We start from the raw sequence: 57,531 nt of genomic DNA, 5'->3' as shown, positions 1-57,531 counted from the left end.
CGAGGAGGACGGCGACCAGATGTACCTCTCGCGCGCCCTGGCGGCCCTCGGGTACGCGCAGTTCGTGTCCGGGGACGCGCAGGCCGCCGTGGCGACGCTGCGCCGGGTGCGGGAGCTGGAGACGGGGCTCGGCATCACCGACCCGGCGCGCGGGCGCTGGCACGGCGACCTGGCGGAGGCGCTGGTGCTCGTCGGTGAGCCGGGCGAGGCGCAGCAGGTCGTCGACACGGCCCGCGCGCACGCGCTGCGGCTGGGCCGCGAGAGCGTGCTGGCCGTCCTCGACCGGGCCGAGGCGCTGGTGGTGGCGGCCCGCGGCGACACCGAGGCCGCCGTCGGCCGGCTGACGTCGGCCCAGGACCGGCTGGCCGGGCTCGGCAACGGCCTGGAGGAGGCGCGGGCCGCCTTCGCGCTGGCCCGGCTGCGCGCGCCGCGGCCGGGCCCGACGTCGTACGACGAGGCGGCGCGGCTCTTCCGGCGCTGCCGGGCGCTGCCGTGGCTGCGCCGGGTGGACGCGGCGGCGCTCGCCCGTCCGGCGCAGCCGGAGCCGGAAGCGGTCCCCGCGGTCCTGGACGGGCTGGCCGCGATGGAGCGTCAGGTCGCGGCGCTCGTCATGGAGGGCGCCACCAACCGGGAGATCGCCGCGCGGCTGTTCATCAGCGTCAAGACGGTGGAGGCGACCCTGACCCGGGTCTACCGCAAGCTGGGGATCCGTTCGCGGGTCGACATCGTCCGATTGGCGGCCGGCCGGCGCGCGAAGTGAGCGCGGCCCGGGTTGACTGACCGGGTGGATCTCAGTGCGCGTGGCTGCCGCGGCCGGTGCGTCGTCGCGAACCGACGGGAGACGACCGCACCGGTCGCTCCCGCCCGGCCCCTGACGGCACGGGCCGCCGCCGCACGGCCTCGCACCGACCGGGGCGCCTTCGCGGCCGCACGGGTCACATCCGCCCCGGCCCCCGCCGCGCGGTTCGCCCCCGCGTGCCCACGGGTCGCCGCCACCCGCCCCCCGGCCGCCGCCCGGCTGCCGTCCGTACCGGCCTCCCCCGCCACCGCGTCCGCCGCCCCGCCCGGTTCCCGGCCCTGCCTGCCGCCTTGGCCCCCTGCCGTTCCCGGGTTCCGGGCGGACGGTGGCGCCCGGTGGGCGTGGGGTGCGTGCCGGGGGGCGGGCGGGCGTCCGCTGCCGGCGGTCCGTCAGCGGCGGGCCCGGCGCCCGGAGGTGGTGGGCCGTACGGCGCGTGTGCCGGGTGTCACCGAGGGTTTTCCCTGTGCGGGCGCCCTAGGGGGTTCCCTCATTGGGGGCGGGCGGGGTGGGTCCTAGCGTGAGGGACGTGCCGCTCGCCCGGGCACGTGGGAGTCCGAGCACCGGTTCCCGTACCGACCGGCTCAGCCCCCCAGCCCGCGCGATCCCCCACCGGCCAGCCCACGAGGAGACGCATGTTCGGCCTCACCCGCGCCAGACCCGGCCGTCGCGGACGGACCGCCGCCGCACTGTCGGCCGGCGCCGCGACCGCGCTGCTCACCGCGCCCTGCGCCCACGCCGCCGACCGGCCCGGCGCCGGCGTACCGGAGTCCGTCGTCGGCGGTACGCCGACCACGACGAGCGCGTACCCCTTCGTCGTCCAGCTCACCGACACCGCCGGCAACCAGTTCTGCGGCGGCACGCTCGTGGCCGCCCGGAAGGTGGTCACCGCGGCGCACTGCGTGTCCGGCGAGACCACCGGCAGCGTGCGGGTCGTCGGGGGCCGCACCAACCTCGACGGCACCGACGGGACGGTCAGCGCGGTCAGCGGCATCTGGGTCGACCCGGACTACACGGACGCGGCGAGCGGTGACGACGTGGCCGTGCTGACGCTGGCGACCGCGATGCCGTACGCCCCGGCGAAGTACGTCTCCCCCGCCGACACCGGTGCGTACGCGGCCGGGACCACGGCCCGCGTCCTCGGCTGGGGCACCACCACCGAAAGCGGCAGTCCCTCCAACCAGTTGCGGACCGCGACCGTACCGGTCGTGTCCGACAGCGGCTGCGCGGGCGCCTACGGCTCCGACTTCGTCGCGAGCGACATGGTTTGCGCCGGATACGAATCCGGCGGCACAGACACCTGCCAGGGCGACAGCGGCGGTCCCCTGCTAGTCGGGGGCGTCCTGGCAGGGATCACTTCCTGGGGCGACGGCTGCGCCGAGGCGGGCCGTCCGGGTGTGTACACACGGCTGACCACCTTCTCGGACCTGGTCACGGCGCAGGTCGGCTCCTGAATCCCCCCGGGCTTCCCCCGGGGCGCGTGCCGGGGGGCGTTGCGGGCCACCACGAGCGGCCCGCAGCGCCCCCTTTCCACCCGGCGCGGCCTGCTGCCCGCCGGCGGTGAGCTTCCCGGTCCGCCTCAAGGGCGGGCGACGGGCGCGAACCGGACGTCGTACGGCGTCCCGGGGTGCAGCACGGCCAGTATCCGCCGCGCCTCCTCGGTCACCTCCCGCCGCCGCGTCCGCGTCCGCGCCGTCCAGGGCCCGGCAGGAGACCGCGGCGTCCGGCCGCGGCACGCCGAGGGAGCGGTCGCGGTCCGCGCACGGGGCCCAGGGCGGACGGCGTCCGGCCGCGGCACGCCGAGGGGGCGGTCGCGGTCCGCGCACGGGGCCCAGGGCGGTCGTTCGGCGCGGCGCGGCCGGACATGGAGCAGCCGCCCGGCCCGCTCACCGCTTCTCCCCGGGGGCGCGGGGGACGGAGCCGCGGTGGCGCCGGGCGAGGCGTCGATCACGGCCGTCACGGCGGCCCCGTGCCGGATCGCACGCCGGCCGGAGGTGAAGCAGGCGGTCCGCACCCTGCGCGGCCGGCGCACTCCTACGGGTCCGCCGACCAGCCCGTCCAGCGCCGGACGGACAGCGCGACCACCGCGCCGTCCGGGGGCTGGTCGGTGTACTGCGGGTACTTGCGGCACAGCAGCGCCAGCGCCTCCTCACGCTCCCGCCGCCGGCCGGCGTCCGCCGCCTCGTCCGGCCGGCCGGCAGGCAGGATGCGGGCGCGGCAGTCGGCGCGGGCCCACCACAGCCGGGTCCAGTCCTCGTCGTACGCGTCCGCCAGCAGGCACACACAGGGATGGGCGGCCATGTTGCGCAGCCGCTTCAGGCGGGTGGTGCTCTTCGGTTTGCGGTCGACGGCGGTCACGATCGTGCCGCCGTCCGGGACGGCGAACACCACGGGCACCAGGTGCGGCCGGCCGGCCGGGTCCACCGTGGCCAGCCGTGCCACGCGCGCGGCGGCGAACCGCCGCCGGGCCTCCTCGGCGTCCATCCGTGGCACCTCGGCGCCTCCTTCCCCGCCACGTGAGCGCGTCCGCGGGCCGGGTACCCCCTCTCCGGCGGGCCGGACCCACAATGGGCGGCAGGGGCCGGAAGGACACCGACGAAGGGAGACGCATGCCGGGGCTCGCGGTTCCGCTGTGGGACGTGGCCAATGGACAGGGCCTGCGCCAGCTCGCCGAGCTGGGGCTGGCGCTGCTGCTGTCGAGCCTGATCGGCTGGGAGCGGGAGGCCCACCAGAAGAGCGCGGGACTGCGGACCCACACCCTGGTCGGCGTCGCCAGCGCGCTGATGATGGAGGTGTCGCAGCACGGCTTCACCAACGTGCTGGGCCTGGACCACGTGTCCTTCGACCCGTCCCGGGTGGCCGCCCAGATCGTCTCCGGCATCGGCTTCATCGGCGGCGGTCTGATCTTCGTACGGCGGGACGCGGTGCGCGGACTGACCACCGCCGCCACCATCTGGCTGACCTGCGCCGTCGGCATGGCCTGCGGGGGCGGGCTGCCGATCCTGGCGCTGACCACGACCGTGCTGCACTTCCTCGTCGTACGCGGCTACCCCCGCCTCTCGCGCCGGCTCACCCCGGGCCTGGTGCCGGCCACCGTCGAGGTGCGCCTGACGTATCTGACGGGCCGGGCCCTGCTGCCGCGGCTGATGGAGGCGTGCACCAGCCGGGGTTTTCGCATCCTGGAGGTGAAGGCCGACCGGCTGCCGGGCCGCACCGACGCCGCGGCCCGGGTCCTGCTGCGCCTGGAGGGCACCGCCGACGCGGGACGGCTGGCCTCGGAACTGTTCCACGACGACGGCGTGGTGGACGTCGAGCTGAGCCTCGGCACGGCGGAGGAGGAGCAGGACGCGTAGGCCCGCTCGGCCGGACGGGCGGTGCATGGGGGCGGGGCGGGCGGGCACTCGGCGGGCACTGTGCATCAGGGACACCACGGGTCACGCGTGCTGCTCACCGGCTGGTTCAGCTTCCCGGACGGGGAGGCTACGGCCGGGGACGTGCTGGCGCTGCACCGGGCCGAGGACGTGCTGCGCCGGGCCGGGCTGGCGTACGACGTCGCCTGGAGTCCCGGCTTCCGGCCGGACGCCCTGCATCTGGACGACGTGGTGCCCAGGCGGTACGGGCAGCTGGTGTTCGTGTGCGGGCCGCTGCACGGGCCCCAGGTGGAGGAGCTGCACCGGCGGTTCGCGCACTGCGTGCGGATCGCGGTGGGCACCTCGGTGCTCGACCCGGGCAGCCCGGCCGTCACCGGCTTCCACCGCGTCCTGGCGCGCGACGCGCCCGCCACCGCTCCCGCCCTGGACCTCGCGGCCGGCGCTCCCGCCCTGCCGGCGCGGCCCGTGGTCGGGGTGGTGCTGACACACGGGCAGCACGAGTACGGGCCCGCGCGCCGGCACGACGCGGTCGCCGCGGCGGTGACGTCCTGGCTGCACGGCAAGGACTGCGCCCGGCTGGAACTGGAGACCCGGCTCGACGCGCACGACTGGCGGCTGTGCGCCACCCCCGCCCAGCTGGAGTCCGTGCTCCTGCGCCTGGACCTCGTCGTCACCGACCGGCTGCACGGCATGGTGCTCGCGCTGCGCGCCGGCACGCCCGCGCTGGCGGTGGACCCGGTCGCCGGGGGCGCGAAGGTGAGCGCCCAGGCGCGCGCCTGCGGCTGGCCCGCGCTGGTACCGGCCGAGCACCTGGAGCGGTCCGGGACGGGTGAGCTGGACCGGTGGTGGGGCTGGTGCCTGACCTCGGGCCGGGTGGCCGCGCGGCAGATACGGGACGAGTGGACCACTGGGACCGGGCGGGACGCGGCCCAGGAGCTGACGGCGGCGCTGGGGGCCACGGGAACGGCGGGAGCCGCTCCGGCGGCGGGGGCGGCGGGGGCCTCCCAGGCCGCGGGAGCGGCGGGAGCGGCGCAGGCGGCGGGAACGGCGGGGACCTCCCAGGCCGGGGGGACGGCGGGAGCGGCGCAGGCGGCGGGAACGGCGGGGGCCTCGCAGGCCGCGGGAGTGGCGGGGGCGGCGGGAACGGCGAAGCCGACGGGGCCGACGGGAACGGCGGGGACCTTGCAGGCCGCGGGGGCGGCGGGAACGGCGGAGGCCTCCCAGACCGCGGGGGCAGCGGGAGCGGCGGGGACGGCGGAGGCGGCGGGGGCCTCCCCGGCGGCGGAGGCGTCGGGCGCGGCACGCCGGAGCCGGACCGCGGCGCCCGGCACCAGCCCGTCGCAGGCGCCGTACGGGCGCTCGGCCGGTGCCCGGCGCGGTTAGGCCGAGGAGCGGCCGGGCACCCGGAACGGGACGCGGCAGGCAGCTCGGTCCCCGTAGGAGCAACAGTGTCGACAAACAGACTTCCCGATCACGAACAGCGGATCCTGGACGAGATAGAACGCGCACTGAGCCGTGACCGCCGACTGGTCCGGCGACTGAGTTCCACCCGGCGCCGCAGGCGCCCCGACCCCGCCCGGGTGGCGGCGTACGCCCCGCGGACGCGGACCGTCGTCCTGCTGCTGGCGGTCGCCGTCGCGCTCCTGACGGCCGGTGCCGCCACCGCCGAGCCGGGGGTGATCTGGGCGTTCGCCGCGGTGTGGCCCCTGGCGCTGTTCGCCGCGCTGCGGCTGTGGTGCGGGCGCTCGCGCTCCGTCTGAGCCGTGTGGCGGCGCGGGCGGGGAAGCCTCGCGCGGGGCGCGTGGGACGTCCGGTGGCGGCGCGGGCCGCGGGAAGCCCTGGTCAGGCAGGGTGGGCGGAGGCCGAGGTGATAAGGCGCAGTGCTTCGTGGGACGGGCTGCCGGCCTCGGCGGTGAGGACCATGAGCCGCTGCCCCGAGCCGTCCGGACTGTCCCAGGTGTCGCAGTCGAGGGTGAGGTCACCGGCCAGGTGGTGCCGGTAGTGCTTGGTGCCGTAGCCCGCGGTGATCACCCGGTGCTCGGCCCACCAGGTGCGGAAGTCGGCGTCGGCGGCGGAGAGTTCGCCGACGAGCCGGGCGAGTTCGGGGTCGTCGGGCCCGGCGCCCATGCGCAGGGCGGCGACGGCGTCGCGGGCGTCGTGCCGCCACTCCCGGTGCAGGGCGCGGACCACGGGGTCGGTGAACAGCAGGCGCACGTAGTTGCGCCGGTCGGGCGGCACCCGCGAGAAGTCGGTGAACAGTGCCGCCGCCGCCGCGTTCCAGGCCAGGACGTCCAGCCGGTCGCCCAGGACGACGGCGGGAGTGGCGGTGAGCTGGGCGAGCAGGCGCCGCATGGCGGGCCGCACCCGCTGGGCGGGGCGCGGGCCGCGCGGGCGGGCGTCGGCCTTGCCCGCGAGCCGGTACAGGTAGGTCTGCTGGTCGTCGTCCAGGCGCAGCGCGCGGGCCACGGCGGCGAGCACGGAGACGGAGGCGGGGACGCGGCCCTGTTCGAGCCGCGTGTAGTAGTCGACGCTGATCGCCGCGATCCGGGCGACCTCCTCCCGGCGCAGCCCCGCGACCTTGCGGCGCGAGTCGGTCCCGGGCAGTCCGAAGTCGTCCGGGGCCAGTTCGGCCCGGCGGGCCTTCAGGAACGCCCCGAGCGCTCGGGGGTCGGATGCCGCGGTCATGGCACCCATTGTCGCGCACGCGCTCCGGTGCGCGGGGAGCGGCGGTGCACGCGGGCGGCGCCGGGGACGCGCGCGACGTGCGCACGCACATGGCCGCGGGTGCGCATGGCCGGCCGCTCATGCTCGGGCTGTGAGCATGAGCGCCGGGCGGGCTGCGTCCATCCACGTGCGGGCTCCGGGTGCGTACCCGCGTGGCTTCGCGTGCGTACGCGCGCGGGTATGCGCGTGGCTTCGGGTGCGTACGCGCGTGGGTGCGCGCGGCCACGGGCCTGTACGCCCGGGCCTGTACGCCCGGGCCGGGGGTGCGTGCGGCCCTCCCCGCGGCGGGCGGGCGCGTCTGCGTACGCAGGCGGTGGCCGCTTGTGCATCACCCGGTGTAGCGGCGGGCCTTCGAGCGGCGCTGGCCGGCCTCCAGGAGCCGCAGCCGCGCCTCCACCTCGGGCGGCAGCACCCGCCGCTCGCGCACGATCCAGGGCAGGGCGCCGGCCGCCTCGGCGAAGGCGTGCAGGGACGTGGTGTCGCGCGGCACCGTGCGGGCCAGGTACAGGGTGCGGCGCAGGGCGGGCCCCAGCGGCCTGCGCAGCCAGGTGAACCACAGGGTGTTGCGGATGCCGTCCCGGCGGCGGCGCGTGGAGTCCCGCACCGTGGAGGGATGGTGATGGATCGTCAGTTCGTCGGCGTAGGTCAGCCACCAGCCGTCCGCCGCGAGGTCGGCGGCGAGCAGTTCCTCCTCTCCGCCGAGCCACAGCCGGGGGTGGAAGCCGCCCGCGCGGCGGAACGCGTCGGTGCGCAGCACCGTCGCCGCGGCGAGGAAGGAGCCGAGCGCCGGGCCGGGCAGCCAGCGGGGTCCGGGGAGGGGCGAGTTGCGCAGTTCCTCGACGATCGGGTCCTCCCTCCCGTCCGGTTCGACGACGATGCGGGCGGTGACCGAGCCGAGTGCCGCGTGCCGGTCGAGCAGGTCGGCGGCGCCGGCCAGCGCGCCCGGCGCCCACCAGGAGTCGTCGTCGCAGAAGGCCACGTAGGGGGTGCGGACCCGGCGCACGGCCAGGTTGCGGCCGACGGCGCCGAGGTTGCGGCCGGGGCTCAGCAGCCGTACCTGCGGGTGGTGGCGGGCCACGGCGGCGGAGGTGCCGTCGGTGGAGCCGTTGTCGGTGACGATCACCTCGGGGCGTTCGGGGAGTTCGGCGAGCCGGTCGAGGGTGCGCAGCAGTTCGGGGCGGCGGTTGTGGGTGATGACCACGACGGTGGTGCGCGGATCGGTCACGGGGTGCCTCCCTGGTCCGGGCGGGACGGCCGGTGGGCCGGTTCCGCGTCCAGCAGCCGGGCGGCGCGCTCGACGTACGGCGGCAGGGGGCGGCGGGCGCGGACGGCGCCGGGCAGCCGGGCCAGGGCCTCGCGCAGGGCGCGCCGGGCGTGGGGGTCGTGGCGGGCGTCGGCGGCCAGCGCGCGGGTGCGGGCGAGGGCGTACGGGAGCGGGCGGCGCAGCCAGGCGGTGAGGAGTTCGTTGCGGCGCACGACGGCGGGGCGGTCGGTGCGCGGGGCGGGGTCCGGGTGGTGGTGGGCGACCACCTCGGGGCAGTGGGTGACGCCCCAGCCGCGGGCGGCGAGGTCGTAGGCGAGCAGGGTCTCCTCGGCGCCGAAGAACAGCAGCGGGTGGAAGCCGCCGGCGTCGAGGTAGGCGGTGCGTCGGGTGACGGCGGCGCACGCGAGGAAGCCGAGGACCTGGGTGCCGGGCAGGTCGGTGGCCGGGCCCAGCGGGGAGTCGGCGAGCACCTTGTCGAGCGGGTCGGGTTCCTCCTCGGGGCCGACCAGGGTGCGGGCGGCGAGCAGGCCGAGCCGGGGGTGGCGGTCGAGGAGGCGGGCCGCCTCGGCGAGCGCGCCCGGTTCCCACCAGGAGTCGTCGTCGCTGAAGGCCACGTAGGGGGTGCGCAGGGCACGGACGCCGTGGGTGCGGGCCGGGGCGCCCCGGTTGGAGGGCAGCGCAAGAACCCGTACCTGCGGGAACTCGCGGGCGAGCAGGGCCCGGGTGCCGTCGGTGGAGGCGTTGTCGGCGACGACGATCTCGGGGTGTTCGGGCAGGGCCAGCAGGTGCCGGAGGGTCACGGCGAGGCGCGCGGAGCGGTTGCGGGTGGCGATGACCACCCCGACGGGTCCGTGCTCGGATGCGTGTGCGTGTGCCATGGTGCCGGCCGTCCTTCGTCAGTGCGACGGCTCGGGGAGCGCGTCGAGGGCGTCCAGTGCCTCTTGGGTGGTGATCCTCAGCAGCGCCGGGTCGGGGCGGCTGCCGTGCGGGTCGCCCTCCGGGCCGTGCCACAGGGCGCGGTGGCGGGGGTCGTCCGGGGGCGGCCCCCAGCGGCTGGGCGGGACCGGGCCGCACAGGGTCACCGACGGGGTCGCGTGGGCCACGGCGAGGTGGGCGATGCCGGTGTCGCCGCTGAGGACGGCGCGGGCGCCCGCGACCAGCGCGGAGAACCGGCCGAGGGGCAGTCCGCCGCCGAACACGTCCGTGTCGGGCAGCCCGGCGCGTTTGGCGAGCGTGGCGACGAGGTCGCCCTCGTCCGGTCCGCCGGTGACGACGACCCGGTGGCCGCGGGCGCGCAGCGCTTGCGCGACGCGGGCGAACCGGTCGACGGGCCACCGCCGCGCGGGCGATCCGGCGCCGGGGTGCACGACGACCGCGCCGGGGGCCGGGCAGGGGCCGGCGGGGCGGGGCAGCCGCAGGTCGGCGGGGTCGGCCGGCACGCCGTACCAGCGCAGCAGCCGGCACCAGCGGTCCCGCTCGTGCTCGTCGGCGTACCAGGGCGGTCCCTCGACGTCCGGGGTCCCGGGGTGCGCGAACGCCAGCAGGCGCCGGGGGCCCAGGGCGGCGAGCAGCTGGTGGCTGGGCGGCCCGTTGCCGTGCAGGTCGACGGCGACGTCCGGGGGCGGTCCGGTCCAGGCGAGGGCGTCCGGTACGGCCCGGCCGGGCGCCGCGGCCGGCAGCAGCCGGTCGACGGCGCCCGTCGCCTCGGCGAGGGGCCGCAGCTCCTCCGGCGCGGCGAGCACGATCTCGTGCGCCCAAAAGCCCCGCCGCAGCGCGCGCAGGGCGGGCACCCCGGCGAGCAGATCACCGAGCCCGAGGGCACGCAGGACCAGGAGGCGCGGGGCGTCCCCTCCCCCGGGCCCGCCGGGGCCGGTCACCGCGCTCCCTCCGCCGCCCTGGCCATCAGGGCCGTCGAGGAGCGGCCGTCGAGGTAGGGCAGCAGGACGGCCTGGCCGCCCCACTCCTGCAGGAGGGCCGCCTCGGGGAGGTCGGCGCCGGCGTAGTCGCCGCCCTTGACCCAGACGTCGGGGCGGAGTTCGGCGAGGAGCCGTTCGGGGGTGTTCTCGTCGAACACGGCCACGGCGTCGACGCAGGCCAGGGCGCGCAGGACGCGCAGCCGGTCGGCGAGCGGGTTGACGGGCCGGCCCTCGCCCTTGCGGCGGCGTACGGAGGCGTCGGAGTTGACGCAGACGACGAGGCAGTCGCCGATCCGCCGGGCGGCCTGGAGCAGCCCGACGTGTCCGGCGTGCAGCAGGTCGAAGCAGCCGCCCGCGGCGACGACCGTGCCGCCGGTCGCGCGGACCCTGGCGACCAGGCCGGCGGGGTCGTCGCCCGCCGGCACGGCGCCCGCGGGGTGCGCGGTGCCGGACAGGCCGCCCGCCCCGCCGGCGCCGACGAAGGCGCTCGCCGCGGTGACGGCGCCCTCCACGGCCTCCCCGACGAGCGCACCGTCCGCGAGGAGTCCGGCCGCCGTGGCGGCGAACCGGTCCCCCGCGCCGCACGCGTCGCCGTGGTGGGCGGCGGTGACCGGAACCAGCAGCGGGTGTTCGCCGTACGACAGCAGGGCGCCGCGGGCGCCGAGGGTGACCGCGACGGCGGCGACCCGCCAGTGCCGTACCAGCGCGGACGCCTCGTGGGCGACGGTGCGCAGTTCACCGACGCCGGGGCCGCCACCGGGCCCGCCGGTCTGCGGCCCGCCCGTCTCCCCGGCCGCTTCGCGCAGGGCCTCCGCGAAGGTGCGGGCCTCCGAGCGGGCCGGGGTGACCAGGCGGGTGCCCGGGACCGGCGGGCCGCCGCGCGGGTGCGGGTCCCAGACGACCGGGGGCCGCCTGAGCAGTCCGGGCCGCAGGGCGTCGGCCGCGCCCCGGCCGTAGTCGGAGACGAGGACGGCGGACGCGGCGGCGAGCACCGCGCGGGCCTCCTCGGTGGCCTCCAGGGTGCGGCCGCTGCCGTGGTCGAGGCGGACCACCGGGCGGCCCTGGGCGAGGACGCGGGTCTTCTCGGGCACCTCGCCGGTCATGGGGAGGGGGACGAGGGTCAGCCACGGTTCCAGGAGGCGGCGCAGTTCCCGCCCGGCCGGTCCGTCGTCCAGGCCGGCGACGAGGGTGACGTCACGGCCGTCGCGGGCGGCGAGGTACGCGGTGAGGGCGGCGCCGCCCGGCCGTACCCGTTCCGCGCAGTCCGCGACGACGGGTACCGGGGCGTCGGGCGCGAGCCGGTCCGCGTGTCCGGTGAGGTCGCGGTCGAGCAGGGCGTCACCGACCACGACCAGGGGTGCCTTGCCCGTCATGTCACCTCCCGCCCCGTTCGAGGGCGTCCCGTTCGAGGGCCGCGTCGAACGCGGCGCAGATCATGTGCACGGCGACCAGGTGGAGTTCCTGCACGGTGGCCGTGGAGGCGCCGGCCGCGCACAGCGCCTCGTCGCTGCCCGCGCTCAGCGGGTTGGGCGCCGGACCGGTGAGCGCCCACACCCGCAGGCCCGCGCTGCGGCCCGCGGCGGCGGCCGAGAGCAGGTTGGCGCTGGCGCCGCTGGTGGACAGCAGCACGAGGACGTCACCGGGCCGCCCGTGGGCGCGCACCTGGCGGGCGAACACCTCGTCGACGCCGTAGTCGTTGGCGATGGCGGTGGTGCTGGAGGTGTCGGCGTGCAGGGCGATCGCCGAGTACGGCGGGCGGTCGTCGCGGTAGCGGCCGACGAGTTCGGCGGTCAGGTGCTGGGCCTGGGCGGCGCTGCCGCCGTTGCCCGCGGCGAGCAGCCGTCCCCCGCCGCCGAGGACGGCGGCGAGCCGTTCGCCCCAGCGCTGGGTGATGTGCGCACAGCCGCGGAACTGTCCGAGGGCGACGAGGAGTTCGTCGCAGTGTCCGAGGACGGACGGTGTTCCGACACTCATGGGGTCACCTCCGGGTACGGGAAGCCGGTGCGGGGAAGGCCGTGTTCATCACGCGGCCTCCGTCTCGACGTTCATCACGCGGTCTCCGTCTCGACGTTCATCAGGCGACCTCCGTCTTGACCTCGTGCTCGGCGGTGACGCGCCGGTAGACCTGTTCGGCGCCGTCGGCCACGCGCCGCCAGGTGAAGCGGCCGAGCACGCGTTCACGGCCGGCGCTGCCGTAGCGGCGGCGGGTGCGCTCACTGCCGAGCAGGTCGCGTACGGCGGCGGCGACCGCCGCGGTGTCGCCCTGGGGGACGAGCCGGCCGGTGCGTCCGTCGGCGACGGAGTCGCGGTGGCCGCCCACGTCGGTGGCGACGACGGGCACGGCGCACGCCATCGCCTCCAGCGGGACGATCCCGAACGGTTCGTAGGCCGGGGTGCACAGCACCAGGTCGGCGCTGCGCATCAGCGCGGGCATCCGGGCCGGGTCGACGGCGCCGAGCAGCCGTACCCGGTCGCCGACGCCTTCCCGGGCGGCCAGGCCGAGGAGCCGGCGGGCCTCGGGGTCGGTGTGCAGCAGCGCGGGCGGCGGGCCGCCGGCGAGCAGGAGTTCGGCGTCGGGGATCCGGGTGAGGGCGCGGATCGCCTGGTCGTACCCCTTGCGGCGGACCAGCCGGCCGCAGGAGAGCAGCCGGTGCCGGTGGGCGCGGGCGGGGGCGGGCGCGGTGGCGGGGTCCGCGCCGGGGTGGAAGTGGGCGGAGTCGACGCCGCAGGGGACGACGGAGACGCGGCTCGGGGAGATGCCCATGGCGGCGAGTTCGTGGACCTCGTCGGAGCAGGTGGCCAGCACCCGGTCGCAGGTGCGGCCGATCTGCCGTTCGATGCCGATGCGTTCGAGCGGACTGGTGTCCTCGCGGCCCTGGTGGCGGCGCTTGACGGTGCCCAGGGCGTGGAAGGTCTGGATGACGGGTACGCCGTGCGGGCCCGCGCCGAGCAGGGAGGCCATGCCGGACATCCAGAAGTGCGCGTGCACCACGTCGGGCCGCTCGTGGCGCCAGACGCGTGCCAGGTGGGCGCCGAAGGACGGCATGTGCGCGAACAGGGCGTCCTTGGGGATGACTTCGGGCGGCCCGGCCGGTACGTGCTCGACGACGGCGCCGCCGGGCAGCGGCACCCGGTCGGGCAGGTCCGGGTCGTCGCGCCGGGTGTGGACGGTGACGTCGTGTCCGCGGCGCGCCAGTTCCTCGGCCAGGCGGGCGACGTAGACGTTCTGGCCACCGGCGTCGACCCCGCCGAGCGCGGCGAGCGGGCTCGCGTGCTCGGACACCATGGCGATCCTCATCGGGTGACCTCCTTCAGCAGCCGCTCCCAGTCGTCCAGGAAGCGGGTCAGTCCGTAGCGGGCGAGCGCGGCGGAGCGCGCCGCCTCGCCGGCCGCGCGGGCGTGCGCCGGGTCGGCGACGAAGTCCCGTACGGCGTCGGTGAGTACGTCGATCCGGTTGGAGACCACTCCGGCGCCGGGCGGCACCGCCTCGGTGACCTCGGTGGTGGCGAGGGCGACCACGGGCATGCCCAGGTGCATCGCCTCCAGCAGGGACAGCCCGAGGGAGGTCCAGCGCACCGGGTGGAGGTAGAGGCGGCGCCGGGCCATCTCCCGGTGCAGTTCGCGCTGGACGAGTTCGTGGGTGCGGCACCGGCCGGGCGGCAGGCCGAGGTGCGCGGCGAGGCCGTCGGTCCGCATGCCGTAGACGTCCAGCGGCGCGGCGTGCGCGAAGGCGGGGAGCAGGTCGGTGCCCGTGGTGCGGCCGCGCCGGACGGGCTCGTTGACGACGACGGCGGCGTGCGGGACCTCGCCGGTCCACAGCGGGCCGGGGTCGACGATGCCGTGTTCGACGACGGCGGTCTCGGCGCGGCCCGCGTCCCACATCAGCCGGTTGAAGTGGGTGACGTGGACGAGCGGGATGCCGGCGGGCAGGTCGGCCACCGGGTGCCGGGTGTCGGGCACGTCGCCGTCGGGGGCGTTGTGCTCCAGGTAGACCATCGGCGGGGTGCGGCCGAGCCAGCGCCGCACGAGGCCGTACTCGTGGGGGCGCTGGAGGACCACGAGGTCGATGCCGGCGTCCCGCAGCCGCTCGGGCGGGAGTTCGACGACGGAATCGGGCCAGTCGAACGTGCGGGCGCGGCCGAGGCCGTCGGGGCCGCGGTCGGGGGTGACGGGGACGACGTAGGTGTGCGGGCCCTGGACGAACGCGGTGGTCCAGGAGCCGTGCACGTGCCAGATGAGGATCCTCACGGCTTCATCACCTTCTCGACGGCGGCGAGCACGTCGGTGGCGGTCACCGACTCCAGGCAGGGGTGGCCGGGCACCGGGCAGGTGCGGGCGCGGCTGCCGGCGCACGGGGCGTCCTGGTCGCCGAGCAGGACGTACGGGACGCCGTAGGGCCGCCAGCGTCCGGCGGGCACGACCGGGGCGAACAGGGAGACGACGGGGGTGCCGACGGCGGCGGCGAGGTGGGCGGGGCCGGTGTTGCCGGTGACGACCGCGCGGGCCCGGGCCAGGACGCCGGAGAGTTCGGCGGCCCCGGTGCGGCCGCCGAGGTCGAGGCCGTGGCGGCCGGCCACGTGCGCGGTCAGGTCCTTCTCCCCCCCGCCCCCGGTGACGACCACGCGGTGTCCGGCGGCGGTGAGTTCCCGTACGGCCTGCGCGCACCGCTCGGGGCTCCAGGCGCGGGCGGGGACGCTCGCCCCCGGGTGCAGGACGACGTACGGCTCGCCGCCGGTGAGGTGGGCCGTCGCGGGCGGGGGCAGGACGCGCAGCCGTCCGTCGTCGGGGCGCGGGAACCCCGCGGCCCCGGCGAGGTCGAGGGCGGCCTCGGCCTCGTGGGCGTGCGGGAGGCGGTGGTGGCGTACGTCCAGCAGGGAGCCCGGGTAGTCCACGCTGTCGGCGGCGATGTGCCGTACGCCGGCCAGCCGCAGCAGCAGGGCGGTGGGCAGCGGGGACTGGTGGAAGGAGGTGAGGACGAGCGCGGTGTCGGCGTCGATGGCGTCGAGCAGCTTCTCGACCCCGGCGCGGTCGACGGGCGGCGGCTCGAACCCGGCCCAGGGCGCGTCCCACACGAGGATCTCGTCGACCCCGGGCAGCAGCCGCGCGGCGGGTTCGCCGCGCGGCCCGCACAGCAGGGTGACCCGCTCGGCCCGGGCGGCGACGGCCCGCACGGCGGGCCCGGCGAGCAGCACGTCGCCGAAGCTGTCGAGGCGGGTGACGATCGCCTTCATCGCGGCCACCGCCCCGGGTCCGCGCCGGCGGGGGCGGCGGGGCCCTCGCCTGCCGGGGCCGCCGCCGGCGGGAACGGGCCGGCCGGGGACCCGGCCAGCAGGGAGCGGACGGCTGTCAGGAGGTCGGGGGCCACGTGTCCGGCGGCGGCGGTCTCCTCGGGGCGGGTGACCGGGGTGGGGACGAGGATGGCGCGGGCGCCCGCGCGGCGGGCGGCCTCCACGTCGCTGCCGATGTCGCCGATGACCACGATCGCGGCGGGCTCGGCGCACAGCTGTCCGGCCGCCCGGAGGATCAGGCCGGGTTCCGGTTTGCGGCAGCGGCAGCCGTCGCCGGGGCCGTGCGGGCAGACGGCCCACACGTCGAACGGGCCGAGGAGTTCGTCGACGCGGTCGTGGACGCGGCGGACGTCGGCGGCGGTGATCAGGCCGCGGGCCACACCCGACTGGTTGGTGACGACACCGGTGGCGATGCCGTGCTGCCGCAGCAGCCGCACCGCCTCGCGGGCGCCCTCGACCGGGCGGACCCGGGCGGGGTCGCCGTTGTAGGGGACGTCCTCGACGAGGGTGCCGTCGCGGTCGAAGAGCACGGCCCGGAGCGGCTTCACGGGGCCACCTCCCGCCAGGCGGGCGCCGCCCGGTGTCGCCACCGTCCGCTGAGCCAGTGCCAGGTGGCGGCGGGCGGGATGAGGACGCTGGTCACGGCCATGGTGGTCACCTCGTCCCGGGTGCGCGGCCCGGGGACGATCCGCGCCCGGGCGAACTCGGCGGTGCCCGCCGCCCAGCCGAGCGCGGCCAGCGCGGCGAGCCGGGGCCGGCCGGCCGCGGCGAGGACGCAGGCGGCGGCGCCCGCGGCGGTGACGGCGAGGTGGGTGCGGATGCGTCCGCGCGGGGCGACCGCCTTGTGCCACCAGTCGGGCCCGTGCAGGCGCAGCATCAGCGCGTCGTCGGCGTTGCCGCGCTGGGCGCGCAGCGACACCCAGCGGTCGGCGGGGCGCACGGGGTGGCGGGTGGTGCGGCGGCCCTGGCGGATGCGCCATCCGGCGTCGAGGACGCGCAGCGCGAGGTCGGCGTCCTCGCGGAAGGCGCGCCGGAAGCGTTCGTCGAACCCGCCGACCTGCTTGAGGGCGTCGGTGCGGTAGGCCATGTCGGCGGTGATCCAGCGGGCCCGCGCCAGCCCGGCGGTGCTGCGCTCCCAGTCGGTGGGACGCCGTTCGCCGGGCAGGGGTACGGCGATGACGCCCTGGACGGCCGCGGTGTCGGGGCTCGCCTCGGCGAGGTCCTCGGCCAGCTGGTCGCACCAGTGCGGGCCGACCTGGACGTCGTCGTCGAGGAAGGCGACCCAGGGGGCGGTGACCGCGCGCAGGCCGGTGTTGCGGGCGGCGGCCGGTCCGCGGCCCCCGCTGGTGAGCACGGCGGTGCGGGCCCGCAGGTCGCCCAGCACGGTCAACGCGTGCTCCAGCGCGCCGGGTTCGGGCTCGGGCCGGTCGTCGACCAGGACGATCTCCTCGGGCCGCGGCCCGTGCGCGGCGGCGAGCGCGGCCAGGCAGTCGGCCAGGGTGTCCCGGGCGAGCGTGGGGACGACCACGGCGTAGGCGGGGCGGGCGGCGGCGCCGTTCATGCGTACGCCCTCGTCCTGCGCACCGCGTACGGGCCGATGGCCAGCAGGTCGACGGGTGCGGAACCGAAGCACTCCAGCGCGTCGCGCGGATCGTCGACCATGGGCCGGCCGGCGGTGTTGAGGCTGGTGTTGACGACGACGGGCAGCCCGGTGCGGCGTTCGAAGCCGCGCAGCATCCGGGCGACCAGCGGTTCCTGCCGCTCGTCGACGGTCTGGATGCGGGCGGTGCCGTCGACGTGCACCACGGCGGGGATGCGGTCCCGCCAGTCGCGGTGGACGTCGTGCACGAAGAGCATGTACGGGCTGGGCAGCGGCCCCTCGAACAGTTCGTGGGCGCGTTCGGCGAGCACCATGGGGGCGACCGGCCGGAACTCCTCGCGGCCCTTGACCCGGTTGAGCCGTTCCAGGTTCTCGGCGCGGCCGGGGTGGGCGAGCAGGGAGCGGTGGCCGAGGGCACGCGGTCCGTACTCGCTGCGGCCCTGGAACCAGGCGACGACGCCGTCGCGGGCCAGTTCCTCCGCGACCGTCTCGGCGATGTCCTCGGGCCGCTCGTGGGGGACGCCTGCCTCCTCCAGCCAGGTCCGCAGCTCCTCGTCGCTCCAGCCCCGGCCCAGGTCGGCGCCGGACATCGGCGCGGGGGCGCCGCCCTCGCTCGCGGCCAGGTACAGGGCGCCGCCGAGCGCGGTGCCGGCGTCACCGGCGGCGGGCTGCACCCACACGTGCCGGTACGGGCCCCGCGCGGCGATCTTGGAGTTGGCGACGCAGTTGAGGGCGACGCCGCCGGCCAGGGCGAGCGCGTCGCCGCCCGCCTCGCGGTGCAGCCAGTGCACGAGTTCGAGCAGGACCTCCTCCAGGACGGCCTGGCAGCTGGCCGCGAGGTCGGCGTGGTCCTGGGTCCAGGCCTCGTCCTTCGCGCGCGGCGGGGCGAGGGCGCCCCAGTCGACGCCGTGGGTGCGGAAGCCGCCGTCGCCGGTGGCGTGGACGTACTGGCGCAGCTGGGGCAGGAAGCGCGGTTTGCCGTAGGAGGCGAGCGCCATGACCTTGTACTCGTCGCTGCTGCGCAGGAACCCGAGGTGGGCGGTCAGCTCCTCGTAGAGGAGGCCGAGGGAGTGGGGCAGGGCCTGCGCGGCGAGGGTGTCGAGCTTGCCGTCGTGGAAGCGGCCCGCCAGGTGGGAGGCGGCCTCGCCGCGGCCGTCCAGGACCAGGACGGCGCTGTCGGGGTGCGGGGAGGCGGGTCCGGCGGAGGCGGCGTGCGCGATGTGGTGCGGCACGAACACGACCTTGGCCGGGTCCAGGCCGGGCAGCGCCTCGGCGAGGAACTCGGGGGCGCGGCGCGCGTACTCCAGGCGCAGCGGGTCCCACGGGTCGAACAGGCCGAGGTCGGAGGCGGGCCGGGCGAGGGCGGGGTCGAAGGAGTAGGTGACGGCGTCCAGCTCGCCGGGGCGCAGCCCCGCGTGGTCGAGGCACCAGCGGGCGGAGAGTTCCGGCAGTTCCCAGGCGGAGAACGGCACCGGGCGCTTGCCGTGCTTGCGGCGGCTGAAGCGCTCCTCCTCGCCGGCCGCGACCGTGCGGCCGTCGACGACGAGGGCGGCGGCGGGGTCGTGGAAAAGGGCGTTGATTCCAAGGATGCGCATGGGGTGGGCTCCGTCCCGTTGCGGCGGGGGCCTTCCGGCGGGGTCCTGGGGTCGGGGGCGGTTCGGTCGATGTGGGCATGTGGGACATTCCGGGCTTCTGGGTGCCGCGCCACAGCTGTCTCAAACACATGAAGCCAACTGGCACGGGTGGGGGCGGAGTGGTCACAGAGACTGGAGTGGGTGTTCACGGTGCGTGAACGTAGCTGGTCGCCGAGGCCGCGGCAGGGTTCAGGTCCCGGGGTCAGCTTCGGTCCGGCCCGCGGGGAAGCCGGGTCGAGACGGCCTCTTCCGTCACGGCCGCCTCCGGACCGCGACCGCCTCCGGGCCCGCGACCGCCTCGGGACCCGGGGTCGCCTCCGGGCCCCGGGTCGCCTCCGGGCCCGGGGCGCCCCCTGGCGGCGGCACCGTTCTCAGGCCGCCGCGGCCCGTGTGAACCAGCCGATGGTCCGTTCCAGCCCCTCGCCCCAGGGCACGCGCGGCCGCCAGCCCAGGCGCTCCCGGGCGAGGCCGGTGTCGGGGCGGCGGCGGCCGGGGTCGTCGACGGGGCGGTCGACGAAGCGGATGCGGGAGGCCGAACCCGTCAGTTCCACGATCCGGCGGGCCAGCTCCAGCACGGTGATCTCGTCGCCGCCGCCGATGTTGACCGGCCCCGGCTCGTCCGAGGCGGCCAGGGCGAGGATGCCGTCGACGGTGTCGTCGACGTAGCACAGGGACCGGGTCTGGCTGCCGTCGCCCGCGACCGTCAGGGGCGCGCCGTCCAGGGCCTGCGCGATGAAGGTGGGCACGGCCCGGCCATCGCCGGTGCGCATCCGGGGGCCGTAGGTGTTGAAGATGCGCACGATGGCGGTGTCGGTGGCGTGGACGCCGCGGTGCGCGGTGACCAGGGCCTCGGCGAAGCGCTTGGACTCGTCGTAGACGCTGCGCGGGCCGACCGGGTTGACGTTGCCCCAGTAGGTCTCGCGCTGCGGGTGTTCGAGGGGGTCGCCGTAGACCTCGGAGGTGGAGGCGAGCAGGAAGCGGGCGCCGTCGGCACGGGCGCGTTCGAGGGCGTTGCGGGTGCCGGTGCTGCCGACGTCGAGGGTCTGCAGGGGCAGCCGCAGGTAGTCGGCCGGCGAGGCGGGACAGGCGAAGTGCAGGACCAGGTCGAAACGGCCGGGCAGGCCGCGTACGGCGTCGGGGTCGGTGGCGTCGGCGCGCACGAAGCGGAAGCCGCGCCGACGCTCCAGTTCGGCCACGTTGGCATGGCTGCCGGTGGACAGGTCGTCCAGGCAGACGACGCCGGTACCGGCGTCGAGCAGCCGTGCGCACAGGTGGGATCCGACGAAGCCGGCACCGCCGGTCACCAGGGCCCGGCGCCAGTCGCGTCCGCTCACGGGACTCTCCTCCCTCTCGCCTCCCCCGCGTTCACTCAGGTGTCGGCTTGAGTAACCCGGTGACAGAACGGCACACATCACCCCCTTCCGGCGGCCGATCACCTCGATCACATGTGCGACGACCGTTTATTCGACCCCGCTATACACCGTGTACATACGCCCTCTGTAAAGTCCCGCGCATGCCTTCCTTGACCAAGAAGACCAGGAAAAACGGGAGAACGGGGAGAACCGGAACGGGATTCCGCGCGATCACCGCACTGGCGGCCGCGGCCGGCCTGACACTGGGCCTGAGCGGCTGCACGAAAGTCGACGCGACCAGCCCGAGCACCGCCCGGACCCAGGCCGCGGCGGGCGCCCCCGGCCGGTTCGGTTCGGTCGACTGCCGTCAGTCCAAGTGCATCGCGCTGACCTTCGACGCCGGGCCGAGCGAGAACTCCGCGCGGCTGCTGGACATCCTGAAGGAGAAGAAGGTTCCCGCGACCTTCTTCCTGCTCGGGGCGCGGCACATCGACAAGTACCCCGACCTGGTCAAGCGGATGGCGGCCGAGGGCCACGAGGTGGCCAGCCACACCTGGGACCACAAGATCCTCACCGAGATATCCGAGGCCCAGATACGCGAGGAGCTGCGGCGCCCCAACGAGGCGATAGAGCGGCTGACGGGCCGCAAGCCCACGCTGATGCGCCCGCCGCAGGGCCGGACCAACGACACCGTCCAGAAGATCTCCGAGGAGATGGGCATGTCGGAGGTCCTGTGGAGCGTGACGGCGAAGGACTACACCACGACCGACTCCGACCTGATCAAGAAGCGCGTCCTGGACCAGGCGTCCCGCGACGGGATCATCCTGCTGCACGACATCTACGCCGGCACGGTGCCCGCCGTACCCGGCATCATCGACGCGCTGAAGGAGCGGGGGTACGTGTTCGTCACCGTGCCGCAACTTCTGGCCCCCGGCAAACCGGTCCCGGGCAAGGTGTACCGGCCTTAGAGTTGCGAACAAAAGTGGGCCCCGGCGGGCGGCGCCCGCTTTTGTTCGCAGTTCTTCTTTGTTCGCAGTTCTTCAGCCCCGGCCTCGGCCGGGGCGAGGGTCAGGGCCCGGCGGTGGGTGACGGAGGCCGGCAGGTGTCCGCGGCCGGCGGACAAGCGGGCCGTCCCCCGAACCGTGTGCGGTGTGAGTGACCTGCACCGGACGCACGGGACGCCGGAAACGCTCAGGACCGCGCGAAGGCCCGTGCCTCATCGATGTCACCAGGCCCTGAACGGCGGCAGTCCCGGACCCGTCGGAACACCGAACGGGTGGACACTGTCATCGGTCAGCATCCGGAAAACGAATGCGGACACCGGCATCTCGAAACGATGCCAATCGCCGGTCGGATCGACGCGTGCCACGATCGGCCATCGGTCCGGGTCCTCCCCGTCCCGCGCAAGCCAGTAGAACTCGGCTTCCTCCGCCGTGGACTGAGCCCACGAAAGCAGCCCCACCCTGCCGGGTTCGAATACCGCGTAGGGGCGATAAACACCGGTCGCGTCCGGATGACGGCTCAGCGTCCGCCTGAGCATGGACAGATTGCCGGAAACACTGAATTCTCCTGCCGTGTCCCCGAGAGGGTAAAGGTACTCGCCGAACACCCCCATGCCGAACGTGTCCACCAGCTGCTTGAAGTCCGCCGGGAGCGGGGCACCGATCTCCTGCTCGACTGTCCCCCAATCGCTGTCCAGGCCAAGCGGCTCACGCCCGGCGAGCCGAGCGATCCTGTTCACCCATTCCCTTGAATGTGGAAGCGGTTGTTCCCCGTTCAGCACGTCCCAGACCTCCGTTGCCACCGCTCAACCCGCGGTCAGTCGACGCCGGCCCTCCGGCGTGAGCGGGCGCCGGAAGCCCAGGGCCGGCCGGCCGTCGATCGTCACCTCGCCCTCCTCGGTGAACCCGTTGCGGGCCAGCACGGTCATGGACGCCGGGTTGTCGAGGGTGACCCGCGCGGTGAGCACCCTCAGTCCGTACGTCCCGGCGGCCAGCCGGCACACCTCCCGCACGGCGGCCGTCGCGACACCCCGGCCGGCGGCGCGCTCCCCGATCCGGTAGCCCAGCTCGGCCGAGCCGTCCGCCACGTCAACGAGGTTCACCCGGCCCAGCAGGGTGCCCTGTTCACCGAGGACCAGGTGGAAGTGGCAGACACCGGCGTCCTGTTCGGCGAGCAGGGCGCGGTGGCGGTCCGCGAAGTGCGTGAAATACGCGTCCCCGCGGTCCGTGATGAAGCGGGCGAAGTAATCCCGGTTCTCCCGCTCGAAGGCCAGCACCGCCTCGGCGTGGCCGGGCCGCAGCCGCTCCAGGGTCACCATGGGCGCAGCATACGGCCAGACGGGCGCGGGCCGGGGACGGAGCCGTCGTCGCGGGGCCCGCGCTGTCTACGATCGTGCCGTGGCCACCTTCCGCCTGGAACGCACACCGCCGCTGCCCGTCGACGAGGCCTGGCGGCGGCTCACCCAGTGGCCCCGGCACGGCGGCGCGGTGCCGCTGACCCGCGTCACCGTGCTCACCCCCGGGCCGACCCGCGAGGGAACCCGCTTCGTCGCCCGCACCGAAGTGGGCGCCCTGCGCTTCGCCGACCCCATGGAGGTGACCGTCTGGCGCCCGCCCGCCGACGGCGGACCGGGCCTGTGCCGGCTGGAGAAACGGGGCCGTACGGTGCTGGGCCGGGCCGAGATCGAGGTGCGGCCGGGCCCCGGTGGCCGCGCGTGCGTGCAGTGGCGGGAGGAGCTGCGGGTGCGCTTCCTGCCCGCCGCCTTCGACCCGCTCCTGCGCCTCGTGGCGCGGGCGGTGTTCGGCCGCGCGATGGACAGGCTCCTGCGGCAGCCGTGACGGCGGGAGGCGACCGGCGGCGGGCGGTGGCCGGTCCCGGCAACGGGTGGCCGCGGGCCTCAGCCTTGCGGCCGGGCCCGTTCGGTGGTGGGCGGAGCAGCGGTGCCGCCGGGCGGCATCAGGGGGTGCCTCGGCCCGGGAGCCGGCTACGACCCGGCCGCGGGCCTCAGAGCTGCGGGTGCGCCTCGCTCGGTGGCGGGTCGTCCGGTGCCATCAGGCGGGACCACGGGGTGCGTCCGGCGGTGGCCAGCAGGAAGCGTTCGCGGGGTGGTTCGGGGCCGACTGGGCACCAGGTGAGGTCCGTGTCCGCGATCGAGCCGGATTGGGGGCGCAGCGCCACCACGTCGTCGTGGGCGAGGAGCGCGTGGCGGAAGAGGGTGTGGCTGCCGGTGTCCTCGACGAGGGTCGCCGGATGCCAGCCGTGTTCCGCGAGCCGGGCGAGGACGGCGGACGCGTAATTCGGCGCTCTGCGTGCGGGGAACCACAGCAGCCGCTGGCCGGCCAGGTCGCTCCAGGTCAGTTCCGTACGGACGGCGAGGGGGTGGTGGCGGCCGAGCACGACGCCCAGGGGTTCGTCCCCCACCGTCCGCAGCTCCAGGCCCGCCTCGTCGTCCACCGGTGCGCGCAGGACGCCGAAGGCCAGCGCTCCGCTGCGCAGCAGCTCGCCCTGGCGTCCGGAGTCGACCTGTTCGTAGACCGGGCGCAGCGGGCGGGCGGCCGTCAGGATCCGCTCGGCGCGGCGCAGTACGTCGTGCGGCACGCCGCGGCACACGCCCACCGTCGCGGTCACCGGCACGGAACGGGCGGCGGCGACCGCCGAACCCAGCGCGTGCTGCGCCTGGCGGACGCCGGTCAGCAGGAGCCGGCCCGCTTCGGTGAGTTCCATGCCCCGGGGCAGCCGCCGGAACAGCGGTGCGCCGACGCGCCGTTCGAGCAGCCGCAGCTGCTGGCTCAGGCTGGGCTGGGCGATCCGCAGCCGGCGGGCGGCCTCCGTGACGGTGCCGGCCTCGGCGACGGCGGCGAAGTAGCGCAGGTGGCGCAGCTCCAGGTCGGGGAACTCCTGCGGCGCGGCCATAGGTGCCAGCCTATAGGTGCCTCGGCGGCCGGTCCTGGTGCGCACGGGCCCGCGTGCCCTTGAGTGGGGTCATGTACGTCATCGTGTTCCGATACCAGGCACCGCTGGAGACCATCGACTCCCTCAAGGAGGCCCATTACACCCATCCCGAGGGGGTGTTCGCGCAGGGCCTGGTCCGGCTGGCCGGGCCGCTGGAGCCCCGTACGGGCGGGGTGGTCCTGGCGGAGGGCCCGCAGGCGGCGGTGGAGGCCGCCGTCGCCGCGGACCCGTTCGTCACCAGTGGCGCCGCCACCGCGGAGATCCTCCGCTTCCACCCCACATGGCGGCCGGAGGAGAGCCCGGCCCCACGCTGACCGGCCGCCGGAAGGCGAGCCCGGCCTCACGCTGACCGGCCATCGGAGGAGAGCCCGGCGCCACGCTGACGGCCCGTCGGCGGCAGCGGCACCCGCGCGGCCGGGCGCGGGCTCGGGCGAGCACCGCGTCGCGTGCCCAGCGGTCTGCCGGGGCGCACCCGTACCAGCCCTACGCCGCCCGACGGAGGCGCGCCGCCGAGCAGGCCGAGCAGGCCGAGCAGGCCGAGCAGGCCGAGCAGGCCGGTGACCGTACGCCGACCGGGGGGCGTGCCGCCCCCGCGGACGGGAAGGACGACGCCCCGGACCACGGCGGGGCGGTCGGCGCGGCACGCGGCCTCCGCCGGCGCGGCCCCGGCCGCCGGAAGCGTCCGTTCAGGCCACCGACCCGATCCGCTGCGTGGGCACCGGCGCCGGGTCGTGGTGGATCGGGGTGTGCGCGCCGGTCAGGGCGACGCCGCTGCCGCCGCGGCGGCCGGCGACGATCTCCGCGGCGATGGACAGGGCCGTCTCCTCCGGTGTGCGGGCGCCGAGGTCGAGGCCGATGGGCGACCTGAGCCGGGCCAGTTCCAGGTCGGTGACGCCGACGTCGCGCAGGCGTGCGTTGCGGTCGAGGTGGGTGCGCCGGGAGCCCATGGCGCCGACGTAGGCCACCGGCAGCCGCAGCGCGAGCTTGAGCAGGGGTACGTCGAACTTGGCGTCGTGGGTGAGGACGCACAGGACGGTGCGGCCGTCGACCTCGGTGTTCTCCAGGTACCGGTGCGGCCACTCGACGACGATCTCGTCGGCCTCCGGGAAGCGGGCCCGGGTGGCGAAGACCGGGCGGGCGTCGCAGACCGTCACCCGGTAGCCGAGGAACTTGCCCATCCGCACCAGCGCGCAGGCGAAGTCGATCGCGCCGAAGACGATCATGCGGGGCGCCGGGACGGAGGACTCGACGAGGACGGTGAGCGGTGCGCCGCAGCGCGAGCCCTGCTCGCCGATCTCCAGGGTGCCGGTGCGGCCGGCGTCCAGGAAGGCGGCCGCCTCGGCGGCCACCGTGCGGTCCAGTTCGGGGTGGCCGCCGAAGCCGCCCTCCCGGGAGCCGTCCGGGCGCACCAGCAGGGGCCGGCCGAGGAGTTCGGCCGGGCCGGTGACGATCCGCGCGACCGCCGCCGCCTCCCCGCGGGCGGCGGCGGCCAGTGCGGTCGCGAACACCGGGCGGGCCGGGCCGTCGGCCCGTACCGGTGCGACCAGGATGTCGATGACGCCGCCGCAGGTCAGACCCACGGCGAAGGCGTCCTCGTCGCTGTACCCGAAGCGCTCCAGGACGGTCTCGCCGTCCTCCAGGGCCTGCCGGCACAATTCGTAGACCGCGCCCTCCACACAGCCGCCGGAGACCGAGCCGATCGCCGTGCCGTCGGTGTCCACCGCGAGGGCGGCACCGGGCTGGCGCGGGGCGCTGCCGCCGACGGCCACCACGGTGGCGACGGCGAAGGTGCGGCCCTGCTCGACCCACCGGTTCAGTTCCTCGGCGATGTCCAGCATCTGTCGGTCTCCTTACAGCGCTCGTGTGAAGGGCGGGGCGGCTCGGTCAGTGGACGCCGAGCCAGCCCTCGATGGGGTTGAGGGCGAAGTACACGAGGAAGACGGCCGTCAGGGCCCACATGAAGGCCCCGATCTCCCGGGCCTTGCCCTGGGCGACCTTGATGATCGTGTACGAGACCACGCCGGCGGCGACACCGGGCGTGATGGAGTACGTGAACGGCATGATGACCACGGTCAGGAAGACCGGGATCGCGGTGGCGCGGTCGCCCCAGTCGACGTGCCGTGCGTTCATCATCATCATCGCGCCGATGACCACCAGGGCCGCGGAGGCGACCTCGGAGGGGACGATCGCGGTGATCGGGGTGAAGAAGAGGCAGGCGGCGAAGAACAGGCCGGTGATGACGGAGGAGAAGCCCGTGCGGGCGCCCTCCCCCACGCCGGTGGCGGACTCGACGAAGACGGACTGGCCGGAGCCGCCCGCGACACCGCCGATCACACCGCCGGCGCCGTCGATGAACAGGGCCTTGGACAGGCCGGGCATCCGGCCCTTGTCGTCGGCGAGGTTCGCCTCGGTGCCGACGCCGATGATGGTGGCCATCGCGTCGAAGAAGCCGGCCAGGACCAGCGTGAAGACGATCACGGTGATCGTCATGACGCCGACGTCCCCCCAGCCGCTGAACGAGACGTGCCCGAAGAGCGAGAAGTCGGGCATCGACACGGGGCTGCCGTGGAGTTCGGGGGCGCCGTTCACCCACTGTTTGGCGTCGATGACACCGGCCCCGTTCAGGACCGCCGCGACGACGGTGCCGCCGACGATGCCGATGAGGATGGCGCCGGGGACGTTGCGGGCCTGGAGGGCGAAGATCAGCAGCAGGGTGGCGGCGAAGAGGAGCACCGGCCAGCCGGACAGCTCACCGCCGGGACCGAGGACCACGGGGCCGCCGCCGGGCGACGGGTTGCGGCCGACGAACCCGGCCTTGACCAGGCCGATGAAGGCGATGAACAGGCCGATGCCCATGGTGATGCCGTGCTTGAGCGGCAACGGGATGGCGTTCATGATCATCTCGCGCAGGCCGGTGACGACCAGCAGCATGATCACCACGCCGTAGGCCACGCACATGCCCATGGCCTGCGGCCACGTCATGTTCGGCACGACCTGGGCGGAGATGACCCCGGACACGGACAGGCCGGCGGCGAGGGCGAGGGGCACCTTGCCGACGAAGCCCATGAGCAGGGTGGTGAACGCCGCGCCGAGCGCCGTCGCGGTGATCAGGGCCTTCTGGCCGAGTATGTCCCCGGCGACGTCCTTGCCGGAGAGGATGACGGGGTTGAGCAGCAGGATGTACGCCATCGCCATGAAGGTCGTGACGCCGCCGCGCACCTCACGCGCGACCGTGGATCCCCGCCGGGATATGTGGAAGTACCGGTCGAGCCAGGACCGTCCCGCCGGGACGCGGCTGCCCGCGCCCGCGTCTTCGGCGGCGGTCCTCGGCTCCACTGACTGCTGGGTCATGGGGCCAACTCCCAAGGTTCATAGGGACACCCGTGAAAACCCTTCCTGGGCACGGGATTTGGGAATGGACGGCCCGGGGGACGGCCCGAGACGAACCTCGTTGCTGGTACTTCAAGGGCCGCGAGCGGAGCGGATCTCGAAGAGCTGGGGGGGGGAGTGTTCCGGGCGGCGCGGAAGGTGTGACGTTGCGGTGCGCCGCCCGGAGGGTCTGCCGTTCCTCCCGTCCGGGCCGGCCGGAACCCGTGGGCCCGGCCGGCCGGTCCGGGAGTGTTACGCCTTGCCGGTGAGGTGCTCCGGCCGGACCGGCGTGCGGGGGAGTTCCAGCCCGGTCGCGTTCCGGATCGCCGCGAGGACGGCCGGGGTGGAGGACAGGGTGGGGGCCTCGCCGATGCCGCGCAGCCCGTAGGGGGCGTGGTCGTCGGCGAGTTCGAGCACGTCGACCGGGATGGTCGGCGTGTCGAGGATGGTGGGGAGCAGGTAGTCCGTGAAGGAGGGGTTCCTGACCTTCGCCGTCTTCGGGTCGACGATGATCTCCTCCATGATGGCGATGCCCAGGCCCTGGGTGGTGCCGCCCTGGATCTGCCCGATGACGGAGAGCGGGTTGAGCGCCTTGCCGACGTCCTGCGCGCAGGCCAGTTCGACGACCTTCACCAGGCCGAGTTCGGTGTCGACCTCGACGACGGCGCGGTGCGCGGCGAAGGAGTACTGGACGTGGCCGTTGCCCTGTCCGGTGCGCAGGTCGAAGGGCTCGGTCGGCCGGTGCCGCCACTCCGCCTCGACCTCGACGGCCTCGTCCTCCAGGACGTCCACCAGGTCGGCGAGGACCTCGCCGCCGTCGGTGACGACCTTGCCGCCCTCCAGCAGGAGTTCGGCGGTGGCCCACGCGGGGTGGTAGGAGCCGAACTTGCGCCGGCCGATCTCCAGGACCCGCTCACGCACGAGTTCGCAGGAGTTCTTGACGGCGCCGCCGGTGACGTACGTCTGCCGGGAGGCCGAGGTCGAACCCGCCGAACCGACCTGGGTGTCGGCCGGGTGGATGGTCACCTGGGTGACGCCCAGTTCGGTGCGGGCGATCTGCGCGTGCACGGTGACACCGCCCTGGCCGACCTCCGCCATCGCCGTGTGCACGGTGGCGACCGGCTCACCGGCGACGACCTCCATGCGCACCTTGGCGGTGGAGTAGTCGTCGAAGCCCTCGGAGAAGCCGACGTTCTTGATGCCGACGGCGTACCCGACACCGCGGACGACGCCCTCGCCGTGCGTGGTGTTGGACAGGCCGCCGGGCAGCTGCCGTACGTCCGAGCCCTCGCTGGACTCCCACTGGCGCTCGGGCGGCAGCGGCATCGCCTTGACGCGGCGCAGCAGTTCGGCGACCGGCGCCGGGGAGTCGACCGGCTGCCCGGTCGGCATGATCGTGCCCTGCTCCATGGCGTTGAGCCGGCGGAACTCCACCCGGTCCATGCCCACCTTGTCGGCGAGCTTGTCCATCTGGGCCTCGTAGGCGAAGCAGGCCTGCACCGCGCCGAAGCCGCGCATGGCGCCGCACGGCGGGTTGTTGGAGTAGAGGGCCAGGGCCTCGATGTCCACGTCGTCGATGACGTACGGTCCCGCCGACAGCGAGGCGGCGTTGCCGACGACCGCCGGGGAGGCGGAGGCGTAGGCGCCGCCGTCCAGGACGATCCGGCACTTCATGTGGGTGAGCTTGCCGTCCTTGGTGGCGCCGTGCTCGTAGTGGAGCCGGGCCGGGTGGCGGTGCACGTGCCCGAAGAAGGACTCGAACCGGTTGTAGACGATCTTGACGGGCTTGCCGGTGCGCAGGGCCAGCAGGCAGGCGTGGATCTGCATCGACAGGTCCTCGCGCCCGCCGAAGGCGCCGCCGACGCCGGCCAGGGTCATGCGCACCTTGTCCTCGGGCAGGCCGAGGACGGGCGCGATCTGGCGCAGGTCGGAGTGGAGCCACTGGGTGGCGATGTAGAGGTGGACGCCGCCGTCCTCCTCGGGCACGGCCAGGCCGGACTCGGGGCCGAGGAAGGCCTGGTCCTGCATGCCGAAGTAGTAGTCGCCCTCGACGATGAAGTCGGCCCTCTTCGCGGCCTCGTCGGCGTTGCCGCGGACGATCGGCTGGCGGTGGACGATGTTGGGGTGCGGGACGTGCCCGGCGTGGTGGTCGTCGCGCCTCTCGTGGACGAGGATCGCGCCGGGCGCGGTGGCGGAGGCCTCGTCGGTGATGACGGGCAGCTCCCTGTAGTCCACCTTGATCTTGGCGGCGGCGCGGCGCGCCGTCTCCGGGTGGTCGGCGGCGACGATGGCGACCGGTTCGCCGTGGTGGCGCACCTTGCCGTGGGCGAGCACGGGCGTGTCCTGGATCTCCAGGCCGTAGTGCTTCACCTCGGCGGGCAGGTCGTCGTAGGTCATCACCGCGTACACGCCGGCCATGGCGAGGGCCTCGGAGGTGTCGATCGAGACGATCTCGGCGTGCGCGACGGTGGAGCGCAGGATCTGGCCCCAGAGCATGTCCTCGTGCCACATGTCGGACGAGTACGCGAACTCGCCGGTGACCTTGAGGGTGCCGTCGGGGCGGAGCGTGGACTCGCCGATGCCGCCCTTGGTCCGGTAGCCCTGGGTGATTTTGGTGGGAGCACCGTTGGCCGTGGTCATGCTCAGACCCCCTCGGACTGGCGGGCGGCCGCCAGGCGGACCGCGTCCATGATCTTCTCGTAGCCCGTGCAGCGGCACAGGTTGCCCGACAGCGCCTCGCGGATGTCCGCGTCGGTCGGGTTCGGGTTGCGTTCCAGCATCTCGTCGGCGGCGACCAGCAGGCCGGGCGTGCAGAAGCCGCACTGGACGGCGCCGGCGTCGATGAACGCCTGCTGGACGGGGGACAGTTCGGTGCCCTCGCCGGTCTGCGAGTCGGTGCCCTGCGCCCGCCACCGCTTGGCACCGTCGAGCGTCGTGCCCGAGGACGCGGACGGCTCGGCGGAGCCGCAGGCGCCGCTCGCGCAGCCGCCCTCGGCCCGCTGCCGGGCGAAGTCGGCCAGGCCCTCGACGGTCACGACCTCGCGGCCCTCGGCCTGCCCGGCGGCGACCAGGCAGGAACACACCGGCACGCCGTCCAGGCGCACCGTGCAGGACCCGCACTCGCCCTGCTCGCAGGCGTTCTTCGAGCCGGGCAGGCCCAGGCGCTCGCGCAGGACGTACAGGAGGGACTCGCCCTCCCAGACGTCGTCGGCCTCCTGGGGACGTCCGTTGACGGTGAAGTTGACGCGCATCACGCAGCTCCCTCGGTGGTGCGGCGGGCGCCGCGGTACGACTCCCAGGTCCAGGTGAGTGTCCGGCGGGCCATCACGCCGACCGCGTGGCGGCGGTAGCTCGCGGTGCCCCGGACGTCGTCGATCGGGTTGCAGGCGGCGGAGCACAGCTCGGCGAACTGCTTGGCGACCGACGGGGTGATGATCTTGCCGTTGTCCCAGAAGCCGCCCTCGTCGAGGGCCGCGTTCAGGAACTCCTCGGCCGCCTGGGCGCGGACCGGGGTGGGGGCGGCCGAACCGATGCCGGTGCGGACCGTGCGGGTCTCGGGGTGCAGCGCGAGACCGAAGGCGCACACCGCGATGACCATCGCGTTGCGGGTGCCGACCTTCGAGTACTGCTGCGGGCCGTCGGCCTTCTTGATGTGCACGGCGCGGATCAGCTCGTCCGGGGCGAGCGCGTTGCGCTTGACGCCGGTGTAGAACGCGTCGATCGGGATGCGGCGGGTGCCGCGCACCGACTCCGCCTCGACCTCGGCGCCCGCGGCGAGCAGGGCGGGGTGGGCGTCACCGGCGGGAGAGGCCGTGCCGAGGTTGCCGCCGACGCCGCCGCGGTTGCGGATCTGCGGGGAGGCGACCGTGTGCGAGGCGAGCGCCAGGCCGGGCAGCTCGGCACGGAGCTGTTCCATGATCTTCGAGTACGGCACCGAGGCGCCCAGCCGCACGCTGTCCTCGCCGACCTCCCACTCGTAGAGGTCGCCGACGCGGTTGAGGTCGAGGAGGTACTCGGGCCGGCGGTGGTCGAAGTTGATCTCGACCATCACATCGGTGCCACCCGCAATCGGCACAGCGGTGGGGTGCTCGGCCTTCGCGGCGAGCGCCTCCTCCCAGCTGGCGGGGCGAAGGAAGTCCATGACCGGCTCTCTTCTTCGTCTCGGAGGGTCGTACAGATTGAGCCAATCCGTGTGCGGCGGGCCAGGCTCGTTCATGTGCTGTTCACGTGGAGTGGAGTCAGTACACAACCGAGTGCTCCGGCGGGGTCAGTCACCGAAACCATGAAGGGTTTGGCTGGCCGCGCCACGCATCTTGTAGATTCGTATGAACGAAGGTCGTCACCCGCCTCTTCGCTTCCCCCGGGAAACAGAGGTCACGGCCCGGCAGGGCCCCGCCACCGGCGAAGTCGCCGGCCGGCCACGGGACCGGGCCTCTCGCCACAAGATTCATCATAGATTTCGAGACAAGAACGGCGGCGACGAGACATGCGGCTGCGCGCACTGCTGGACACCGATGCGCTGGGCCTGAAGCTGCTCGGCGGCGAGGACGAGCTGGACCGGACCGTCCGCGGGGTCATGACCACCGACCTGCGTGATCCGAGCCGCTACCTCTCCGGGGGCGAGCTGGTGCTGACCGGTCTGGCCTGGCGCCGGGACGCCGCCGACGCGGAGCCCTTCGTGCGGATCCTCGTGCAGGCGGGGGTCGCCGCGCTGGCCGCCGGCGAGGCCGAGCTGGGCGCGGTGCCCGAGGACCTGGTGGTGGCCTGTGCCCGGCACCGGCTGCCCCTGTTCGCGGTGCACGAGTCGGTGGCGTTCGCGACGATCACCGAGCACGTGGTGCGGCAGGTGTCCGGCGAGCGGGCCGGTGACCTGGCCGCCGTGGTGGACCGGCACCGCCGCATGATGACCTCCGGCCCGGCCGGCGGCGGCCCGGACGTGGTCCTGGACCTGCTCGGTTCCGACCTGGACCTGCGCGCCTGGCTGCTCTCCCCCACCGGGCGGCTGATCGCCGGCCCCAAGGCGGGCGGCCCGGCGCTGTCCGCCCCGGCCTGCGGGCGGCTGGCCGCCGAGCACCTGGCGGCGGGCCGGACCGCCCGGCGCGGCCCGCACCGGATCACCCTGGACGGCACGACGTACTCGCTCTTCCCGGTCCGCAGCGGCGCCCGCTCCCCGCGGGCCGGGCGCGACGTGCGCGAGACGGGACTGTCGGACTGGCTGCTGGCCGTCGAGGCGGACGCGGGCGACTGGCCCGAGGAACGGCTCGACCTGCTGCAGGGGGTCACCCAGCTGATCGCCGTCGAGCGGGACCGGCGGGACGCGGCGCGCACGGTGCGCAGGCGGCTCGCGCAGGAGGTGCTGGAGCTGGTGCAGAGCGGCGCGCCGCCCGCCGAGATCGCCGCCCGGCTGCGGGTCGCGGCGCCGGTGCTGCTGCCCGGCCTCGGCTCGGCCCCGCACTGGCAGGTGGTCGTGGCCCGCGTCGAGTGGGACGCCGGACCGGGCGGCAGCGGCGCCGTCGCCCAGTCGCTCCTGGAGGAGATCCTCGCCGACCCGCAGAGCACCGGCACCGAGCCCTCGGACCGGATAGCCGTCGCGCACTGGGACGACGAGGCGATCGCCCTGGTGCCGCTCCCGGCGGTCTCCACCGAGCACGACGGCCCCGAGGGCGGGATCCTCGCCGACGCGCTGCTGCGGTCCGTGCACGACCCGCTGGCCGCCGGTCTGGACGGCGACGGGCGGCTCACCCTCGGCGTCAGCGCGGCCGTGCACTCGGCGGAGGGCCTGCGCGGGGCGCTGGAGGAGGCGCGGCACGCCCGGCGCGTCGCGGCGGCCCGCCCCGGCCGGGTCTGCGCCGCCGGCCACCAGGAGCTGGCCTCGCACGTGCTGCTGCTCCCCTTCGTCCCCGACGACGTGCGCCGCGCCTTCACCGCGCGACTGCTGGACCCGCTGCGCGACTACGACCGCCGGCACCGCGCGGAACTGATCCCGACCCTGGAGGCGTTCCTCGACTGCGACGGCTCCTGGACCCGCTGCGCGACCCGCCTCCACCTGCACGTCAACACGCTGCGCTACCGGGTCGGGCGGATCGAGCAGTTGACGGGACGCGACCTGTCGCGCCTGGAGGACAAGCTGGACTTCTTCCTGGCCCTGCGCATGAGCTGAGGTCAGCGGGGACGCAGGCGGTGCGGCGACGGGCCGTCCGCCGTCCCACGACTTTGTGAAATCCTTCACCCGCCCCCTTGGCCGGGCCGCCGGATCCGTGCTGAGATGCGGCCACCACTCAAGGCTCGAAGGCGTGCTCGGGGAGGGCAACGTGGCGCATACCGCCATGTCTGGTAACGGAACGACCGCTGGTGACGATCCACTCCAGACCGCGGTATGGCGGCTGCGCTCACGCGCGTGCTGGGCCGACGCGGCGGCACTGCTGCCGGCGGCCACCGCCGCCGCCGCGCTGCAGCGCACCGCGCTGCTGGTGGAACGCTGCCTGTACACCGAGGCGGGCTGGGAGGAGGCCGAGGACGCGCTGCGCACCGCGGAGGCGCTGGCCCACTCCGACGAGGAGCGCGGCGCCGCCGCTTGTGAACGCGGGTACTTGGCCTACGCGGCGACCCTGCACGGCGTACGGGACCGCGCCGACGAGGCGCGCTCGGCGCTGGGCCGCGCCGCGGCGCTGATCGCGCCGGGGGCGCCGGGGCGGGCCCTGCTGGACTTCCGGCGCGGGCTGATCGCGGAGAACCTGACCCGTTCCGCGCAGGCCGCACGCGCCGCCTACCGCCGCGCCCACGCGGGCGCCACCGCCCGCCCCGACCCGCTGCTGCTCTCCTTCACCTGGCGCCATCTGGCCGGACTCGCCCTGCGCGAGGGCGAGTTGGCGGAGGCGCGGCACGGCTTCGCCGAGTCCCTGCGCATCCGCGAGGAACTGGGCTACCTCGTCGGCACGGCCCCCGCGCTGGTGTCCCTGGCCGACACCGAGGAGGAACCGGAGGCCTCCCGCCTCCGCGAGGAGGCCCGCCGCCTGTTCCGTCTCCTCGGCGGGGTCCCCACCTGGCTCACCCGCCAGCTCGCACCGCCGGGGGCGGCCACGGCGTGACGGTGCCGCAGGTGCCGGGGAGCTTTCGCGTGCGGCGGGGCGGGGCGTCCGGGTCGCGGCGGGCGGGACGGACGGTCAGAGCGTGGCGGTGAAGTGGCCGGCCAGCAGCGCGCCCACCGTCTCCGTGTCGCGGGCGATCAGCGCGTCAAGGAGTGCCGCGTGCTGCGCCGCCTCGGCCACCAGACCCGCGCGCGCGGCGCGGCCCAGGACGCCCGTCAGCGGCCACTGGGCCCGCCGGTGCAGGTCCTCGGCGACCCGCACCATCTGCTCGTTGCCGGAGAGCGCCAGCATCGCGCCGTGGAAGGCGCGGTCGGCCTCGGCGTAGGCGGCCCGGCAGCCGGAGGACGCCGCCCGGACGGTGGCCTCGGCGAGCGGGCGCAGCGCGGCCCAGCGCTCGGCGGGCACGGTGCGGGCCAGCCGCAGCAGCACGGGGACCTCGATCAGGGCCCGCACCTCGGCCAGTTCGGCCAGTTCCCGGGCGCCGCGTTCGACGACCCGGAAGCCGCGGTTCGGGACGACCTCGACGGCGCCCTCCAGCGCGAGCTGCTGCATGGCCTCGCGCACCGGGGTCGCGGAGACCCCGAACCGTTCGCCGAGCGCGGGCGCGGAGTAGATCCCGCCCGGCCGCAGTTCACCCGTGACGAGCGCGGTGCGCAGGGCGTCGAGGACCTGACCGCGCACGGAGGAGCGCCGTACCGGGGCGCGGGGGTGCGGGTCGGGCCCTTCGCCGTGCGGGTGCTCGCCGCGGATGGCGCCGTCGTCCGGCGGGGTGTCGTGCTCCCGCCGTGTCCACGGGCCGGGGGCAGCCGGCGCCGCGGCGTCCGCGTCGGCCTCCGGCCCGGAGGGGGCGGTGCGAGGGCCCCGGTCCCCGGGCTGCCGCCGGCCGTCACCGGCGAGCGCCGCGGTCGCGCCGGGCCCCGGCCCGGCCGGGCCGTCCTCCGGGCGCGGGCGCGCGGACGGCGCGGGGCCGGGCTCCCGGTGGGCCGGCCGGGCACCCTCCGCCTCGCGGTCCGGGCGCGGCTCGGGCCCGCTTTCCGGGCGGGCCCGCGGCGGCCGGGGCGAGGACGGCTGCGCGGCGCGCGGCAGGAGGGGGGCGCGGACGGCGGCGGCCTGCGGCCGGGGCCGCGGAACGGGCCCGGCGGCCCCCTCGGCCGCGGCGGAGTCCTGCGCGCCCTGCTTCACGGTGCTCCTCCGGGCTTGGGGGTGCTTGGGGTCATTACGACGGGTTGCTGTCCGTCCGTCAAGCACCTTACGGCGCAACTGGCCAGGGGTTCACATTCCGTCGACGTCGAGTAAGGTAAGGCTTACCTGAAAACGCACCTTCGGACGTGGATCGGCGGTTCGGCATGCCCCTGCTCGCTTCGGCCGTGGCGGACGCCTATGCCCGCCTCACCGAGGTCTTCCCCGGCCTCACGGTGACGGAGACCCGCCCGGCGGACGGGGTCCCGCCGGGTGGCGCCGGGGTGCAGGCCGCCGCCCTCGCCGAGGGCGGCCCCGGCCTGGAGGCGTTCCTGGCCTGGGACGAGGCGCAGGTCCTGCGCGACTACGGCACCCGGGCCCGCCCCGACGTCGTGGCGAGCTTCGGACTGCACCGGTACGCCTGGCCGGCCTGCCTGCTGTTCACCGTCCCCTGGTTCCTGCACCGCCGCGTGCCGCGGCTGCCCGTGACGCACGTCTGGTACGACCGCGCCGCCGGCCGCATGACGGTGCGTCCGGTCTCCTTCGCCTGCCTGCCGGACGACCCGGCGGCCGCGCTGCCCGGCGCCCGCGTCGTACCCGGCGAGGAGGCCCTGCGCGCCGAGGTGCGCGCGGCCGTCGCCGAACACCTGGACCCGGTCCTCACCGGCTTCGGCCCCCGCATGCGGCGGCGCGGCCGGGCCCTGTGGGGCATGGCGACCGACGAGGTGGTCGAGGGCCTGTGGTACGTCGCCCATCTGCTCGGCGAGCAGGAGCGGGCGCGGCACGAGCTGGAACTGCTGCTCCCCGGCGCCACCCGCCCCTACGTCGGCTCGGCGGCCTTCCGCGAGCTGACCGGCCCGGACGGCGAGGCGCTGCCCACCCGCGACCGGGCGAGCTGCTGCATGTTCTACACGGTGCGCCCCGAGGACACCTGCGCCACGTGTCCGCGCACCTGCGACGCCGACCGGATCACCAAACTGACCGCCACGGCCGCGGCCTGACCTCCCGTCACCCCGTCGCCCGGTCCGGCGGACCGCCGTACGTCCCGTAAGATCGTCCGCGAATGGGGCGCCCTCACGGGTGCGGCGGCGACAGGAAGTTCACAACTCCCTCACCCGCCGCGGGAACTTTCCGCGGAACCACTCGTACGGGTAGTCTTATTCGAACTCAACTCCCGCCCCTCATGCGGCAGTTCGAGCAGAACGCCGTCCGCGGGCATCCCCTTGCACCTCCTTGGCGGCCTCTTGCCCCGAAACCCTCTGAGGGCCGCTGGGATTGGGCCACTATGGCGGGCGTCACGCCCTATCCCCATGCAAGGGACCCCAGATGAGACTGACCGACATATCGCTGAACTGGTTGCTTCCGGGCGCCGTACTGCTCCTGGGCGTGCTGGCGGCGGTGGCGGTGCTCGCGCGCGGCAAGCGGTCCAACGGGAGCACGAGCACCGACGACTCGTGGGAGCGCAGCGAGGAGCGCCGCAGGCGCAAGGAGGCCGTCTACGGCACCGCCTCCTACATCCTGCTGTTCTGCTGTGCCGCGGTCGCCGCGGCGCTCTCCTTCCACGGCCTGGTCGGCTTCGGCGAGCAGAACCTCGGCCTGACCGACGGCTGGCAGTACCTGGTGCCGTTCGGCCTGGACGGCGCGGCCATGTTCTGCTCCGTGCTCGCGGTGCGCGAGGCCAGCCACGGTGACGCGGCCCTCGGCTCCCGGATACTGGTGTGGATGTTCGCCGCCGCCGCGGCCTGGTTCAACTGGGTGCACGCGCCCAGGGGTGTCGACCACGCGGGCGCGCCCCAGTTCTTCGCCGGCATGTCCCTGTCGGCCGCGGTCCTCTTCGACCGCGCCCTGAAGCAGACCCGCCGGGCCGCGCTGCGCGAGCAGGGCCTGGTGCCGCGTCCGCTGCCGCAGATCCGCATCGTGCGCTGGCTGCGGGCCCCCCGGGAGACCTACCGCGCCTGGTCGCTGATGCTCCTGGAGAACGTGCGCAGCCTGGACGAGGCCGTCGAGGAGGTCCGCGAGGACGCCCGGCAGAAGGAGCAGAACCGCCGTCTGCGGCGCGAGCACGACCGGGTGGAGCGCGCCCAGCTCAAGGCGATCAGCCGGGGCCACCGCGGCTTCGCCGGCCGGGGCGGCCGGCAGGGCGAGGCACAGGCCCTGGAGCGCGGCTCCTCGCAGGTCACCGCGGAGCCTGCCATATCGGCGGAACCGCTGCCGGTACGCGCCCGTCCCTCGCTGCAGCCCGTCCGCAAGGGCGCTGACGCCCTCACGGTCGACCTCACCGCCGAGGACGACACCCAGGCCCTGCCGCGCCTGGACTCGCTGGAGCGCAAGCTCAAGGATCTCGAGCAGCAGTTCGGCTAGGCCGACGGTGCCCGGGGCCGCGAGGCCCCAGGCGGCGTGAGGCCGAGGGGAGGGCGGAGAAGGGAGACCTTCTCCGCCCTCCCCTCTTCTCACTCCCGCCGCCTCACGCCGCCTGCTGCGCGCCCAGTTCGAACCACACGGACTTGCCGACCTCGTGCGCGCACACGCCCCAGTCGTCCGCGAGCGACTCGATGAGGAACAGCCCCCTGCCGTTCGTGTCCTCGGCGGCGGCCGGCACCCGCGGACGTGGTCCGCGGGCCACGAAGTCCCGTACCTCCACGCGCAGTCCGCTCGGTGAGACCGTGGCCGTCAGGATCGCGTCGTCGTCCGTGTGGACGAGGGCGTTGGTCACCAGCTCGCTGGTGAGCAGTTCGGCGACCTCCGACCGTTCCCCGGGTCCCCAGCGGTGCAGCAGCTCGCGCAGGGCCCGGCGCGCCTCGGGCACCGCCCGCAGGTCCGCCCGGCCCAGCCGGCGTCTGAGCTGGGGCCCCGACGCCCTTGCCGCCGCCCCGTCGGTCTCGTCCTCCACCGTCCTCACCGAGGAGGCCCCTGTGGTCACGGGACCGCTCCCTCGCGTCTGACTCTTCATCTCCCCCGCCCGCGTGCCGATGTCGGTTCCCCTCCAGCTCGAACACGTTCACGGGGATCCATGCCCAGCGGAATCCGCGGCAGTCCTGCCGGATCTTCGGCGACCAAGGGTTCGGCCACGGCCCCACCGGCGCGCGAGGGGCCGCCGCGCCGCCGGACGCCCGCGGGGGCCGGGACGTCCGGGCCCGCCGGGACCCCGGACGCGCCGCCGTCGGCGCCCCGGGTACGTCGCCGGCCGTACGGCGGACGTACCCCGGGCGTACGGAGCGCGTACGGCACCCGCGCGCCGGACGTACGGCACGCGTACGGCCGGCCGCCCCGCGCACCCCGAACTTGGCCGGAGTACGACGCTTTCCGCGCGCCCCGGCGCCCTTTCCCGGGCGCCCGGTCCGTGCGCGTCCTCACGGCCGCGGCACGTTGCGCAGGTTGGACCGGGCCATCTGCACCATCCGTCCCACCCCGCCGTCCAGCACGATCTTGGACGCGGACAGGGCGAAGCCGGACACCATCTCGGCGCTGATCTTCGGCGGGATGGACAGGGCGTTGGGGTCGGTGACGACGTCCACCAGCGCCGGTCCCTTGTGCTGGAAGGCCTCCTTCAGCGCCCCGGGCAGGTCCTTCGGCTTCTCCACCCGCACGCCGTGGGCGCCGCAGGCACGGGCGACGGCGGCGAAGTCCGGGTTCTTGTTCGTGGTGCCGTACGACGGCAGGCCCGCGACCAGCATCTCCAGCTCCACCATGCCGAGCGAGGAGTTGTTGAACAGGACGACCTTCACCGGCAGGTCGTACTGGACCAGGGTCAGGAAGTCCCCCATCAGCATGGAGAAACCGCCGTCCCCGGACATGGCGACGACCTGCCGGTTCCGGTCGGTGAACTGGGCGCCGATCGCCATCGGCAGCGCGTTCGCCATCGAGCCGTGCGAGAAGGAGCCGATGATCCGGCGGCGTCCGTTCGGCGAGATGTAGCGGGCGCCCCAGACGTTGCACATGCCGGTGTCGATGGTGAACACGGCGTCGTCGTCGGCTGCTTCGTCGAGCACGGCCGCCACGTACTCGGGATGGACCGGGATGTGCTTGTCGACCTTGCGCGTGTACGCCTTGACCACCCCCTCCAGGGCGTCCGCGTGCTTCTTGAGCATCCGGTCGAGGAAGCGGCGGTTCTTCTTCTCCTTCACCCGCGGGATCAGGCAGCGCAGCGTCTCCTTCACGTCGCCCCACACCGCCAGGTCCAGCTTGGACCGGCGGCCCAGCACCTCGGGCCGCACGTCGACCTGGGCGATCTTCACGTCGTCGGGCAGGAACGCGTTGTACGGGAAGTCCGTGCCGAGCAGGAGCAGCAGGTCGCACTCGTGGGTGGCCTCGTAGGCGGCGCCGTAGCCGAGCAGCCCGCTCATCCCGACGTCGTACGGGTTGTCGTACTGGATCCACTCCTTGCCGCGCAGGGCGTGCCCGACCGGTGACTTGATCCGCCCGGCGAACTCCATCACCTCCGCGTGCGCGCCCGCCGTGCCGCTGCCGCAGAACAGGGTGACCTTGCCGGCCTCGTCGATCATCCGGACCAGCCGGTCGATCTCCGCGTCACCGGGCCGGACCGTGGGGCGGGAGGTGACGATGGCGGTCTCGGCGGCCTTCTCCGGGGCCGGCTCGGCCGCGATGTCACCGGGCAGCGTGACGACACTGACCCCGCTGCGGCCCACCGCGTGCTGGATGGCCGTGTCCAGCAGCCGGGGCATCTGCTTCGGGCTGGAGATCAGCTCGCTGTAGTGGCTGCACTCCTGGAACAGCCGGTCGGGGTGGGTCTCCTGGAAGTAGCCGAGCCCGATCTCGCTGGAGGGGATGTGCGAGGCGAGCGCGAGGACCGGGGCCATGGAGCGGTGGGCGTCGTACAGGCCGTTGACGAGGTGCAGGTTGCCGGGACCGCAGGAGCCGGCGCAGGCCGCCAGCTTCCCGGTGATCTGCGCCTCGGCCCCGGCCGCGAACGCGGCCGTCTCCTCGTGGCGCACGTGGATCCAGTCGATGGCGGCGTTGCGGCGGACCGCGTCGACGACCGGGTTGAGGCTGTCCCCGACGACGCCGTACAGGCGTCTGACCCCGGCGCGGACGAGGATGTCGACGAACTGCTCTGCGACGTTCTGCTTGGCCATGCTCCCGGTACCCTTCGGTCTCCGGCCGGCGGCCGCGGCTGCCCCGCGGCCGCTCCGCCTGCTCGCCTGCCGCTGCCGGCCGGTGCGGACTCCTGGGTCCATGAATTCACAGCCCCGCCGCTCACGCCTCCCAAACGGCGGCGGCCGTACGGTCGTCCGCGTAGCCCTTGACCCGTACCTGGGCGTCCGCGAGGAAGGCGGCGAGGCCGGGCGGGAGGGGACCGGACCACCGGCGGGCGAGGTGCGCGCACAGTTCCTCCTCGCCGCGCAGGGGCTCGGCGAGGCCGGCGGTGCACATCAGGAGGGTGTCACCCGGCCGGGCTACACAGGCACGGAAGCGGAAGGGTTCGTGAGGCGGTTCCGGCCCGGCGTCCGTACCCGGGGCCGGGTCCCGCGGGACCGGCCGGACGGGAAGGCCCGGGTCCATCGTGAGCCGCTCGCCCCGCGGGGCCCCGGCCGAGGCGGGCGGCCGGGACGGACCGGGCTGTCGCGGGGGCCGTCCGGCGGCACCGGGAGCGCCGTTCCGGGGCTCGGTGCCGCGGGGCCCGGCGCCGCGGGGCTCGATGTCCTGCCAGGTGCCGTCGCGCAGTCTGAACAGTCCGCCCCCTCCGGCTCCGAAGAAGACCCGCGTACGGCAGGCGGGGTCGGCGGGCAGCAGCAGGCAGCGCAGCGTGGCCGTGTACTCCTCGGGGGCGACGCCCAGCTCCGCGGCGCTCGCCCGGAGTCTGCCGAGGCTGCGGTCGGTGAGGCGGTGCAGGCCGGACTTCAGTTCGCCGCGCCGCGCCGCCCGGATGTCCTCGGCCAGCCGGACGTGGCTGCGGCCGACGGCGCGCGCGATCCACTGGCACGCCTCGGCCGCCGCCCGGTGGGCGCCCGGTCTGGCGCGGGCCCCGGTGGCCATCGCCACGAGGACCAGCGCCTGCTCACCGGCGCCGAAGCGGGCGGTGAGCAACGCGTCCCGGCGCGGCTCGCCCCGGTAGCGCGGCGAGTCCCCCCGGACGGAGACGGCCCGCAGGGTGCAGGCCCCGTACCCGGCGCCGTCCAGGACCGTGTCCGGCACGAGGTCGTCGAGCGCCTCGGGATCGGCGAGCGGGAGCGCGGTGGGCTCCGCTTCGTAGGTGGGCGGCCCGGAACCCACGTGGGTGACGGCGAGGGGCGGCGGGCAGTGGTCCGCCGGGCCGTCGCCGGACGCGGGGGAGGTCTCCGGGCCGCTCGGACGGGACCCTCCGGGCGGGCCGGGCGGGGAGGCCGGGCCAGGTGGACCGTCGGGGCCCGGCGGGAACGTCTTCGGACCGGGCGGGACGGACGGCGGGGGTTCCCAGGGGGCTCGCTGCCACGACGGGGGCGGGGTGTCCCTGGGGGCCTCGGCCGCTTCCGGCGGGCGCGGGGCCGGGGGCCGGGCGGATTCGGCTACCGGCCGCGGGGCCGGGGCGGGTTCCCGTTCCGGGCGCGGGGACGGTGGCGGAGCGGGGACGGGCGGCGAAGCCCCGGCAACGGGCGGAGGCGGCGACGGTGGGCTGGGCGGAGGGGGTGGTGGGGGCGCGGGCGAAGGCGTCGGGCGGCCGAACCGGATCCACTCCTCCTCCCCGTCGTCCACCGGGGGCCCGTCCCAGCCGTCGTACCCCGGGGCTTCGCCGTCACCCTCGCTCACCGGGGCTTCACCGTAGTCCTCGTACCCCGGAGCTTCGCCGTAGTCCTCGTGCGCCGGAGCTACGCCGTAGTCCTCGCGCACCGGGGATTCGTCCTTGCCGACCGGGGCGTCCGGTCGCTCCTCCGGCCGGTCCCCGGGCCGGCCGGGGCCGGGGTGTCCGGTACGCGGTGCCCGGCCCACCGTGCCGGCCGCCGAGGCGAAACGGTCGTCCAGGGAATCGGCCGCGGCCGTGGGGCCCGTGTCCTCGGTGGAGTCGTCGTACAACTGCCGCCACCAGTCGTCCTCATGACCGGTGGGCCTTCCCCCCTGCTGGCTCATGCCCTCGATTGTCCACCGCTCGGCCCGGATGAAAACGGGGCATCCGGAAAATCCGGCACCGGAGCGCACCATGAACGGCCCACCGGACGAACCCTCGTACACCCGTGCGGAACAATGCCGCCGGGCGGTCCCACCCCCCACGGGAGAACCGCCCGGCGGCGCCTGTGGGCCCCGGAGCCGGGTCCAGGGCGGGACCGGGCCGGGACCGGGCCGGGTTGCCGGCGGCCGGAACTCCCCCGTCCCGCACACCGGCGCGCGCGTCCGCCTCCGCGCCCTGCGCGCGCCCCCGCCCGTCTGCGGGCCGCGGCGGCCGGGGCGCCCGGGCGGGCAGGGCGCGACCGGGCGCGCGGCCCGCCGGGCACCGCCCGGCAGGAGCGTCCGGCCCGCCGTACGCCGGTGGCCCCGCGCATCGGCGCAGGCCGCGTGCCCGCGGCCGGCCGGCCGGGCCGTCCGTCGGCGCTTCGGTGGTGCCACCTTGTCAGGATGACCATGGGTACGGCGATGATGTCGGACGGCGGGTTTGCGCCGTGGCCGCTTTCCGCCACGTCCGGCCCGCCGCTGGTCGGTGACGTGGGCCTGAAGGGGAGGAACGGCAGCTGATGCTGGCAGCGATAGGGCTGGACGAGAGACACGAGTCGGCGTACCGGGCCCTGGTGACCGTGGGCGCGGCCGACGTGCCCGATCTCGCGCGACGGCTGATGCTCGGCGAGCGCGACACCGAGCGCGCCCTGCGCCGCCTGGAGCGGCACGGCCTCGCGGCCCAGTCCTCGGCCCGGCCGGGCCGCTGGGTCGCCGCGCCGCCCGGAGTGGCGCTCGGCGCGCTGCTCACCCAGCAGCGGCACGAGCTGGAGAAGGCGGAGCTGGCCGCCGCGCTGCTCGCGGAGGAGTACCGGGCGGCGGCGGCCGAGCCTTCGGTGCACGATCTGATCGAGGTGGTCACCGGGGCCCCGGCGGTCGCGCAGCGCTTCGTGCAGTTGCAGCTCGGTGCCGTCGACGAGGTGTGCGCGCTGGTCACGGGCAACCCGATGGTCGTCTCCGGCATGGAGAACGACGCCGAGGAGCAGGCGGCGGGCCGCGGAGTGCGCTACCGGGTGGTGGTCGAGCGCGCGGTGCTGGACCTGCCGAACGGCATCACGGAGCTGACCGCCGCCCTGGGCCGGGACGAACAGGTCCGCGTGGTCGACGAGGTGCCGACCAAACTGGTGATCGCGGACCGGGCACTGGCCATGGTGCCCCTCACGTCCCGGATGGCCGAGCCCGCCGCGCTGGTCGTGCACTCCAGCGGCCTGCTGGAGCTGCTGTCGGGCCTGTTCGAATCGGTGTGGCGGGGCGCGCTGCCGCTGCGGCTGGGCGCGTCCGGGGTCAGTGAGCAGGGCCCGGAGGGTCCCGACACCACCGATCTGGAGGTGCTGTCCCTGCTGCTGGCCGGTCTGACGGACGCGAGCGTCGCCAAGCAGCTCGACCTGGGCCTGCGGACCGTGCAGCGCCGGGTGAAGCGGCTGATGGAGCTGACCGGTGTGACCACCCGGCTGCAACTGGGCTGGCACGCCTACGAACGCGGCTGGGTGGCCCGGGAACGGCACGAGGGCTGAGCCCCGCCCCGCCGACGCCCCGGGGCGGCTGCCGTACCGGCCGCACGGGAGTGGTTGGCTGCTGCCATGACTGCCGACACCGAATTCACCGATGCGGAACGCGCCTATCTGAGGACCCAGCGGCTGGGGAGGCTGGCCACCGTCGACCCGCGGGGGCAGCCGCAGGCCAACCCCGTCGGCTTCTTCCCGCAGGACGACGGCACCCTCCTGATCGGCGGCGCGGCGATGGGCCGTACGAAGAAGTGGCGCAACCTGCTGCACAACCCGAGGGTCGCCCTGGTCGTCGACGACATCGTCAGCCTCGACCCGTGGCGGGTCAGGGGGGTGGACATCCGCGGCGAGGCCGAACTCCTCACCGGCCCCCACACCTTGGGCCCGCTGTTCAGCGAGGAGGTGATCCGCATCCATCCGCGGCGGATCCACAGCTGGGGACTGGAGGAGGGGTGAGGGGCGGCCGGGAATCCGGCGGCGACAGCGCCTACGGCAGCGGCACGCCCTCCAGGGCGAGCAGCCGCACCTTCCGCTCCAGGCCGCCCGCATAGCCGGTGAGCGAGCCGTCCGCGCCGATCACCCGGTGGCAGGGGCGCAGCACCAGGAGGGGGTTGGCGCCGATGGCGCCGCCGACGGCCCGGACGGCGGCCCGGGAGGCGCCGATCCGGGCGGCGATCTCGCCGTACGTCGTGGTCGTGCCGTAGGGGACGGTGCCGAGGGCGGCCCACACCCGTTCCCGGAACGCGGTGCCCTGGCTGCGCATCGGCAGGTCGAACTCCTCGAGTTCACCGGCGAAGTAGGCCCGCAGCTGCTCCTCGGCCGCACGGAAGGGGCCCGGGTCGTGCCGCCACCCCTCCCCCACCGTGCGGCCGCCCTTCTGGCCGGGCACGGACAGGGAGGTGAGGGCGCCGTCCGCGCCGGCGGTGAGGAGCAGCGGCCCCAGGGGGCTTTCGCACCGCATCCAGTACGTCGCCTCCACGGCCGCTTCGGCCGTCGCCCCGGTGGTCATGCCAGCGGTCGGACCGGTGGTCATGCCGGTGAGCACGTCGCTGGTCGTGCCGATGGTGCTGCCGGTGGTGCTGCCGTTGGTCATATCGGTGGTCATATCGGTGGTCATCGGATCTCCAACTCCTTCGCCGCACGCAGGTGGTGCAGGGCGTACGAGCGCCAGGGGCGCCAGCTGTCGGGGGCGGCCACGCCGGGCGGTGCCACGTCGGGGTCGCCGAGGGCGCGGGTGCGGACGGCCGCGGCCGTGGCGGCATCCAGGCCGGGCAGGGCCAGCAGCGCCCGGTGCGCCTCGTCGCGGTCGGCGCCCGGGTCCAGCCGCAGGGTGCCGTCGGCGAGGGCGGCGGCCAGCGCGCCCAGGGTGCCCCCGGGTTCCGCCCCGGCGAGCACGGCGGGTTCGGGGAACAGGTGGGTGAGGGTGCCGCAGGGCGCGTCCAGCAGCTTGCCGTAGCGCCGTACCAGTTCGCCGGCCGTCCCGGGGCCCACCAGCACCCGCACCGCGGCCTCCTCCGGGTCCGCGGCGCCCGGCGAGCGCAGCCCCGGGCGGGCCGCGACCAGCGGGGCCAGCCGCGGATCGGCGCCGAGCCGGTCGTCGACGGCGTACGGGTCGGCGTCGAGGTCGAACAGCCGCCGCAGCCGCTGCACGGCCGTCGTGAGGTCGCGGGGGTCGGTCAGGTGCAGCCGGGCCTCCAGCCAGCCGCCCGGATGGGCGCCGGAGGCGGTGCGCGGTCCGCCGGGGCGCTCGTCGACGGCGACGATCCCGGTGCCGTAGGGCAGCCGCAGGGTGCGCCGGTAGGTCCGTGCGCCCGCCGCGCCGCTCACCTCCTCGACGCCCGGCACGGCCTCGCACTGGAGCAGGTCGAAGACGGGCCCGGCCTGGTACGGCCCGCGGTGGGCGAGCCGCAGCGGTATCCCGGCGGCCGGCACGGCGGCCCGGCGGTGCCGGGTGCGGGGCGCGGCGGCCCGCAGTTCGCTCGGGGTCGCCGCGTACACCTCGCGGATCGTGTCGTTGAACTGGCGCACGCTGGCGAACCCGGCCGCGAAGGCGATCTGCGTCACCGGCAGGTCCGTGGTCTGCAGCAGGACGCGTGCGGTGTGCGCGCGCTGTGCGCGGGCGAGGGCGACGGGCCCGGCACCCACCTCGGCGGTGAGCTGCCGCTGCACCTGCCGCGCGCTGTATCCGAGCCGCGCGGCGAGTCCGCCCACGCCCTCCCGGTCGATGACCCCGTCACCGATCAGCCGCATGGCGCGGCCGACGACGTCCGCCCGTACGTTCCAGGCGGCGGAGCCGGGCACCGCGTCCGGCCGGCACCGGCGGCAGGCCCGGAAGCCCGCGCCCTGGGCGGCGGCGGCCGTGGCGAAGTACCGCACGTTGTGCTGTCTCGGGGTGACCGCCGGGCAACTGGGACGGCAGTAGATGCCGGTCGTCTCGACGGCGAAGAAGAACTCGCCGTCGAACCGGCCGTCCCGGCTGCGCACCGCCTCGTACCTGGTGTCTTCGTCCATCACGTTGTCCAGTGTCCGCCCGCGGCCCGGGTGGTGCTGGCGGAAATCGGACACGGGCCTGGGGCCGCCGCGCCGCCGACGGCCGGGCGGGCGGCCCCGGGCCCCGGCCGCTACGCCCAGCGGCCTCGTTTCGCCTCCATGGCGGCCCGGCCCTCGGAGCCCTTGCGCTTCCAGTCGCGCCGTATCTCCGCGCGCAGCCGCGCGTCGGTCTTGGCGACGATCCGCTGGTTCTCGCGCAGCAGTTTGCGGTAGCTCTCCAGCCGTCGCTCGGGCAGGTCGCCCGCGTCGACCGCGGCGAGCACCGCGCAGCCGGGTTCGCGCAGGTGGGCGCAGTCGTGGAACCGGCACCCGGCGGCCAGTTCCTCGATCTCGGAGAACACCTGCCCGACGCCGCTCTCGGCGTCCCACAGTCCGACCCCGCGCAGCCCCGGTGTGTCGATCAGTACGCCGCCGCCGGGCAGGGCGATCAGGTTGCGGGTGGTCGTGGTGTGCCGGCCCTTGCCGTCGACGTCCCGGGCGGCCTGCACCTCCATCACGTCGTCGCCGCAGAGCGCGTTGGCGAGGGTCGACTTGCCGGCGCCGGACTGGCCGAGCAGCACGGAGGTGCCTTCCCGGACGGCGGCGACGAGCGCGTCGAGCCCGTCACCCGTCCTCGCGCTGACCGGCAGCACGGGCACCCCGGGCGCCGCCGTCTCCACGTCCCGCACGAGGTACGACAGTGTCACCGGGTCGGGTACGAGGTCGGCCTTGGTCAGCACGACCACCGGCTGGGCGCCCGACTCCCAGGCCAGTGCGAGGAACCGCTCGATGCGGCCGAGGTCGACCTCGACGGCCAGCGAGACGGCGACGACGGCGTGGTCGACGTTGGCGGCGAGGATCTGCCCCTCGGACCGCTTGGAGGAGGTGGAGCGCAGGAACGCGGTGCGGCGCGGGAGGTACGTGCGGACGTAGCGCGGGTTGCCGCCGGGTTCGACGGCGACCCAGTCGCCGGTGCAGACCACCCGCATCGGGTCGTGCGGGGTGACGAAGGCGGTGTCGGCGCGCAGCACCCCGCCGGCGGTGGCGACGTCGCACTGCCCGCGGTCGACCCGCAGCACCCGGCCGGCCAGCAGGCCCTGCTCGGCGTACGGGGCGAACTCCGCCGCCCAGCCCTGGTCCCACCCGAACGCGGCGAGCGGGTGCGCCTGCGGGGAGGAAGAGGACGCGGAAGAAGAGGACGCGGAAGAAGAGGACGCGGAAGAAGAGGGGAGAGACAAGGGGAACCCTTCACAAGGGCGGCCCCGACTGCCCGCGCCGAAGGGTGCGGGCATATCAGAAAGGTGTGTCAGCCGGAGACCGCGGAGGTGGTGTGGATGCTTCGGTGGTTGCGGGCAGCGCCCATCACGGAGACAGCCATGGGTCACACCTCCTGTTTCCCGTCGGGCCGGCGGCGGCGGCCGACGGCCCCCGCCTGATGTGCCCCTCACCCTAGAGAGGTCCTCGCCCCGGCGCCACGGAATTTCTTCCGCCCCGCCGCCGGCCCGGCCGCGTCTCAGACGAACAGCAGGATCACCAGTACGACGATCGTGAGCACCGCCCCGGCGAGACAGCCGAGCACCCAGCGCGCCCACCGTGACAGAGCCTGGGTGTCGCCCGGGACGGGCTGCGAGGGCGCCGGGTCCGCCGCGGCGTCACCGGTCCGCTTGAGCACGTCCTCCAGGACCTGGCGCCACAGGTCGGGCGGCAGGTCGGGCACCGGGCGGCCGGGGGGCTTGAGCAGCGCTCCGCTGAGCCAGTTGCCCGCGGCGGCCCCCGGGGCCTGGTTCATGCTGTGCATCAGCTCGCGCAGCGCCCGCTGCTCCTCCGGGTGCTCCGTCCTGGCCCGCGGGGCGACGGCCCAGTGGAACAGCTCGACCGCCCGGTCGGTCATCTGGGTCAGTGACACCTGTTCCGCGCCCGGGCCGTGCGGGGCGAAGTACAGGTGCTTGCGGAGCGCCTCCAGGAACAGCTGGTGATGCATCTCCTCGCTCCGCGCCCGGTAGCGGTCGGGCCTGCCCAGTTCGGTCAGCACCAGGCCCAGCGATTCCTGCGGGAGTTCACCGGAGCGCAGCTCGTCCAGGAGGAACGCGTCCGGCTGTCTGCTCAGTTCGGCCGTCAGGGTGTTGCGCCGCAGGCCGTCGCCGGGCCGGTGGTCGCGCAGCACCCGGCGCAGCTCCTGCGTCCCCGCGCCCGCCGTGCTCCCCGGGACCGCCGCCTGCCGGCCCGCGTCGGAGGCGAGCGGCGGGTAAGGGGGCTGGGGGGTGCCGGCCGCCGGGAGGTCCGGCTGGGCCGGGGGGCGGGCGGCCGGCGAGGGCAGCAGGGGCGGTCGCGGCGGCGGGGGCGGCGCTCCCGCTCCGGGCCGCGGCTGCGGCGCCCGGCCCGGCTCCGTCCTCTCCGGTACGGGCGCCTGGGGGCTCGTACCGGTCCAGTGGGTACGGCTGATCCAGTCGGTCCGGGCGGCCTGGGTGGCCCGGGCGTCGCGGTCGTCGCGGTCGTCACGAGGGGCCTGGGGACTCCGGGGGGTCTGGGGATTCCGGGGAGGCTGGGCCTCGTGTTCCTCCCGGGCGGCCTCGGGGGCCGGGGTTTCACGGGCCTCCCTGCGGTCCGGGCCGTCGCGGCCGTCCCAGCGGTCGTCGCCGCCCTCGCGGGCCCGGACGTCGCGGGGATCCTGGGGGGTCCGGGTGTCGTGCTCCTCCCAGGGCGCCTGCACGGCCCGGGGTGCCCGGGTGCCGCTGCCGGTCCGGCCGGCCGGTGGGTCGTGGGGCTCCCGGCCGCTCCAGTCGTTCCCGCCGGGCTGGGCCCCGCGGCCGGCCGGGGCGGCCCCGGCGGCCCGTTCGTCCGGGCGGTAGGTGCGGGCGCCCCCGCCAGCCCCGTGGAAGCCGGCGGTCCCGTCGATGCGGTCGGTGCCGTCGATGCGGTCGGTGCCGTCGATGCGGTCGGTGCCGTCGATGCGGTCGGTGCCCTCGGTCGGGGCGGCCCGGCCTGGCCCGTCAGCGGCTTCGGTCCCGGCGGCCCAGTCCCGGGCTTCGCCTCCGGCGGCCGAGTCCCGGCCTTCACGCCAGGTGTCCGAGTCCCAACCACCGGTCCCGGCGGCCCAGTCCCGGGCTCGGCGTCCGGCGGCCGAGTCCCGGCCCTCCGACCCGGCCGGCCAGTCCCGCCCATCGGCCCCGGGTGCCCAGCCGCGCCCTTCACGCCCCGCGGCCGGGCCCCTGCCACCGGTCCCGGCCGACCGGTCCCGACCGTCGGTCCCGGCAGCCGGATCACCCCCGTCGGTCCCGGGTGCCCGGTCCCGGCCTTCACGCCAGGTGGCCGAGTCCCGGCCATCGGTCCCGGTGGCCCAGGCGGGGCCGCCGGGACCGGCGGGTTCGGCGGGCCGGTGGGGGTGATCCGGCTGCCGTGCGTCCCGGTCGGCCGGGGAGACCGGGGCCGCCGGGGTGCCGGGCGCGGTCCGGTCGGCGGGTCCGTGGCGCTCGGGCCGCGTGGTGCGGGCCGTGCCGGCGTCCCGGACGGCCCGGGCGGTGCGCGCGGTCGGGTGGTCGGTGTCCAGGATCTCCTGGAGCCGGACACGCCGCCGGTCCCAGTCCAGGGCCGCCCCGCCGGGCAGTTCCTCGACGAGCTGCGGTACGCCGGCGTGCGCCTCCGGGTGCGCGTGCGCGAGGAGATGCTTCACCAGCTCGGCGGCGGCCGCCAGTTCGAAGCGGGGCCGGTCCGGAGTGCGGCCCATGACGCGGGCCAGCGGACCGGAGCCCGCCGTGTCCGTCTCCCAGCGCGGGACCGCCGTCAGCAGCAGCGGGTGGCTGTCCACGGTGTCGTACGTGGCGAACGTCCAGTCGTGGGGCAGCCAGGAGCCGAAGAGCAGGAAGAGCCCGAGGTAGACCAGCGGCACCTGGGACCGGTCCGGCCAGGTGAGCGGGGTCCGCTCCTCCAGGAGCAGCGATACCCGCTGGGCCGGGTCACGCAGCAGTTCCGCCGTGACCAGGGTCAGCGCGTGTTTGACCGCGGGCAGTTGGCCGACCATGCGGGGCAGTTGGTCCCGTGCCAGCTCGCCGAGCCGGACGACGTCGACCTCGGGCTGCCGGCCGGACGCCTGCTCCGCCTTCTGGGGGGTGCCCCAGCCGAGGTGGGCCAGGCCGAGGCACTGGCGGGTCTTCAGAGTGCCGGGCGGCCCGACGAGGGCGTGACTGACCGTGCTGGGCCGGCCGCCGCGGTCCGTGGTGGGCCAGCGCTGGACGAGCATGACGTGGCCGTCGCGGGAGACGGCGCGCACGACACTGGGCCGCGCCGCCGCAGCTCCCGACATCCACAGCAACGGGCCGAGTTCGCGGCCCAGTTCGGCGGCCCGCTCGGGCGAGCAGGAGTAGGCGACGGCGTTCATGCCGGTGCCCTGCCGTCCGTGGTTGCCGTCCCAGCGGAAGACGACCTGGTGCACGGGGCCCCGGTCCTGGAAGTCGCTCACTGCAGTCCCCCTCCGGCCGTTCCTGCGGCCGTCGTTCCCCCGGCCGCACCGCCGGGGCCGCCGGATCCTGTCGCCCGCTGCCCGGGCACCGTCTCGAAGCCGGGCGTCTCCCCGACCGCGAACGCCTCGGCGCCGCCCGGCACCTCGATCAGCCCGTGCATCGCGAGCAGCGCCAGCAGGGGTTCCAGCACCCGTCGCGGCCCCGCTCCCGCCGGGTAGCGGCCGCGGTCCTCCTGGCCGCCGGTGGCGGACGCGATGTGCAGGGTGCACCGGCGCATCGTGTCGAAGGGCCGCAGCCACGCCTGGCCCGCGTACCGGCGCAGCAGACTGTGGACGTCCCGGCTCTCCGCCCGCACCAGCGCGGGGTCGAGGGAGGTGGCCGGCGGCCGGGTCAGCCAGTGGTCGACGGGCGTCCTGAAGCGCAGCAGGTCCGCCTTGCCGAGGACCATCGCGGCCGGGACCTCCAGGTACGGGCCGTTCTTCGGCAGCCGGTCCAGGACGGTGCCGAAGGCGAGGTCGCCGTCCCGGTTCACCTCCACCCCCCAGCGTTCCCTGGCCTGGTCCAGTTCGGGCAGCGGGAGGGCCAGCGCGGGGTCGACGACGAAGATCAGGGCGTCGATGCCGAGCAGGAAGCGCAGCGCCGCGTCGGTCCGTACGAGGTCCTCGCCGCCGAGGTCGAAGAAGGCGACGGGGCGCACCTGGCCGCGGGCGTCGGTGATCAGCAGGGACTCCACGAAGCGGGCGAAGTCGTCCAGGCCCAGCGCGGCGGTGTGGTCGAGGACGTTGCCGTTGCGCAGGGGCTGCACCCGTTCGCGGACGAACCGGGCGTGCTGCTCCGGGTTGACCGACTGCCAGGTCAGGCCGAACGGTTCCAGACCGCCGTCGGTGATCGCGGCGATCATCTGGGTCAGCAGGTGGCTCTTGCCGGTGGAGGACTGGCCGACCATCGCGACGGTCAGCGGGCGGCCGTTCGTCAGGTAGGGAACCGGGATGACGTGCTCGGGGAAGGCCGGGTCCGCCGCGCACTTCTGGACCGCGCCGCGCATGACGTCGTCCAGCACCACGGGGTTGGTGATGCCGGAGACGTCCAGCGGCTGCTTGTACTGCATCGTGTTGTCGGCGACGAACAGTTTCGACAGGTCAAGCTGGATGGTCTGCAGGCAGTAGGGGCAGAGCACTTCGCCGTTGCCCCGCTCGCCCTGTGCCCCGGAGCCGTCGCGGCTCCGGGCGAGGGGGGCCTGCCGCTTGAGCCGCAGCGCGTCCTCGAACGCCTCCCGGTGCGGGCGCGTCTCGTCGGGCGGGACGGTGAGCCGGATGCGGTCACCGGCGCCCGGCGCCACCAGGTCGAGCACCTCGGCGGGGGTCGGCCGGGCGGCGGCCCGCGGGGCGAAGGCGCCGCGGAACGTCCGGTCCAGCACCCGGTGTTCGCCGAGGTCGGCCGGAGCCCCGTCGGCGGGGCCGGCCCGCCCGGTCACCAGCCGGTAGAGCACCTGGGCGGCGCTCCACACCGCGTCGCGCCCGTCGGCGAGCCCCTCGCCGCGGCGCTGTTCGGGCGAGCAGAACGGCAGCCGGCCCCACGGGCTGCGCGGCCGGCCCGCCCGGGTCACCGCCTCGAGCCCCCACAGCTGGGCCCTGGCACCGTCCCACAGGACGGTCGCCGGGGTCAGCCCGCGGTGCACCAGGCCCTGCCCGTCCAGCAGGCACAGGGCCGTCATGAGGTCCCGGGTGAAGCGCTGCTGGTCGCTCGCGGCCATGACGTGGGTCCGGGCCGCGGCGATCCCGCGCGGCGCGGCGTACAGCAGGTACGGCTCCGCCGTGTCGAGCTGGTGGCCGACGACCTTCGGGAAGAGCGGCGCGTACTCCGAGTCCTCGAGCAGCCGGTGCAGGTGCAGGGCGGTGCCGGTCTCCGTCTCCAGCAGGTCGCGGGCCGCCGGGTTGGCCGCGTCCGCGGCGGTCAGGCGGACCTGCACGCACTGCTGGCCCTCGTCGTCCAGCAGGCAGTTGCGGATCAGCTGGGGCAGCAGCCGGTCCCGGCGGGACTCGCGGCCGAAGCGGGCGGGGGTGACGCGGCGCCCGCCCGAGGGGGTCGTCCGGTGCGTGCGATCGCAAGGCGCCGGAAGGTCCTTGTAGCGGAGCTACCAGGGCCTTTCGGCAACGCCGCGAGCGTGCGTGCCGGACGCCGCGAGGCGGGCGCCCCTTTTGTTCGCAGCTCTAAGCCGGAGGAGCCGGGGCAGCCGGGCGGACTGCCGGCACGGACACGGGTCATGGGCGCTCACCGTCCCCGCGACCGTCCTCGCGGTCGTCCCATCGGCCGCGTTCAAGGGCGTCCCACCGGTCATCGCCCCGGTCGTCCTCCACGGGACGGTCGTCCTCCACGGGACGGTCGTCCTCGACGGGACGGTCGTCCTCCACGGGCCGGTCGTACGTGTCGTCCCTGCTGCCGTACGCGCCGCCCCCGCCGTACGTGTCCGTCACCTCGTACGCGTCGGTCGTCGCGTACGGGTTCCTGGCCTCGTACCTGTCGTACGTGTCGTGGCTGTCGGACGATTCGTGGCTGCCGGACGGTTCGTGGCCGTCATACGTGGCGTAGCTGTCGTACGTGCCGTACGGGGACGTCTCGCCCGTGGGCGGGGAGGTGCGGCGGGAGCGGACGGTGAACACCACTCCCGAGCGCAGCGGTGTCAGCCGGACCAGGCCGGCGTACCGCCCCGACGACGTCCACAGCACGTCCTCCGGCTGGGCCGAGCCGCCCCCCTGCCAGGCCTTCCGGACCTCGTCGCGCACCGCGCGCGGCGCGAACCTGATCCACACCGCGTCCGCCGGGTCGCGGCTGAGCAGCGCGCCCTGTTCGGGCGAGGACAGCTGGACCACGGCCTGCCGTTCGGGCTCCGCGCCGACCAGCTGGGCCGGCCGGTAGGGGTCGGTGCCGAGCAGACTGGCCGAGCCGGCCCGGACCCGGCCGGGGGCGGCGAACGGGGGCGCGGCCAGCACGCCGTTGCGCCGCAGGTGGTGGCGGGCCGTCGAGAGCAGTTCGCGGACCCGTTCCTCGGTGCGCCGGACGGCGCGGGTGCCGGCCTGGCCGCGTTCGGCCCGCCAGTAGGGATCCAGCGCCTCCAGGGCGGCGTCCGTCAGGTCCGCGGCGAGCGTGGCGACCAGTTCCGGGCCGCCCTCGCCGCTCTCGCGGTCCAGCCAGCGCGGTGCCACCCTGGCCCGGTCCGCCCAGGCGGTGCCGTCCTCGTCCGGGTCCTCCTCGCGCCCGTCGAGCCATGCCGCGTCCGCCGCGTGCGTCTGTGTCTGCGCCTCCGGCTCCTCCGTGAAGGCGTACATGCGCGCCCAGTCGACGTCCCCGTCGTCGGACCCGACTGCGTCGTCGTCCGTCTCCAGGACGGAGGCGCTGGAGAGCCACTCCTTGTCGGGCGCCGCGGTGCCCGGCCCGTCTCCTCTCCCGGCCCCGTGGGCGGCACCCGGGGTGCCGCCGGTGCCCGGTGTCCCGGCCGGGCCCGGAGCACCGGCGGAGCCCGGGGCACCGGTGGCCTCGGGCCGTTCCCGCTCGGGTGCCGCCTCCGCCTCGGCCGCGGCGGCCGTCGCCCGGAGGACCCCGGCGACGGACCGCGCCGCGTCCGCGCACTCCAGGCGCTCCTCGACGGCCCAGTGCTCCCTGACCGCCTCGGCCAGCAGCGCGTCGACCTGCTCCAGGGACTGCCGCAGCACGGCGGTCATCCGGCCCGGCGCCCAGGAGGCCGCCGCCGCGCGCCAGAGCCGGCGTGCCGTCTCCACCGCGCCGCCGAGTCCCAGCACCAGAGCGATGGTGCCCAGCCAGACGGGCGGCTCGGTCGCGTACGCCACCGCCGCGCCGGCCACCGCGCCGCCGACCGCCGCGGCCTGGTGGGGCACGGCCCAGCGGCCCGGGCGCCCCGCGTCCCGCAGCCGGGACGTGCCGAGCGCCGCCGTGGCGGCGAACAGCACCGGGACGACCAGGGCCAGGGCGAGCAGCGGCCCGGTCCACAGGGCGCCGAGCAGTCCGGTCCCGGCCGCGGCGAGGGCCGCCAGCGACGGGCCGGGCTGCGCGCCGCCGCCCGGCAGGTCCTCGCGCGAGCCGGGGCGCGGGAGCGCGGCGAGCCGGGGCAGCAGCGCCGAACCCGGCACCGGCTCGACCCGCCCGGCCAGGCCCGTGAATCGCTGCGCCACCGAGCGCAGGGGAAGCCCCTGGGCCAGCAGCTTCCCGGCGAACTCCCTGAGCCCGTCGCGGATCGGGTCCTTGACGCCGTCCGCGGACGGCACCCGCAGGCCGAGGGCGGCGAGCCGGGCCCCCGAGTCGGCGGCCGAGGACGCGGAGCCGCCGCTGCGCAGGGCCGTCCCGGCCAGGTCCCGGTACTCGTCGAGGGCGATGCGCGCCTGGTCGACGTCCGCCTCGAAGGCCGCACGGCGCGCGGCCCGCAGCAGGCCGGGCAGGGTCTGGAGCCCGGCCAGCTCCTCCTCGGCGCGGTCGAGGGCGTCCGTGCAGGCGCGGTAGGCGCCGTCCGCCACCCCGCCCGGTGCCCGGTGCGGCTGGTCCCGGGCGCCCCGCGCCGCCACCAGCCGGCTCAGCGGCTGGGGCAGGTCCGCGCCGGAGGAAGCGGTCAGCAGCACGTCCGTCGGCAGTTCGGTGTCCTCGCCGGCGAACCGGGTGAGCGCGTCGCGCCAGGCCCGGTCGCGCACCTGCGGAGGCAGGTCCTGCTCCAGCAGCCGCACGCCGGGCGCGGCGACGGCCTCGGGCAGCGCGCGGACGCCGTCCAGGACCCGCAGGTACAGGTCGGGCACCGACAGCACGTCCACGAGGACCGCCAGGGCGTCCGGGTCGTCCGGTGCCGGCTGTTCCAGCGCGGTGCGGGCGGAGCGCAGGTCACCGGCCCACAGCAGGCCGGTGACCGAGGACCGCAGGACGGCGGGCCGCACCAGCCTGCGGTCGGGCTGGAAGGCCTCGTCGTCCCCGGCGTACGAGCCCGGCGCGCTGCCGACCAGCAGGACCAGGAGACTGACCTGGCCCACGGTCCGGTAGCCGGTGAGGAGTTCGTACTGGAGCAGGTGGTCGGTGAGCCCGGCCGGGGTGTCGACCACCAGGAACAGCGGGTCGTCGGGTTCCGGCAGTCCGGCTCCGCCCAGCTGCCGGGCGACCCTGGCGCGCAGCGCGGACGGTCTGTCCAGCTCGGCCGCTCCGGCGCGCAGGTCCAGGTGGATGACGCAGCGCGCCTCCTGATGAGGTGTGCTCACTGCGCGTCACCGTCCCAGGGAGTGTCACGGTGCTGGTCGCGTCCGCCGTCACCGGCACCGGGGTACGGCCCCGGGTCGCCGGGTTCGTCCCAGGGCGCCCGCGGCCGGTCCGCACGGCGGGCCCGGTCGCCCTCGCCCCGGTCCTCACGGCGCGGGTCCTCACGGCGCGGGTCCTCACGGCGGTCGTCGGCGTCGCGGGCGTCGGCGTCGGGCTTGTCGAAGGAGGGGCGGCCCTCGGAGCGCCTGCGTTCGCCGTCGCGCCACTGGGACCGGCGGTCCCGGTCCCGCTCCCGGTCGTTCGCGGGATCGCGGTCGCGGTCACCCGCGTAGGGGCGCTCGCGGTCATCCTCGTGGGCGCGGTCCCGGTCGCCGTACCGCCCGCCGCCGAACCGGTCCTCCCTGCCGCCGTCCTCGCCGCCCCGGTCGTCGCGGGGGCCGTCACCGTCGTACCGGTCCTCGCGCCGGCCGCGCCAGGCGTCGCCGCCGCGGGGATCGCGGGGATCACGGGTGCCGTGGGCGTCGCGGGCGTCGCGGTAGTCGCCGGAGGCGCGGCCGTTCCGCCCGGTGCCGTACTCGTCGGCGGCCTCGTCCCACACGCCGCGCTCGTCCCGGTCGTCCCACTCGCTCCGCGTGCGCCGCTCGTACCGCGGCTCCCGCTCGTTCCGCTCGTACCGCTGCTCGCGCTCGTTCCGCTCGTCCCTCTCCTCCCGTCCGTTCTCGCGCTCGTAGGAGCCGCGACCGGTGAAGGGCGTCGTGCCGAAGTCGTCGTCCTCCGGTGCCGGGCGCCGGGGTGCGGAGGCCTCCTCGCGGGGCCGGGCCGGCGACCCGCCGCGTACGTGCTCCAGCAGGGTGCGCAGGGTCGGCTGGACCGCGCGCTGGTCGCCGAACTCCTTGTCCAGGGCGGCCGGAAGGGTCTCCGCCCAGAACTCCCACAGAGGGCGCACCCAGCCCTCGACCCGGCGGCCGCCCCGCTCACGGCGCTCCTGCAGCAGCTCGAGCTGGCGCGGCGCGATCTCCTCGACCAGCTCCACGAAGAGCGGGTGCGGTGTGCTGCCCGTGCGGGACAGTCCGAGCGGCTGAGCGGCCATCAGCTCGTAGCAGTAGTCCTCCACGGTC

General features: G+C 75.6%; 46 protein-coding genes and 1 pseudogene (2 of these 47 running past the window's edge). 14 read left to right on the top strand and 33 right to left on the bottom strand.

Annotated features, from left to right (window positions below; genetic code table 11):
• Together IG64_RS21860 and IG64_RS21855 are read left to right on the top strand one after the other, a co-directional pair.
• Positions 1-760, top strand: partial view of a helix-turn-helix transcriptional regulator gene (locus IG64_RS21860; protein WP_037858744.1) — the end only. Its footprint begins 2,081 nt before the window's first position; 760 of the gene's 2,841 nt are visible here — the last part of the coding sequence; its start codon lies off the left edge, out of view; the stop codon is at positions 758-760.
• Between the two features lie 671 nt (positions 761-1,431).
• A complete protein-coding gene (locus IG64_RS21855; RefSeq protein ID WP_037858742.1) occupies positions 1,432-2,250 on the top strand; it encodes a S1 family peptidase in 819 nt (272 codons plus the stop codon).
• Positions 2,251-2,830: 580 nt separating this feature from the next.
• Here IG64_RS21855 and IG64_RS21845 read toward each other — a convergent pair.
• The gene (locus IG64_RS21845) at positions 2,831-3,289 is read right to left on the bottom strand and encodes a TIGR03668 family PPOX class F420-dependent oxidoreductase (RefSeq protein WP_078884130.1); all 459 of its coding nucleotides are present in this window, start codon (positions 3,287-3,289) and stop codon (positions 2,831-2,833) included.
• A gap of 116 nt (positions 3,290-3,405) precedes the next feature.
• On the opposite strand from IG64_RS21845, the gene IG64_RS21840 reads away from it, so the two are divergent.
• From IG64_RS21840 to IG64_RS21830, 3 genes and pseudogenes are all read left to right on the top strand, one after another.
• Entirely contained in the window at positions 3,406-4,149 is a 744-nt protein-coding gene (locus IG64_RS21840) for an MgtC/SapB family protein (protein WP_037858892.1), read from the top strand.
• Between the two features lie 60 nt (positions 4,150-4,209).
• Positions 4,210-5,136 (top strand): annotated as a pseudogene (locus IG64_RS21835) (polysaccharide pyruvyl transferase family protein); the annotation flags it as partial.
• 479 nt (positions 5,137-5,615) lie between these two features.
• Positions 5,616-5,927, top strand: coding sequence for a DUF3040 domain-containing protein (locus tag IG64_RS21830; RefSeq protein ID WP_037858736.1), 312 nt, complete (start codon positions 5,616-5,618; stop codon positions 5,925-5,927).
• A gap of 82 nt (positions 5,928-6,009) precedes the next feature.
• Here IG64_RS21830 and IG64_RS21825 read toward each other — a convergent pair whose 3' ends face one another.
• The 13 genes from IG64_RS21825 to IG64_RS21765 all read right to left on the bottom strand — a co-directional run bounded on the left by IG64_RS21825 (position 6,010) and on the right by IG64_RS21765 (position 19,927).
• Complete coding sequence (locus IG64_RS21825) at positions 6,010-6,852, bottom strand: helix-turn-helix domain-containing protein (protein ID WP_037858734.1); 843 nt, start codon at positions 6,850-6,852, stop codon at positions 6,010-6,012.
• Positions 6,853-7,219: 367 nt separating this feature from the next.
• The gene (locus IG64_RS21820; RefSeq protein WP_037858731.1) at positions 7,220-8,116 is read right to left on the bottom strand and encodes a glycosyltransferase family 2 protein; all 897 of its coding nucleotides are present in this window, start codon (positions 8,114-8,116) and stop codon (positions 7,220-7,222) included.
• On the bottom strand, positions 8,113-9,033 hold the full coding sequence (locus IG64_RS21815) for a glycosyltransferase family 2 protein (RefSeq protein WP_051813168.1): 921 nt from the start codon (positions 9,031-9,033) through the stop codon (positions 8,113-8,115). Before IG64_RS21815 ends, IG64_RS21820 begins: the two co-directional genes overlap by 4 nt.
• An 18-nt stretch (positions 9,034-9,051) precedes the next feature.
• On the bottom strand, positions 9,052-10,032 hold the full coding sequence (locus IG64_RS21810) for a glycosyltransferase family 9 protein (RefSeq protein ID WP_037858728.1): 981 nt from the start codon (positions 10,030-10,032) through the stop codon (positions 9,052-9,054).
• Complete coding sequence (gene rfaE2 / locus IG64_RS21805; protein WP_037858727.1) at positions 10,029-11,444, bottom strand: D-glycero-beta-D-manno-heptose 1-phosphate adenylyltransferase; 1,416 nt, start codon at positions 11,442-11,444, stop codon at positions 10,029-10,031. The genes IG64_RS21810 and rfaE2 overlap by 4 nt, the downstream gene beginning before the upstream one ends.
• A gap of 1 nt (position 11,445) precedes the next feature.
• A complete protein-coding gene (locus IG64_RS21800) occupies positions 11,446-12,045 on the bottom strand; it encodes a D-sedoheptulose-7-phosphate isomerase (protein ID WP_037858725.1) in 600 nt (199 codons plus the stop codon).
• Between the two features lie 100 nt (positions 12,046-12,145).
• Entirely contained in the window at positions 12,146-13,369 is a 1,224-nt protein-coding gene (locus IG64_RS21795; RefSeq protein WP_037858724.1) for a glycosyltransferase, read from the bottom strand.
• A complete protein-coding gene (locus IG64_RS21790) occupies positions 13,366-14,319 on the bottom strand; it encodes a glycosyltransferase (RefSeq protein WP_037858723.1) in 954 nt (317 codons plus the stop codon). The genes IG64_RS21795 and IG64_RS21790 overlap by 4 nt, the downstream gene beginning before the upstream one ends.
• Positions 14,316-15,302 carry a glycosyltransferase family 9 protein gene (locus IG64_RS21785; protein ID WP_037858886.1) on the bottom strand — a complete coding sequence of 329 codons (987 nt, stop codon included), beginning with the start codon at positions 15,300-15,302 and terminating at the stop codon, positions 14,316-14,318. Before IG64_RS21785 ends, IG64_RS21790 begins: the two co-directional genes overlap by 4 nt.
• On the bottom strand, positions 15,299-15,907 hold the full coding sequence (locus tag IG64_RS21780; RefSeq protein WP_051813180.1) for a D-glycero-alpha-D-manno-heptose-1,7-bisphosphate 7-phosphatase: 609 nt from the start codon (positions 15,905-15,907) through the stop codon (positions 15,299-15,301). The genes IG64_RS21785 and IG64_RS21780 overlap by 4 nt, the downstream gene beginning before the upstream one ends.
• On the bottom strand, positions 15,904-16,920 hold the full coding sequence (locus IG64_RS21775) for a glycosyltransferase family 2 protein (RefSeq protein ID WP_037858722.1): 1,017 nt from the start codon (positions 16,918-16,920) through the stop codon (positions 15,904-15,906). Before IG64_RS21775 ends, IG64_RS21780 begins: the two co-directional genes overlap by 4 nt.
• Positions 16,917-18,554, bottom strand: coding sequence for a carbamoyltransferase (locus tag IG64_RS21770; RefSeq protein WP_037858721.1), 1,638 nt, complete (start codon positions 18,552-18,554; stop codon positions 16,917-16,919). Before IG64_RS21770 ends, IG64_RS21775 begins: the two co-directional genes overlap by 4 nt.
• A 410-nt stretch (positions 18,555-18,964) precedes the next feature.
• Positions 18,965-19,927, bottom strand: a complete 963-nt coding sequence (locus IG64_RS21765; RefSeq protein ID WP_107474316.1) for an NAD-dependent epimerase/dehydratase family protein — start codon at positions 19,925-19,927, stop codon at positions 18,965-18,967.
• A 179-nt stretch (positions 19,928-20,106) separates the two neighbouring features.
• Between IG64_RS21765 and IG64_RS21760 the strand changes: the two genes are divergently transcribed.
• Positions 20,107-20,913, top strand: coding sequence for a polysaccharide deacetylase family protein (locus IG64_RS21760; RefSeq protein ID WP_051813165.1), 807 nt, complete (start codon positions 20,107-20,109; stop codon positions 20,911-20,913).
• A 257-nt stretch (positions 20,914-21,170) separates the two neighbouring features.
• On the opposite strand, the gene IG64_RS21755 is transcribed toward IG64_RS21760, so the two are convergent.
• Both IG64_RS21755 and IG64_RS21750 read right to left on the bottom strand, forming a co-directional pair.
• Entirely contained in the window at positions 21,171-21,686 is a 516-nt protein-coding gene (locus IG64_RS21755; protein ID WP_037858720.1) for a hypothetical protein, read from the bottom strand.
• Between the two features lie 66 nt (positions 21,687-21,752).
• A complete protein-coding gene (locus IG64_RS21750) occupies positions 21,753-22,265 on the bottom strand; it encodes a GNAT family N-acetyltransferase (RefSeq protein ID WP_037858718.1) in 513 nt (170 codons plus the stop codon).
• 79 nt (positions 22,266-22,344) lie between these two features.
• On the opposite strand from IG64_RS21750, the gene IG64_RS21745 reads away from it, so the two are divergent.
• On the top strand, positions 22,345-22,785 hold the full coding sequence (locus tag IG64_RS21745) for an SRPBCC family protein (protein ID WP_037858716.1): 441 nt from the start codon (positions 22,345-22,347) through the stop codon (positions 22,783-22,785).
• Positions 22,786-22,951: 166 nt separating this feature from the next.
• On the opposite strand, the gene IG64_RS21740 is transcribed toward IG64_RS21745, so the two are convergent.
• A complete protein-coding gene (locus IG64_RS21740) occupies positions 22,952-23,860 on the bottom strand; it encodes a LysR family transcriptional regulator (RefSeq protein ID WP_037858715.1) in 909 nt (302 codons plus the stop codon).
• Positions 23,861-23,931: 71 nt separating this feature from the next.
• On the opposite strand from IG64_RS21740, the gene IG64_RS21735 reads away from it, so the two are divergent.
• Entirely contained in the window at positions 23,932-24,213 is a 282-nt protein-coding gene (locus tag IG64_RS21735) for a YciI family protein (protein WP_037858714.1), read from the top strand.
• A 372-nt stretch (positions 24,214-24,585) separates the two neighbouring features.
• Here IG64_RS21735 and IG64_RS21730 read toward each other — a convergent pair whose 3' ends face one another.
• From IG64_RS21730 to IG64_RS21710, 5 genes are all read right to left on the bottom strand, one after another.
• Positions 24,586-25,737, bottom strand: a complete 1,152-nt coding sequence (locus tag IG64_RS21730) for an XdhC family protein (protein WP_037858713.1) — start codon at positions 25,735-25,737, stop codon at positions 24,586-24,588.
• 46 nt (positions 25,738-25,783) lie between these two features.
• A complete protein-coding gene (locus tag IG64_RS21725) occupies positions 25,784-27,250 on the bottom strand; it encodes an NCS2 family permease (RefSeq protein WP_037858711.1) in 1,467 nt (488 codons plus the stop codon).
• A 270-nt stretch (positions 27,251-27,520) separates the two neighbouring features.
• Entirely contained in the window at positions 27,521-29,908 is a 2,388-nt protein-coding gene (locus IG64_RS21720; protein WP_037858710.1) for a xanthine dehydrogenase family protein molybdopterin-binding subunit, read from the bottom strand.
• Between the two features lie 2 nt (positions 29,909-29,910).
• Positions 29,911-30,519 carry a (2Fe-2S)-binding protein gene (locus IG64_RS21715; RefSeq protein ID WP_037858709.1) on the bottom strand — a complete coding sequence of 203 codons (609 nt, stop codon included), beginning with the start codon at positions 30,517-30,519 and terminating at the stop codon, positions 29,911-29,913.
• Entirely contained in the window at positions 30,519-31,409 is an 891-nt protein-coding gene (locus IG64_RS21710; RefSeq protein ID WP_037858708.1) for an FAD binding domain-containing protein, read from the bottom strand. Before IG64_RS21710 ends, IG64_RS21715 begins: the two co-directional genes overlap by 1 nt.
• A 345-nt stretch (positions 31,410-31,754) precedes the next feature.
• Here IG64_RS21710 and IG64_RS21705 point away from each other — a divergent pair, with 345 nt between their 5' ends.
• Entirely contained in the window at positions 31,755-33,428 is a 1,674-nt protein-coding gene (locus IG64_RS21705) for a PucR family transcriptional regulator (RefSeq protein WP_037858707.1), read from the top strand.
• Positions 33,429-33,594: 166 nt separating this feature from the next.
• The gene (locus tag IG64_RS21700) at positions 33,595-34,356 is read left to right on the top strand and encodes a hypothetical protein (RefSeq protein WP_037858705.1); all 762 of its coding nucleotides are present in this window, start codon (positions 33,595-33,597) and stop codon (positions 34,354-34,356) included.
• Positions 34,357-34,431: 75 nt separating this feature from the next.
• Here IG64_RS21700 and IG64_RS21695 read toward each other — a convergent pair whose 3' ends face one another.
• Entirely contained in the window at positions 34,432-35,442 is a 1,011-nt protein-coding gene (locus IG64_RS21695) for a GntR family transcriptional regulator (RefSeq protein WP_234438587.1), read from the bottom strand.
• Positions 35,443-35,702: 260 nt separating this feature from the next.
• On the opposite strand from IG64_RS21695, the gene IG64_RS21690 reads away from it, so the two are divergent.
• Both IG64_RS21690 and IG64_RS21685 read left to right on the top strand, forming a co-directional pair.
• Positions 35,703-36,536 (top strand): (2Fe-2S)-binding protein, encoded by an 834-nt coding sequence (locus IG64_RS21690; protein WP_037858873.1) that lies wholly within the window; start codon positions 35,703-35,705, stop codon positions 36,534-36,536.
• Between the two features lie 325 nt (positions 36,537-36,861).
• Positions 36,862-37,896: a DUF2637 domain-containing protein gene (locus IG64_RS21685; protein WP_037858702.1), complete on the top strand. Its 1,035-nt coding sequence runs from the start codon at positions 36,862-36,864 to the stop codon at positions 37,894-37,896.
• A gap of 103 nt (positions 37,897-37,999) precedes the next feature.
• Here IG64_RS21685 and IG64_RS21680 read toward each other — a convergent pair whose 3' ends face one another.
• From IG64_RS21680 to IG64_RS21670, 3 genes are all read right to left on the bottom strand, one after another.
• The gene (locus IG64_RS21680; protein WP_037858699.1) at positions 38,000-38,455 is read right to left on the bottom strand and encodes an ATP-binding protein; all 456 of its coding nucleotides are present in this window, start codon (positions 38,453-38,455) and stop codon (positions 38,000-38,002) included.
• 430 nt (positions 38,456-38,885) lie between these two features.
• Positions 38,886-40,628: a pyruvate dehydrogenase gene (locus tag IG64_RS21675; RefSeq protein ID WP_037858697.1), complete on the bottom strand. Its 1,743-nt coding sequence runs from the start codon at positions 40,626-40,628 to the stop codon at positions 38,886-38,888.
• Positions 40,629-40,749: 121 nt separating this feature from the next.
• Positions 40,750-42,597, bottom strand: coding sequence for a protein phosphatase 2C domain-containing protein (locus IG64_RS21670; protein WP_037858694.1), 1,848 nt, complete (start codon positions 42,595-42,597; stop codon positions 40,750-40,752).
• 599 nt (positions 42,598-43,196) lie between these two features.
• On the opposite strand from IG64_RS21670, the gene IG64_RS21660 reads away from it, so the two are divergent.
• Entirely contained in the window at positions 43,197-44,189 is a 993-nt protein-coding gene (locus IG64_RS21660) for a helix-turn-helix transcriptional regulator (RefSeq protein WP_037858688.1), read from the top strand.
• 66 nt (positions 44,190-44,255) lie between these two features.
• Positions 44,256-44,636 (top strand): PPOX class F420-dependent oxidoreductase, encoded by a 381-nt coding sequence (locus tag IG64_RS21655; protein ID WP_037858687.1) that lies wholly within the window; start codon positions 44,256-44,258, stop codon positions 44,634-44,636.
• A gap of 31 nt (positions 44,637-44,667) precedes the next feature.
• On the opposite strand, the gene IG64_RS21650 is transcribed toward IG64_RS21655, so the two are convergent.
• From IG64_RS21650 to IG64_RS21620, 7 genes are all read right to left on the bottom strand, one after another.
• Entirely contained in the window at positions 44,668-45,189 is a 522-nt protein-coding gene (locus IG64_RS21650) for a methylated-DNA--[protein]-cysteine S-methyltransferase (RefSeq protein WP_051813178.1), read from the bottom strand.
• A gap of 104 nt (positions 45,190-45,293) precedes the next feature.
• Positions 45,294-46,691, bottom strand: a complete 1,398-nt coding sequence (locus tag IG64_RS21645; RefSeq protein WP_199811637.1) for an AlkA N-terminal domain-containing protein — start codon at positions 46,689-46,691, stop codon at positions 45,294-45,296.
• 110 nt (positions 46,692-46,801) lie between these two features.
• On the bottom strand, positions 46,802-48,001 hold the full coding sequence (gene rsgA, locus IG64_RS21640) for a ribosome small subunit-dependent GTPase A (RefSeq protein WP_078884128.1): 1,200 nt from the start codon (positions 47,999-48,001) through the stop codon (positions 46,802-46,804).
• 221 nt (positions 48,002-48,222) lie between these two features.
• Entirely contained in the window at positions 48,223-51,165 is a 2,943-nt protein-coding gene (locus IG64_RS37670) for a hypothetical protein (protein ID WP_051813163.1), read from the bottom strand.
• The gene (locus tag IG64_RS21630; RefSeq protein WP_234438584.1) at positions 51,162-53,135 is read right to left on the bottom strand and encodes a hypothetical protein; all 1,974 of its coding nucleotides are present in this window, start codon (positions 53,133-53,135) and stop codon (positions 51,162-51,164) included. The genes IG64_RS37670 and IG64_RS21630 overlap by 4 nt, the downstream gene beginning before the upstream one ends.
• A 292-nt stretch (positions 53,136-53,427) precedes the next feature.
• Positions 53,428-56,415, bottom strand: a complete 2,988-nt coding sequence (locus IG64_RS21625) for a hypothetical protein (protein WP_063758825.1) — start codon at positions 56,413-56,415, stop codon at positions 53,428-53,430.
• Positions 56,412-57,531 carry the end of a tubulin-like doman-containing protein gene (locus IG64_RS21620; protein ID WP_037858683.1) on the bottom strand. It continues 2,852 nt past the right edge of the window, so 1,120 of the gene's 3,972 nt are visible here — the last part of the coding sequence; its start codon lies beyond the right edge, outside the window — the gene reads right to left on this strand; it ends in the stop codon at positions 56,412-56,414. The genes IG64_RS21625 and IG64_RS21620 overlap by 4 nt, the downstream gene beginning before the upstream one ends.

The sequence above is a fragment of the Streptomyces sp. NRRL S-340 genome, assembly GCF_000720185.1.
Taxonomy (GTDB): domain Bacteria; phylum Actinomycetota; class Actinomycetes; order Streptomycetales; family Streptomycetaceae; genus Streptomyces.
This window is presented reverse-complemented; position numbering and strand designations above follow the sequence as displayed.

What these genes read in the sequence shown, in the direction of transcription:
- IG64_RS21775 (WP_037858722.1), bottom strand. Translation starts at nt 16,920, where the DNA reads ATGAACGGCGCCGCCGCCCGCCCCGCCTACGCCGTGGTCGTCCCCACG.
- IG64_RS21735 (WP_037858714.1), top strand. Translation starts at nt 23,932, where the DNA reads ATGTACGTCATCGTGTTCCGATACCAGGCACCGCTGGAGACCATCGAC.
- IG64_RS21715 (WP_037858709.1), bottom strand. Translation starts at nt 30,519, where the DNA reads ATGCGCGTCAACTTCACCGTCAACGGACGTCCCCAGGAGGCCGACGAC.
- IG64_RS21660 (WP_037858688.1), top strand. Translation starts at nt 43,197, where the DNA reads ATGCTGGCAGCGATAGGGCTGGACGAGAGACACGAGTCGGCGTACCGG.
- IG64_RS21785 (WP_037858886.1), bottom strand. Translation starts at nt 15,302, where the DNA reads ATGAAGGCGATCGTCACCCGCCTCGACAGCTTCGGCGACGTGCTGCTC.
- IG64_RS21795 (WP_037858724.1), bottom strand. Translation starts at nt 13,369, where the DNA reads ATGAGGATCGCCATGGTGTCCGAGCACGCGAGCCCGCTCGCCGCGCTC.
- IG64_RS21720 (WP_037858710.1), bottom strand. Translation starts at nt 29,908, where the DNA reads ATGACCACGGCCAACGGTGCTCCCACCAAAATCACCCAGGGCTACCGG.
- IG64_RS21840 (WP_037858892.1), top strand. Translation starts at nt 3,406, where the DNA reads ATGCCGGGGCTCGCGGTTCCGCTGTGGGACGTGGCCAATGGACAGGGC.
- IG64_RS21725 (WP_037858711.1), bottom strand. Translation starts at nt 27,250, where the DNA reads ATGACCCAGCAGTCAGTGGAGCCGAGGACCGCCGCCGAAGACGCGGGC.
- rsgA (WP_078884128.1), bottom strand. Translation starts at nt 48,001, where the DNA reads ATGCCCGCACCCTTCGGCGCGGGCAGTCGGGGCCGCCCTTGTGAAGGG.
- IG64_RS21675 (WP_037858697.1), bottom strand. Translation starts at nt 40,628, where the DNA reads ATGGCCAAGCAGAACGTCGCAGAGCAGTTCGTCGACATCCTCGTCCGC.
- IG64_RS21690 (WP_037858873.1), top strand. Translation starts at nt 35,703, where the DNA reads ATGCCCCTGCTCGCTTCGGCCGTGGCGGACGCCTATGCCCGCCTCACC.
- IG64_RS21655 (WP_037858687.1), top strand. Translation starts at nt 44,256, where the DNA reads ATGACTGCCGACACCGAATTCACCGATGCGGAACGCGCCTATCTGAGG.
- IG64_RS21645 (WP_199811637.1), bottom strand. Translation starts at nt 46,691, where the DNA reads ATGGACGAAGACACCAGGTACGAGGCGGTGCGCAGCCGGGACGGCCGG.
- IG64_RS21670 (WP_037858694.1), bottom strand. Translation starts at nt 42,597, where the DNA reads ATGAGCCAGCAGGGGGGAAGGCCCACCGGTCATGAGGACGACTGGTGG.
- IG64_RS21705 (WP_037858707.1), top strand. Translation starts at nt 31,755, where the DNA reads ATGCGGCTGCGCGCACTGCTGGACACCGATGCGCTGGGCCTGAAGCTG.
- IG64_RS21740 (WP_037858715.1), bottom strand. Translation starts at nt 23,860, where the DNA reads ATGGCCGCGCCGCAGGAGTTCCCCGACCTGGAGCTGCGCCACCTGCGC.
- IG64_RS21730 (WP_037858713.1), bottom strand. Translation starts at nt 25,737, where the DNA reads ATGCTGGACATCGCCGAGGAACTGAACCGGTGGGTCGAGCAGGGCCGC.
- IG64_RS21750 (WP_037858718.1), bottom strand. Translation starts at nt 22,265, where the DNA reads ATGGTGACCCTGGAGCGGCTGCGGCCCGGCCACGCCGAGGCGGTGCTG.
- IG64_RS21855 (WP_037858742.1), top strand. Translation starts at nt 1,432, where the DNA reads ATGTTCGGCCTCACCCGCGCCAGACCCGGCCGTCGCGGACGGACCGCC.
- IG64_RS21760 (WP_051813165.1), top strand. Translation starts at nt 20,107, where the DNA reads ATGCCTTCCTTGACCAAGAAGACCAGGAAAAACGGGAGAACGGGGAGA.
- IG64_RS21825 (WP_037858734.1), bottom strand. Translation starts at nt 6,852, where the DNA reads ATGACCGCGGCATCCGACCCCCGAGCGCTCGGGGCGTTCCTGAAGGCC.
- IG64_RS21770 (WP_037858721.1), bottom strand. Translation starts at nt 18,554, where the DNA reads ATGCGCATCCTTGGAATCAACGCCCTTTTCCACGACCCCGCCGCCGCC.
- IG64_RS21685 (WP_037858702.1), top strand. Translation starts at nt 36,862, where the DNA reads ATGAGACTGACCGACATATCGCTGAACTGGTTGCTTCCGGGCGCCGTA.
- IG64_RS21710 (WP_037858708.1), bottom strand. Translation starts at nt 31,409, where the DNA reads ATGGACTTCCTTCGCCCCGCCAGCTGGGAGGAGGCGCTCGCCGCGAAG.
- rfaE2 (WP_037858727.1), bottom strand. Translation starts at nt 11,444, where the DNA reads ATGACGGGCAAGGCACCCCTGGTCGTGGTCGGTGACGCCCTGCTCGAC.
- IG64_RS21815 (WP_051813168.1), bottom strand. Translation starts at nt 9,033, where the DNA reads ATGGCACACGCACACGCATCCGAGCACGGACCCGTCGGGGTGGTCATC.
- IG64_RS21700 (WP_037858705.1), top strand. Translation starts at nt 33,595, where the DNA reads ATGTCTGGTAACGGAACGACCGCTGGTGACGATCCACTCCAGACCGCG.
- IG64_RS21800 (WP_037858725.1), bottom strand. Translation starts at nt 12,045, where the DNA reads ATGAGTGTCGGAACACCGTCCGTCCTCGGACACTGCGACGAACTCCTC.
- IG64_RS21650 (WP_051813178.1), bottom strand. Translation starts at nt 45,189, where the DNA reads ATGACCACCGGGGCGACGGCCGAAGCGGCCGTGGAGGCGACGTACTGG.